The following is a 40,554-nucleotide window of genomic DNA, read 5'->3' on the forward strand; positions in this document are numbered from 1 at the left end:
TTAAGTGATGTTATACTCCTGCCGAATAATTTATCGACTTTATTAAGAGTAAAATTAATGGCAGATTTATCGAAGTACAGAAACATTGGTATTTTCGCGCACGTTGATGCGGGTAAAACCACGACTACTGAGCGTATCCTAAAGCTTACTGGTCAAATCCATAAAACAGGTGAGGTTCATGATGGTGAATCTACTACTGACTTCATGGAACAAGAAGCTGAGCGCGGTATTACTATCCAGTCTGCGGCTGTAAGCTGTTTCTGGAAAGATCACCGTTTTAACGTTATCGATACTCCTGGACACGTTGACTTCACAGTTGAAGTATACCGTTCACTTAAAGTATTAGATGGCGGTGTTGGTGTATTCTGTGGTTCTGGTGGTGTTGAACCACAATCAGAAACTAACTGGCGCTATGCTAACGAATCAGAAGTTGCACGTATTATCTTTGTAAATAAATTAGACCGTATGGGTGCTGATTTTTATCGTGTAACTGAGCAAGTACGTAAAGTACTTGGCGCAACTCCACTAATCATGACTTTACCAATCGGTATCGAAGATGAGTTTGTTGGTGTTGTAGATGTTTTAACTAAAAAAGCGTACGTATGGGATGACACTGGTCTTCCAGAAAACTACGAAATCACTGACGTTCCTGCAGACATGGTAGAAAAAACTGATGAATACCATGAAATGCTTATCGAAACTGCTGTAGAGCAAGACGATGACCTTATGGAAGCGTACATGGAAGGTGAAGTACCTTCTATCGAAGATATCAAGCGTTGTATCCGTAAAGGTACTCGTGACCTTGCTTTCTTCCCTACGTTCTGTGGTTCTGCTTTCAAAAACAAAGGCATGCAACTAATCCTTGATGCTGTTGTTGACTACTTACCTGCTCCAACAGAAGTTGATCCTCAACCTCTTATGGATGAAGAAGGTAACGAAAATGGCGAATTCGCAATCGTATCTGCTGACGAACCTTTCAAGGCGCTAGCATTTAAGATAATGGATGACCGTTTTGGTGCATTAACTTTCGTACGTATCTACTCAGGTAAGCTTAATAAGGGTGACACTATCCTTAATGCGTTTACTGGTAAAACTGAGCGTGTTGGCCGTATGGTTGAGATGCAAGCAGATGACCGTAACGAATTAACTAGCGCACAAGCTGGTGACATCATTGCTATCGTAGGCATGAAAAATGTGCAAACTGGTCACACTCTATGTGATCCTAAGCACCCAGTAACACTTGAGCCAATGGTATTCCCAACTCCAGTAATCTCGATTGCTGTACAGCCTAAAGATAAAGGCGGTAATGAGAAAATGGGTGTTGCTATCGGTAAAATGGTTGCAGAAGATCCATCTTTCCAAGTTGAGACTGATGAAGATTCAGGCGAAACTATCCTTAAAGGTATGGGTGAGCTTCACTTAGATATCAAAGTTGATATCCTTAAGCGTACTTACGGTGTAGACCTTATCGTTGGTCAACCACAGGTTGCTTACCGTGAAACTATCACTCGTGAAATCGAAGATAGCTACACGCATAAGAAACAATCTGGTGGTTCTGGTCAGTTCGGTAAAATCGACTACCGCATCAAGCCAGGCGAAGTTGCTTCAGGCTTCACGTTTAAATCATCAGTTGTTGGTGGTAACGTACCTAAAGAATTCTGGCCTGCAGTTGAGAAAGGCTTTAAGTCAATGATGGGCGAAGGTGTTCTAGCTGGCTTCCCAGTATTAGACGTTGAAGTTGAACTTTTTGACGGTGGTTTCCATGCCGTGGATTCATCAGCAATCGCGTTCGAAATCGCTGCTAAAGGTGCTTTCCGCCAATCGATCCCTAAAGCGGGCGCACAACTTCTTGAGCCAATCATGAAAGTTGACGTGTTCACTCCAGAAGATCACGTTGGTGATGTAATCGGTGACCTTAACCGTCGTCGTGGTATGCTAAGCGACCAAGAAGCTGGTTTAACTGGCGTTCGCATTAAAGCTGACGTTCCGTTATCAGAAATGTTCGGTTACATTGGTTCACTACGTACAATGACATCTGGTCGTGGTCAGTTCTCTATGGAGTTCTCACACTACGCACCATGTCCACAAAACGTAGCTGACACAGTAATCGCTGCAGAAAAAGAGAAAAAAGCTGCTAAGTAATTAGCTCTTTAACTCTTTAAAAAACCCGCACATGTTGCGGGTTTTTTATTACCTATAATTTGGTTTTATTTTTTATAGTTTTTTATAACTGCTTTTTATTATTAATTAGTCCTATATTTTTAATTAATAAAAAGGTACTAGAGAAATTTATTTATATTGTTACAAAGCAGGGATTTGTTATACACGTCTATGCACAGAGCGTTATATCAATAGTGAGTAAATCACTTTTGTATCATTTAGCTCGTTTTTTCTTTTCACTATTTTTAAGTAGAACTGGAGAATGGTAAGGTTTTTCATTTTTATAACTGGCAACTTGATGATGAAATGTAATCAGCTACTTCTAAAATGTACTGTAATAAGTTAGCTAAAAAAGTAGAAAATATTAGCGGCAAATGCAGCGCATGATTTTTTAATTTAGATAGAAAAAAGGAGCAATTAATTGCTCCTTTTTTGTTTTTATTTTATAACGCGCTAATTAAACTTTTTTATAGCCTTAGCTTTTAGCGCTTTCATCTTTAGCCTGCGTGGCTTTTTAAAAGATTGTATAGGCATTGATACCATATGCTCTTGTGGCAGTGCCGGAATTGTTTGTGGGTAAGTTCCTTCCTCTGGCACGGAAATCTCTTTTAGATGTACTTTAAGCGCCTCTAGAGTTGAGTCGTTATCAACTTCACTAGGGCAAATAAATATACCTAACTTTCTTAGTTGTACGCCGAGTTTGATACTACTGGTATAACGGATAATTGGAGCACCTAATACTAAGCCTAATAATATAGGTGATAGCCACCAAAAGAATACAGGTGTGAAGTAGTAGGCTGTGCTACCCCATGCTATAGCCACAATAGTAGAGAATAACGTATAACCAAACGCTTCTTTCCACGGAACCATACGACCTTCGCGCGGTTGTGCATCCCACTTCACTTTTTTACCTAAAAATACGCAAAGCACAAAGTAAGCATGAAATACCATCATTAATGGCGCAACAATAATAGCAAATACGGTTTCAATGATTGAACCTAGTATGAGCTTAATTGAACCACCAAAGCGTTTGTTTCTATGTATTAGGGTGACTATTACGCCCATTAATTTAGGCATTAATAAAATAACAATAGTTAAATACAAGAGTGAATCAATAAGATCGGTTTTAGCTATTTGCCATGTAGGAAATAATTGATAAACACGGTTAAAGTACACATCACTATTTAATGCGCGCGTTACTGCATCAATAGTACTTAGCGCTAGCATTGAGAGCCAAATTAGTGATGAAATATAGGCTGTTGCACCTAATAGAAAGTGCAGCTTACTCATTAATTTTAATTTAGATGACGATAGTAAACCTAAGTGCTGAATATTACCCTGTACCCAGCGTCTATCGCGTACAGCATAATCTAGGATATTACTTGGTACTTCTTCGTAGCTGCCTTCAATATCTGATAGTAATAGTACATCCCAACCTGCACTATGAAGTAGTGATGCTTCTACAAAATCATGACTTAAAATCTCACCGCCAAAAGGTGCGTTACCTTTAAGTGTTGGCAAGCCACAGCACGTTATAAATGCTTTAACTCTAATGATTGCATTATGACCCCAGTAGTTGGCTTTATCTGTTTGCCAAAATGCTGAGCCAGTAGCGAGCATTGGGCTATATAGCACTGATGCAAACTGTAAAAAACGACCAAAAAAGGTATCTTGACGAACAGGTATAGGAATCGTTTGGATCAGGCCTGCTTGTGGGTTGTTTAGCATGCTTGTAGTAAGTTCTAACATACATTTACCGGTCATGACGCTATCTGCATCAAGCACAATCATATGGTCGTAATTACTTCCCCAGCGCTCACAAAAGTCGGTTAGGTTACCTACTTTGCGGTGTTTGTTATCTTCGCGACGACGATAAAAAACATGCTTTGCTGTATCCCCTAAACGTTCGCACAATGCATGCCATGCACTTAGCTCGTTTTTAACTATTTGAGGGTCTTGTGTATCGCTTAATAAATAAAAATCAAAATTATCAAGCTGACCAGTTTCTTTTAACGATTGTAGACTTACCTCAAAGCCCGCGATAACACGGTGGGTATCTTCGTTATAAATAGGCATTACAACGGCGGTTTTCTGAGCGTTAATTGCCTCGTTATTGAACTCAATTGGTTTAATACGTTTTAACGTAAGCGGGTCAATTCGAAACAACTGTAGTACAAAGCCGATTGTGCCACTACAAAAGGCCGTTACAATCCAAGCAAATGTGATTGAGAATAATACTAAAAGGGCATACTCAAGTAGTGTCATACCGTTTGAGCTTAAAATCTCAAACATAATCGATATGCCGTAGCCAGATGTGCCAAGTGCCGCAATGGCAAATAGCCATACTCTTAGTGTTTTGAATGGCATTGGAGTGCCCCTACCTTTATTACTTGATGTCATTTGGGTACCAAACATAGCTCCATACCTCGCTAATTTCTTTGTCACGTAGTTTTAACGATAAACGCATATCAACGGGTTGATCGTCCTGTGGTGCAATTTTAAAGGCTACACGCCATCCACGTGAATCCGGAAGTTTTTGTACATTCACGTCGGTTACTTCGCCTGTTGTAAGTTGAATGTCGGCATCTAGTTTTAACTGTTTAGACAGTTGATTTATTTCTGATCCAGTAAAATCAACAGTAAATTGGCGGTGGCTTTTTGGTGGTGGGTTGTCCTCACCAGGTAAAGCGGCGCTACCAATTCTTGTACGTAGTACACGTGCTTTCTCGTGCTGAGTTAAAACTGAATTAAAGGTCGTCATTTTGTAGCTTAATTTCAATGAATCTCCGGCCTTCATTGGTTTTTCTGGTACCCAGTAACTTACGATATTGTCGTTAGTTTCTGTATCAGTCGGTATTTCTACAAGCTCTACACGACCATTTCCCCACTCACCTTGTGGTTCAATCCATAGGCTAGGGCGGTCGTGGTAATGTGCTTCTGTGTCTAGATAGTTATTAAAGTCCCGGTCTCGTTGAGCTAACCCAAAACCTTTCGGGTTATTGTACGAAAATGAAGTAACGCTGAGTTGTGATGGGTTGTTAAGAGGACGCCATACCCACTTGTCATCAGCAGATTGAGTTAATAGGCCATCCGAGTCATGAACTTCAGGGCGATAGTCATCAAAAAATTTGGTGCTGTTTTCGCCGTGATAAAACATACTCGTTAATGGTGCTACACCTAGTTTTTTAATATCTTTACGCGCAAAAATCTGCATATCAACATCAACTAGCATATTAGTTGTAGGGTCGACGCTAAATTTGTACGCACCAGAAATAGATGGACTATCCAATAATGCAAAAATGGTGATTTGTGTTTGCTCTGGCTTTGGTTTAACTAACCAAAACTCTTTGAACATTGGAAATTCTTCACCCGAATTCTCAGCAGTATCAATGGCAAGGCCTCTTGCTGATAAGCCATAAACTTGTTGAGGGCCAACGACTCTAAAATACGATGCTCCCTGAAATACCATTACTTCGTCTTTATACTCGTTAGTATTTAATGGGTAATGCACACGAAATCCAGCATGGCCTAGTTGAGTGCCTGCAACACTTTTAGCTATTTCTTCTTGTAGTGGTGCAGCAGTACCATCGTATTGGTAAAAGTCGGTGCTGAAAGGTAAGCGGCTACGTTTAGAGTCGCTATCAACAGTATTTATTGTTACGGGTGTTTTATATAAAAAACCAGGGTGGAATAATTGCAGCTCGTACAGGCCTTCATCTTTCCACACCGCTTTGTCTTTTTTAAATCGAATTGAACGGTAGTCTTGATAATCAATATTATTTAGCGCTTCAAGCTCGATGTTTTTAGGTGCAACATATTCTTCGCTTGCTAACTTTTTAGCGCGAGCGCTAATTACATCAAATAAGCTACTTTGTGGAATTGCTACATCAACAGTTGCAGCAATCGCTTGGTTGCTATTGCCCCAAGTCGAAAAAATAATAAGTAGACCCAGTAGTGGTGCTGACTTTTTTTGCCATTTAGGCAAGTTGTGGGTTAGTTGTTTCATTCTCATTCCTTTATAAAAACACGACTTATTTTTACGTTTAGGGTAAATATTGATTTGTTTTGTAAGTATCTTCTAATTTACTTAAAGCAAAATGTGAACCTTTATAAAAGTTCATATTTTTCAATAGGAAAACCAATATACGTAACTCACTGAGGTTTTTGTTGTGTAAAATTCACTCAATCTTATGTAGTTGTTACTGATTAATTACTAGAAGACTCACTAATCGTATGAACATATTACGGGGAGTTTAATGAAGCTTGTCTGAATTACATTTGTATAAAATAAAAAAAGCCGCAAAAGCGGCTTTTTATATGTTTAGATTTTACTTAATTATTTCTTTTTAAATCGACGCACTATTGATAGTGGTGCTAAAAGAAGTGATAACCATAGTAATGAACCTGCATCATTATCATCATCTGAGCGTAAGTTATTTACCTTAACGGCTACTTTTTCAATGTTTGATAAGTTACCAGCACTATCTTGAGCTTGTACTGTTAAAGTAATACGATTTTCGAATTCGTAATCAATCTCTCCAGCAACAATTAACTGCCCCTCATTGTTAATAGAAACGCTGTCATTATCAGATGTAATAAATTTAACAACTGGTGATTCATCGGCATTTGGATCACTAAAATCGAGCGTGCCGATAATTGTACCAATTGGGCTGTTTTCATCGATTGCAAAAACTTGATCAGCTGCAATTACAGGTGTCTGCTCTTCAGGCGTTAAAGTAATTTCAGATTTAATATCAATGATCACAGGGTCATGGTCTGATGCACGGTATGCACTTTCAGAGTACAAGCTAGATTGTTGACCTTCGCTTTTAAACTCTACATTGTAATCAAGTGAAATAGGTTCATCTGCGTTGATATGCCAATCTGTTGCAGCGACAACTTTGCTAAGTAATGATTGTGTAACTACTGCATGGTCTAAACTTCCTGCACGACCAGAAAAGCTATAAGAATAACCAAGTGTATCACCATCAATTTCAGCAACTACATTTTTGTAGCCTTTATCAGCAAATGCACGTATTGGATCTTCCATTGCGTAAGCATTCATATCGCCGACTAAAATAGTATCTTCGTCATCAACACCGGTTGGTTTGCTATCAAGCCAATCTGCGAATGCATTAGCACCTTGCGTGCGTATTTCATTCCAACAGCCTTGGCCATCACCTAAATCTGCATTATTTCCAGAAGCACTACCACAACTTTTAGATTTAAGATGTGACACAGCAACAGTAAATACTTCATCAGTTTCTATTGATTTAAAGCTTTGTGCAATTGGAGCACGGTTACTAAAATCAAATGGAGCCTCAGTTGTAATGGCAGCAGTGCCTACTTCTTCTACTTTGTTAGCACGATAGATAAGTGCGGTAGTAATTGCATCGGTACCAATTTGATCTACGTTAAAATCAACAAATGCATAGTTGTTAGCACTATCTGCATCATTTAATGCATCTACTAAGCTAGCAATTGCACTAAATTCGCCAAAGCCATCATTCTCAATTTCCATTAAACCAACAACATCGGCTTCAATAGCGCTAATGGCACTTACAATTTTAGCTTCTTGACGAATAAATTCAGCTTCAGTATCTGCACCTCGAGATGTAGGGAACCCTCCGCCTTGGCCATCACCATTGAAGTAATTAAGTACGTTAAAGCTAGCTACACGTAAATCTGCTTCAGCATTAAGTTCAGGCGCATCTTCACGTGCATTTGTTGCAATAAACGAAGGCGCTAAAGTTGGGTGAATTCGGTAAAGACCGAAGCTATAAGCAAGTGCTCCTGTAACAGTATTAACAGTATCGCCAGTTCGTAATGTATTTTCTGCCGATAAGCCTGGAGTTGGATAAGCTGTTGGGTCTAAGTTTTGTACTGTAGAGCCATCATCTATTAAAATCTTTTTAAGTAGATTTTCAGTTTCAACTGCATTAGCAGCATCGCCAGGTAACGCAACCTGGGTACCTTGGTACAAGCGCTCTGTTGCTAATTCAACTTCACCATATCGACCAAGACCAAAGTTATTAGTCACTACTAATGGTTGCTCTAATGTGACTAACATACCTTCAAAAGCTTCTAAATCAGTTGTATTAGCCAAAGGTAAAGTGATTTTTGTAGCTGCTGCAGCTAAACCAGTGCCACACACCGCAACTTGGCTAACACTGCCAATTTGTGTTGCATCAAAATATTCTTCAACAGTACCTTGTACACGTACATGGTCGCCTACATTCACGTCAGTATCTGCAAAATATACAAATACACCTTCAGAGGTAAGTGGGTCTGCATCTATATCAGCAGCCAGTGAGTTAACAAAAAAGCCTTTTAATTGTTCATCACCTTGAAAATCGGCGCTTACAACACCTTCAAGTTCTACTAATGTACCTACAAGTGGGCTAGCAGAGCCGTCACCTTGAATAGCATTTATTAGTGTTTTTTCTGCACCACAAACTAGTGGTTCAAGTGGTTCTGGTTCAGGGTCTGGCACAGGAGCGGTACCGCCGTTTCCTGTGTGTGAACCTAATCCATCAAAGGTGTCAATATCAAACTGTTCCCACTCTTCGCTAGGATCAAAAATGGCTGTCGAGTCAGTTCGGCCTGTGGTAATGCTATCTTTTCTTCGCAGCGTTTTGTTAACCGTAGTTACACCCCCTTCAGACCACTCTGAACCCGGATCAAAACCAACTTGACCAAAACTATCAACAATTACACCGTCTTTAGTTAAAACAAGGGCATCATCACCGTTATAGTAGGTTACTGTGCTGGTTTCATCTGCAATATCAAGTATTGCAGCTGCTGCACTGGGGTTTGAAATAATGTAGGTGGTATTGGCGGCCAATGTTCCGGTTAAATCAATCGAGTTGCCAATCGAGCTGCTACCATTTGAATAGAGTCCTAAAGTATAACCTTCAAGAGAAAGCTCCGTATCAGCATTATTATAAAGCTCGATTGCTTTATTATTACTGCTTCCCTCTATATATTCTGAAATGATTAGATCAGCGGATGCTGGTGCACTGAGACTGGCTATAACAAGTGCGAGTGGTGTTATTTTTGTTTTAAACATTTTTTTATTATTCCCGTGTATTAATCCCAAAATGGGACACCAGTTTAGAGAATAAATATGACAAAAATAATACAAAAATGTAAACGAATGTAAATAAAAGGCGGTTTAACCGCCTTTTAATAAAAAATTACTTTTTAGCTAGATATTTTGCGGCTTGCTTAGCAAAGTAGGTTAATATTCCATCGGCGCCTGCACGCTTAAATGCAAGTAAAGATTCCATTATTGTAGCCTCTTCACTTAACCAACCGTTATCAATTGCTGCTTTGTGCATTGCATACTCGCCACTTACCTGATATGCGAAAGTAGGTACACCAAATTCGTCTTTAACACGCCGTACAATATCTAAATAAGGCATACCGGGCTTTACCATAACCATATCAGCGCCTTCTTGTAAGTCTAATGCGACTTCACGTATTGCTTCATCAGAGTTTGCTGGATCCATTTGGTAAGTTTTTTTATCAGCACCTTTTAAGTTACCAGCAGAGCCTACAGCATCTCTAAATGGGCCATAGTAGCTAGATGCGTATTTAGCTGAGTAGGCCATAATTCGAGTATGAATAAACCCATCAGCTTCAAGTGCTTCGCGAATAGCGCCAATACGACCATCCATCATATCAGAAGGGGCAACAACATCAGCACCAGCTTCTGCATGGGAAAGTGCTTGTTTAACTAAAATTTCAGTAGTGACATCATTAATAACATAACCTGAATCATCAATAATACCATCTTGGCCATGCGTAGTGAAAGGGTCAAGTGCTACATCAGTAATCACACCCAACTCAGGAAAAGCTTCTTTTAAAGCTCTTACGGTACGTTGCGCTAAGCCATCATCGTTATATGCTTCTTCGGCAAATAATGATTTTTTATCCGCAGGCGTTACCGGAAAAATAGCAACGGCAGGTACGCCAAGCTCAACGAGTTCTTTTGCTTCAACAAGCAGTAAATCAATTGATAGGCGCTCAATACCAGGCATTGATTCAATTACCTCGCGGCGATTTTTACCATCAAGTACAAATACAGGGTAAATTAAATCATTTACGCTAAGCTGGTTTTCAGCCATTAAGCGGCGAGAAAAGTCGCTGCGGCGCATTCTGCGCATGCGAGTATATGGGAAAAGGTCTAATCCTGATTGGGCCATATTAATATGCTCCTACTGTGGTAATGGAAAAGTGATTACTTGATTACGGCCATGCTGCTTTGCGTAATAAAGTGCTTTGTCGGCGCACTCAGTAAAAATTTGAGGGTTGCTAACATCATCAGCAATACTGGTGTATACACCAGCGCTAATAGTAAATTGAATATCATTATTGGCAACCGTTACTGTACTTACTGAGATATCAGCTCGTATTTTTTCAGCTATGTCTTGTGCGCCTTCACTAGGGGTATTAGGTAATAGCACAACAAATTCTTCACCGCCATAACGGGCAACTTCATCGAGTGGTCGTTTTAAATGGTCTTTTATAAGGTCAGACACTGCTTTAATAACTTGATCGCCAATGATATGGCCGTACGTGTCGTTGATATTTTTAAATCGATCTATATCAAGCATAACAATGCTAAGCGGCGTTTGTTCTCGACGAGAGCGACGAAGCTCCATTACCAGTTTTTTATCAAAAAAGCGTCTGTTTTTTATTCCAGTCAATGCGTCTTCAGTATTTAGTAACTCAAGTGAGCGGTTTTTTTCTTCAAGCTCTCTAAGCGTCACTTGTAATTCAAAGGTGCGCTCGTCCACCTGAGATTCAAGTTCTTGGCGAGTTTTTTCTTGTAATTTTAAGCGCTCTTTAAGTAGTGTATCTTGTGCTGTGTTTTCAGCAATCAAGGTCTGTTGGGCAATCACTTCTTCATCGCGTTGTAAAATAAATAACTTCATTACGCTGTAGCATAAGCAAAAAGTGCAACCAAAAAAGCATGCAAATACAAATGCGAGCGTACTTCTGTCAAAGGCGTATAGGCCCATTACTGCAACAGTAAAATAAAGCATTACCACCAAGAAAAAAACCAATACAAGTAATAGTGCTTTGTTTGGTTTAGAAGGCGTTAAACGCACGCACATAAACGTAGTTACAATATAAAAGCCTAAAACGATTGGAGTAGTGATTAAACAAAATAATGTAACTATGTTGTTTGGAAGTAGCCAAATAAATAATAACGAAATGGCTAAAGCGTTAACTACAACTTTTTGAATAGCTAGCAGAAGTGAGGGTCTTGGATGGCAAACTTGCTTTTGCAAAGGCAAAAACATTAAAGTGATAAGCGTAAGTAATATAGGGATCATAACTTGCTGTAATGCAGGCAAATTAGGATGAACGTACCTTAAGCCAAAACCACAAAGGTAGGCTAATACACTACCTAATGTGAGAGATATAACCCCAGCATAAATAAAATAACCTTTACGTGAAAAACCATATAAAACTATGCAACTCACACCCAAAGAAAATATAAAACCAATCAATAAGCCATAGAGTAAATTGAGTTTTCCTTTGTGTGCCAAATAAGCTTCTGGTTGCCACAATGTTAAAGGGACTCGCAAGCCTGAGCTATTCGCCACTTTCATTATAATAAGCGTTTCGCTATTTGCAGGGCTGAGCAGTTTAACTAATAAAGATTCACTTTTAATTGTGCGCTTATATAAGGGGTAGGCATCACCAATTTGAGTATAAGAAAGTAATTGCGAGTTATGTAATTGATATACTTGAACGTCGTTTAGCAAAGGGTTATTTAGTGACAATATTTGCTCAGTATTATAACTAAGTGTGTTTTTTATCTTAAATTTTATCCATACAGGGCGCCGCTCTAGTCCTAAATTAAGGGGTTTTCCTGTGTTTTTTTGCCACTGTATATGGCTGCTTTGTTGTGCACTTAATAGCGACGTTGGTTCAAAAGAGTAATACAGGTTATTAATGTTTTGAGAGTTAAAATCGTGTTTTATTATTACTGGGTTTGCGAAAGAGCAAAAAGTGCAAAGGAATACTAATAGGCTTAAAAGTGCCTTTGCATAGGCCATTAACGATCTTCTAAACCAAAAACACGGTGAAAGTTTTCTGTAGTTTTACGGGCCACAACTTCTTCATCTATTTGATAAAGTTGTGCAATCGTTTGACAGATATAAGGAAGCAGGGCAGGTTCATTTTTACGTGATTTAGGTTTTGGTTTAACTGTTCGTGGAATTAAAAATGGTGCATCAGTTTCTATTAATAATCGATCTAGAGGAATGCTAGGCACTAGCTGTTGTAAATCTTTTCCACGCCTTTCATCACATACCCAACCCGTTATACCAATATATAGACCTAAATCTAAATATTGCTTTAGAGCTGCTGAGTTACCCGTAAAGCAGTGGAGTACACCGCGAATATTAAACTCTTTTAATATACTTAACATGTCGTCACTTGCATCACGTTCATGTAAGTAAACAGGTAAATCTAATTTTTCAGCAAGTGCTAATTGGCGCCTAAAAATACTACGCTGTACATCGCGAGGCGAAAAGTCGCGGTTATAATCAAGGCCGCACTCACCAATAGCGATAACATGCTTACTATTTGCAAGTACAGTTAGTTGTGCTTCTAGTTCATTAGTGGCTGATTTTGCATCATGTGGGTGGATACCCGCCGTAGAATATTGAAGATGCTTTGTTGCAAGTTCAAGTGATTGCTGACTGCTTGCAATATCACAACCAATAATAAGCATATTTGTAACACCCGCTTCATTGGCACGGGTAATTACATCGTGATGCTGCTCATCAAATTGATGATTAGTTAAGTTAACTCCAGCATCAATTAACGTATATGACATTATTTAGTACGTTTAACGCGAATAGAGCGGTTTTCACCGTCAATTTTAAGTAAAAATGAGTTAAAAACACCACGGCTAATTACAATCGTATCGTTCTTTTTCAAGCGCATGCTGTCAGAGCCAATTTGACGCCATTGTTGACCGTTATCTAGCGAAATAATTAACTCGCCGTAAGCAGCTTCTTCAACTGAAGCAACCATCGCTTTAATTTCAGCGTCTTTTTCTGTCTGTGATTTTTTGTACTCTAACCCAAATTCATCAGCTGTTGTTTTTACTTCTGTTGGTGTTGTGGCTACTGCCTGAGGCACATTATTAGCTGTTGGTGGTGTGAGCGTTTTTGTTACAGATGGCTTAACCAGTGACTTACCCGCGATGGTATTATCGTAACAAAGTAAGCGGTTAAAATCGTTTTCGATAAAGCTACATGCTTGTAACGCTTGAGTATTAAACTCTGTTTGCGCAGCAAAAGTCGGTGCGCTTAATAAAACCAATAGTGAGAGTAGTTGTTTTTTCATTTTATTCCTCAGATTCTTTTTGTGGTTTAGCGGTATAAAACTTTGCTAAAATTAGACCTAGTTCAAACAGAAGAAGCATCGGAAATGCTAGCAATGTTTGTGATAATACATCAGGCGGTGTTAAAAACATCGCGACTACAAAAACACCCACGACGATATAAGGGCGCTTTTCTTTTAAGCTTTTTGTTGTTGTTGCGCCACTCCAGCATAGCAACATAATAGCCACTGGAATTTCGAAAGCGACGCCAAATGCAAAAAACAACTTTAATACAAATCCTAGATAACTACTTATGTCAGGTGCAAGGGTCATCATTTCGGGACCGGTACTTGTAAAAAATCCTAAAATAATTGGCAGGACTACAAAGTAACAAAAGGCTATACCGCCATAAAATAATATTATACTTGAGGCGAGAATAGGCATGAGCATTTTCTTTTCGTGCTGATATAAACCCGGCGCTATAAACCCCCAAACTTGATGCAATATCCATGGAATCGACGCAAATAAAGCGACAAATAAAGTAAGTTTGAAAGGTGCAAAAAAGGGAGCTGTTACATCGGTTGCAATCATGGTTGCCGTACTTGGCAAATGCGAGACTAACGGCTGTGCAACAAAAGCATAAATATCATTTGCAAAATATACTATGGCAATAAAAATAACAAAAATGCTTAGTAGCGCTTTTATTAGCCGATCACGCAACTCAATTAAATGAGCTACAAACCCTGATTTTACTTCCTCAGCCATTATTTTTTATACCATGTAGTAAGTTGACCACAAAGTGAGAAATAAATTTCACTTTTTCTCATCAAGTTGTTGGTTATTTGATGTATCAGATTGTTGTTTCTTGTAGCTGTGAGTAACTGATTCAGCCGCTTTTTGTAGCTCTGTTAGTGAGCTTTGTAACTCAGGGCTTAAATCTTTTAATTCTTGCTGTTCTGCTTTTTTAAGGTTTTCGTGCAGCTCATGGATTCGAAGTTCTTCACTTACTTCGGCTTTTACTGAGTTGGCAAGTGATTTAGCGGTTTTAACCCATTTACTCACTGTTCTAATCGCAACAGGTAAACGCTCAGGGCCGAGCACCACTAAACCAACAATAAAAATAACAACAAGTTCCCACATGCCCATACTAATTAAACCTTATTGTTATCTTTGTTTTTTTCAGTATCGGTTGAGTTGTCAGCAGTGTTTTTTTCTGATTGTTGAATTTGCTCGGATTTCTCTTTCTCGCTCATTTGATCATCCGACATTGCTTTTTTGAAGCCCTTTACAGCGCCCCCAATATCGCCACCCATCCCGCGTAGTTTTTTTGTGCCAAAAAGTAAAACTATGATCGCTAAAACAATTAATAATTGCCAAATACTAATACCACCAAAACCCATGGTTTTCTCCAATATATAAAACGGTTAAATGTTTATTTTAAATACTAATTATACGCTCACTAGCGCAAATAGCACCCAGTTTATGCGCTGCGCCATGCCGCTATAAAGCTAATAGCCGATAAGCTTATTGCAAGACTTGCAGCTATTAAATCGTGCTGTAAATAACAAAGTGTTGCCATAATCATTGTAGCACTACCAAATAAACTCAATATTAAAGGTTTATGAGATACCTTTTGTTCTTGAGGTTGAATGTGTGGTGCACGCTTTAAATTTTGATAAATTAGATCCGGTAACTCAGGCATTTTTTCAGCCCAAAATGGCAAGTTAGCATACATTTGCTTCAGTACTGATAGCGGTCCAACTTGTTGCTTTACCCAGTCTTCTAAAAAGGGCTTAGCTGTTTTCCATAAGTCGAGTTGTGGGTAAAGCTGACGTCCCAATCCTTCAACGTATAATAAAGTTTTTTGTAGTAGTACTAATTGCGGCTGTACCTGCATGTTAAAACGACGTGCAGTATTAAATAGATTTACGAGTACGTGCCCAAATGAAATTTCGGCCAAAGGTTTATTAAATATAGGCTCGCAAACTGTGCGAATCGCAAATTCAAATTCTTCAATGCTAGTATCTGGTGGTACCCAACCAGAATCAACGTGTAGCTGTGCAACTTGGCGATAATCACGATTAAAAAAGGCGATAAAGTTTTCAGCTAAATAGCGTTTATCTTCTTTGCTTAACGTACCAACAATACCGCAATCAATACCGATATACATTGGGTTTTCAGGGTGCTCTCGAGAGACGAAAATATTACCCGGATGCATGTCGGCATGAAAAAAACTGTCTCTAAACACCTGCGTAAAAAACACTTCTACGCCACGCTCAGCAAGTAATTTCATATTAGTGTTTTGCGCCATAAGTGCATCGGTATCAGAGACGGGTATGCCGTAAATACGCTCCATCACCAGCACATTGCTACGGCTGTAATCACTGTAAACTGCAGGGATGTATAATGAATCAGAGCCTTCAAAATTGCGTTTTAGTTGAATGCCGTTGGCACCTTCTCGCATTAAGTCGAGCTCGTCTAGGAGTGTTTTTTTATATTCTTTAACTACTTCAACCGGGCGCAGGCGTTTTGATTCGTTATGTACTTTTGCAAGTACCTTTGCGAGCTTTTCCATTAGCGCTAAATCGGCATTAATTTGCTCATAAATATTGGGTCTAATAACCTTAATTACGACATCTTGCTCAATACTCTGCTCATCAATAAGTTTTGCTGTATGTACTTGCGCTATAGATGCAGAGGCCAGTGGAGTTTGTGAAAACTCACTAAATAATTCACTTATATCGTTAATTTCGAGCGCTTTTTCTATTATTTTTTGTGCGAGCTCGCCTTCAAATGGTTGAACTTGATCTTGTAAAAACGCAAGCTCTAAAGCGATATCATGAGGGAGTAAATCACGACGAGTAGAGAGCATTTGACCAAATTTGATCCAAACAGGACCCAGCTCTTGCAATGCTAAACGTAAACGTAGCCCCGCAGGTTTTTCTTTGTGCTGATTACGCAGCCAAAATAAACTGCCACGGGCTATTTTACCAAACCAAGGCACTTTATGCTTTGGAATTAGCTCGTCTAGTCCATAGCTAAGTAACGTTTTGGTGATGTTATACAAACGTGCAGTCGACACAAAAAATCCTTAGCGGGTGTTTGAAGGTAAAAAAGAATTTAAGAGGGCGTTAATGCGTTGCTCAACGGCAGCGACTTGTCCTTTGAGTTCTCTATTTTTTTGTTTAAATTGCTCAAGTTCTAATGGATGAATAGTAATTGCGAGCTCATCTTGGCATAAACTTGTAAGCATGGTACTTATTTTAGTATTGGTTTTGCTGCTCTTTTGTTTTAGCTCTTTTAAGTGCAGGTATAACTGCTGAGCGGGGGCATCGCCAATGTATTTAGAAAGTTGTTCAGGCCAATCAATATCAATACCTGAAAATGCATTGCTATAAGTTTGCGCAATATTTAAATCGCCTTGTAAGTCGAGCTTATCTTGGCGAATTAATTGGGTAAGCATTGCAGGGTTTTTGAGCGCTAAAAGTGTCTCTATATCTGCGCTGATCATACAATCTGCATTTTCATTGCTTTGAGCGCTGTATAAGTGTAATTGATCAGCACTATAAACGAGTTGGATGCTTTGTTGCCAATCTCTTATTTCAACCACTAAGCGCTTATGTTTAACGGCGTTTAGCTTTTGAGATAATTTTGGGTCAAGGCTAAGCGCTTGATTTAGTACACGCTCAATTAGCGAAAGTACAAAATTAGGTAACATAAAAAACTCAGATGACATTGCACCATTATTGCTTTTTGTTATTTTTTCAAGCGCCATAACTGCTAGCCTTAATATTTAAAACCACGATGCAGTGCAACAATTCCGCCTGTGAGGTTTTGGTATGTTGTTTGTTCAAAGCCCGCATCTTCCATCATCGCTTTTAATGTGTCTTGATCTGGATGCATACGAATAGACTCAGCTAAATACTTGTACGATTCACTGTCGTTAGCAACTAGCTTACCCATTGTTGGCAATAAATTAAATGAGTAAAAATCGTAAGCTTTACTAAGTACGTCATGCTCTGGTTTTGAAAACTCTAAAACAAGTAATCTGCCACCTGGCTTTAAAATACGGTACATAGAGCGTAATGCTTTGTCTTTATCGGTAACGTTACGTAAGCCAAAGGCAATAGTGATCACATCAAAGCTATTATCTGGAAATGGCAGCATTTCTGCATTCATTTGTACGTAGTCAATATTGCCTACTAAGCCAAGATTGTGTAGTTTTTCACGACCAACCTTAAGCATAGATGAATTTATATCGCCCAAAACAACTTGACCGGTCTCGCCAACTAATTGGCTAAATTTTGCCGTTAAGTCGCCAGTGCCGCCGGCTAAATCGAGTACATGATGGCCTTTACGAACACCTGAGCTTGCAATAGTTTGACGTTTCCATAAACGATGCACACCAAAAGACATTAAATCATTCATTACATCGTATTTTGCAGCTACTGAGTGAAATACATCAGCAACCATAGAAGCTTTGTCGCCCTCGGCTACTGTTTTATAACCAAAATGCGTGGTCTTTTGTTCGGTTTCGTTCATGACTAATCTCTATCGTGACAATAGAGGTTAGTGTACTTTATTGTACGCAGTAGGCGCAATTTGAATATGATTTATCAGGTAATTTATTGCCCTGCAGTGTAGCTACTTTGTCCTAATGACCGCGCTTTAAAAGCCGCATGAGACGCTTTTTTAGCTAACTGGTTAAAATCATCTTCTTGTAGATGTTGAGCAATTCCTAGAGATAAGCCAATACTAGGTAACTTAATCCCTGTTTTTGAACTAACAAAGCGAAGCTTTTCGACTCCATTTCGGACTTTTTCAGCAATAACATTGGCTGTTTCTGGGTCTATATCGGCGAGTAAAACAGTAAATTGATCTTTAGCTGTGCGGCCAGGTAAGCCACTTTGAAAAACATATTTTTGCACTTGTTTAGCTACTTTATTCAAAATAACTTCACCAATTATATCACCGTAATTTTCAGTAAAGTGATCAAGGTTATCTATTTGAATCGCAATGGCGCAAATAGACTTTTTTTGATTAGTCCATACTTGAGTTTGTTGCGTTAAATAATGGCGTTTATAAAGCCCTGTTTGGCTATCAATAATATGTTGTTTACGAAGTTGATTTAGCTGCTTTTTTGTTTTTTCGTGTAGTTGTTTGGCTTTAATTAGTTCTTGCTTAAATTGCTTGTGTTGATTTAGTAATTCGGCGGTTTGATTATGAAGTACTTCAAGCGCTTGACGGCTTTGTTCTATGTTGTTCTCATCTAGTGAATGTACGCATTCGCTCACCTGACCCGCAAAGCGAATTATCTGTTTTTCAGTAGCTTGAGAGTTTTGAGAAAGTGAACTTATAACACCATCAACATTTTGAATCATGTTGACTTGATCTGTGTGACCGGTATTTAAAAATTCAGCATGGAGCTGTTCAATTAAAACGCTGTCTATATTGTCTTCAACCGCTATAGCGCGGTCTAAGGCTTTGTTCAGCTCAAGGTTAGTTTGGCTAGTATAGGTATAAACAACTTGATAATTGAGCGGCGTAGGAGAAAGTGCATAGCGCTCTAAAAACACACACACTTTAGTCATCTTCTCTTGTGCAATAGCCATGGAATCATGGAACATCATTTTAAATACCAACTAAGTACGCATAAGTGCAAATTTTAAAATATCTCATTCCATGAGGCGGTTATGCGTCCGAGCTTTTTATTATTTTTTTATACAGTAATCATTATCCGCGCTATTTAAAAGCAAAAACGATAGTTAGGGAACTTAAATTTTACTTTAGCAGCCCAATCGCTGTTTTTCTCATCAATTCGGCTGGTTTTTACTTCTGTTAACGTATGTAGCATTATTTCAATATGCTAGTTTGTCTCATTTACTTGCTATTTCTTTAGCCTACGATAGTTTTATGCAATCTATTGCATCATCAAGTTAAATAATAATGAATCTTTTTTTACCAAAAACGCTTCGCCAAACGCTTCTTGGCATAACTGCTTTATGTTCGTTAAGTGCATGTCAAATAACCACACCCAATGCGGATGAGCAGTTTACTCAAGTAGCACAATCTATTGTTCAATATAGAGAAAGTATAAATCCTTATAGCAGTTCAAAAGGGGTTGATGGCTATTTACTTGCCAATTTATCGCCAGAATTTTTAGCAAAGCAGTACAAAAGTAATACTCAATTATTAGCAGACTTAGATGCCGTAGATGCAACTAAGCTTAGTGACGAAAATCAAATTAACTTAAGTATTATTCGTGCTCAGGTGCAAAATAGCGTTGACGAATATGTGTTTAATGCGCATTACATGCCGCTTACATCTGAGTATGGTTTTCACTCCGGTCTGTCGTACATCGTTAACAGTTCTCAATATAAAAAAGAGCAAGATTTAGAGACATACCTTGCACGTTTAGCACAAATCCCCCGCTTTTTTGAGCAAAATATATATTGGATGAAAAAAGGGCTCGAAACAGGTCTCACCCAACCAAAAGCAGTGTTAGAAGGATACGAAGACTCCATAAGTACTTATATTGTTGATGATGTAACTCAATCAGAATTTTATAAACCGTTTTTAGCTAACACTGCCAGTTTAAGTGAGAGTGACTTTTATGCACTTCAACAGCGAGCTAAAGTTGTTTTAAAAAATAAAGTAATACCAGCATATAAAGGCTACTTAACGTTTTTTACTGAGCAATACCAACCGGGCGCCCGCACAAGTATTGGTATTTCAGAAACCCCTAATGGCAAAGCTTTTTATAAAAACCGTGCTAAGCATTACACCACTACCGACATGACACCAAAAGAGATCCACGAGCTAGGCTTAAAAGAAGTTGCTCGCATTCGAGGTGAAATGGAAGCTGTAATAAAAGAAGTTGGTTTTAAAGGCTCATTTGCTGAGTTTATTCACTTTTTACGTACCGACCCACAGTTTTACGCAACAACACCAGAGCAACTTTTGAAAGAAGCATCTTACATTGCTAAAAAAATGGATGCACAGCTGCCTAAGTTATTTCATACCTTGCCGCGCAAACCTTATGGCGTGGCACCGGTACCCGCAAGTATTGCCCCTAAATACACAACAGGTCGGTATTCTGGCTCTAATCGAAATGATGAAGCTGGATACTACTGGGTAAATACTTACGCTTTAGATAAGCGCCCTCTGTATGTTTTAGAAGCATTAACGTTGCACGAAGCAGTGCCAGGTCATCATTTACAAATATCACTTAATGCAGAGCTTGAAAATTTGCCGAGCTATCGTCGTGATGCTTACCTTTCGGCATTTGGCGAAGGTTGGGGGCTTTACTCTGAATATTTAGGTTTAGAGGCAGGCTTTTATCAAGACCCATATAGCCGTTTTGGTCGCTTAACTTATGAAATGTGGCGAGCAGCACGTTTGGTTGTTGATACAGGGATGCACATGTATGGCTGGAGCCGCGAGCGAGCTATGAACTTTATGAGCGAGAACACCGCGCTTTCGCTGCATAATGTTAAAACAGAAACTGATCGTTATATATCTTGGCCAGCTCAGGCACTGTCATACAAAATTGGTGAGTTAACTATTAAACGTTTACGTGTTGAAGCAGAGCAAGCGCTTGGACCAAATTTTGATATTCGCGAATTTCATCATCAGGTTCTTCGCCATGGTTCAGTGCCCTTGTCAGTATTAGAAACACAGGTACGTTTATATATAAAAAATGAGTTAACTAAGCTGCAAAATTAGCTTTGTAGGGCTTATAAACCTTGAACAAACAAAGGTGTTGTGTCATTTTGACCGCAACACCTTTTTTATACCACAGACCTAGTAATGTAGTTTATTTTAGCGACTCCAATCGTCAAAATATTCACATACTACGCAATAGGTATTATCTAAAAATATAGCCATCAAGGGGCCTTAGATGAGCAATTTCATTATGTTTAGTATTGACGTATTTGCGAGTATTTTTATTATCGCACTTGGGTTAATTGTGCTTACTGTTATTATTTTTTACTTTCGCGATATAACACAAACAAAACATGCTATTAGGCGTAACTACCCAGTAATTGGCCGCTTTCGATATTTTTTTGAACGCCAAGGTGAATTTTTCAGACAATACTTTTTTGCTCTCGATCGAGAAGAAATGCCATTTAACCGCGCTGAGCGCAGTTGGGTTTACCGCGCAGCAAAAGATGTCGATCGCACCGCTGCATTTGGTTCAACACAAAGCTTAGAAGTGACGGGTACGGTTATGTTTATGAACTGTGCTTTTCCTACTTTAGATGAAGAAGCACTCGACCCGAGTAATGTTACTTTAGGTCCGTATTGTAAAACACCTTACACCACTAATTCGTTATTTAATGTGTCGGGCATGAGCTTTGGTGCGCTTTCAAAGCCTGCTGTGCGCGCTTTATCAAAAGGTGCTAAATTAGCGGGTTGCTGGATGAACACAGGTGAAGGGGGCTTAAGCCCTTACCACCTTGAAGGTGGCGCCGATCTGGTATTTCAAATTGGTACAGCTAAATATGGTGCCCGAGACGAGCATGGAAACTTAAGCACCGAAAAACTTAAAGAAATAGCAGCTCACGAACAAGTCAAAATGTTCGAGCTAAAAATGAGCCAAGGTGCAAAACCAGGTAAAGGCGGTATGTTACCAGGGCGCAAAGTTAACGCCGAAATAGCTAAAATTAGGGGTATTCCAGAAGGGCAAGATTCGATTAGCCCAAATGGACACCCTGAAATTAAAAATCCAGCCGATATTCTCGATATGATAGCCACTGTACGTAATGCCACAGGAAAACCAACAGGCTTTAAAGCCGTTATTGGTGATTACACCTGGTTAGAAACGTTATTTGCAGAAATTAATCATCGTGGCATTGAGTCGGCACCCGATTTTATAACAATTGATAGTGCTGATGGTGGTACGGGGGCTGCACCGCAGCCGCTTATGGATTCGGTGGGTTTACCTCTTCGCGAAAGCTTGCCGCTTGTTGTTAATATGCTTGAAAAGCACGGGCTTCGAGAACGCGTGAAAATTATTGCATCGGGTAAATTAATCGTTCCTTCAAAGGTTGCATGGGCATTAGCGCTCGGTGCTGATTTTGTTGTATCGGCTCGTGGTCATATGTTTGCACTGGGCTGTATTCAGGCAATGCAATGTAATAAAGATACCTGTCCAACCGGGATCACTACGCATAACGAGCGTTTGCAACGCGGCTTAAATGTAGCTGATAAAGCGCAACGAGTAGCTAACTATAATAAATACATTCATTACGGAGCCGGTTTAATTGCTCACTCATGTGGTGTAACAAGTGCACGTGAATTAGGCCGTAAACATGTTCGGATAGTGCAAGAAAGTGGGCTTTCAGAGCCGCTTGATAAAATTTATGAAAACTACAAATAAGTTTTAACAACTAGAAGGCGCTTATAGCGCCTTTTTTAATGCTTGTTAGTTTAATTGGCTTATTAATAAACTAAAGAATGCTTCTTTGTTGTTGCATGTTTGTGCATTTAAAATAAGTTGCTCGCCTAGTGCTAATGTTTGTTTTTGCACTGTAAGGCGCGCATTGTCATCACTAATACTATCTATATCGCTTACGTGCGCAAGCCCTATAGTACGCCTAATTAGCTCAGCACCACAGTAACCAACAGCATCTTGCAATACGTTTTTCATAAAGTATTGCGCATAGCCTACTGGCGCTAATGATTCATCCAATGTTTTAGTGCGTATTAATTCAAGCCATTGCTGCTCAAATAAACTATAGGTGTCTACGATACAGCTAAGTAAATGTGTTTGGTAATTGCGACGTGCTACAAAGTCATCAATATGACCTGCTTGCGCGCAGTAATTCAATAGTAAATTACCAATAAAAGAGCCAATATCGAACCCAATAGGCCCAAAAAAGCCAAACTCCGGGTCAATCATCTTTGTGTTATTACAATCAACAAAAATGCTACCGCTGTGCATATCACCATGAAGTAATGTTTGCGGGTTAGATAAAAAATTAGCTTTTAGTTTTGCTATTTCTAACTTCAATGCGTTGTTTTTTTGTATTGCGTCAACTTCGTTTTGTAGTTGCTTTGGGTAGTTATTGCGTTCGTGCTCAATGTACGGATCGCTAAAAAATAAGTCTTCAGTGATTTGGCAAAGCTCAGGATTAGTAAATTGGCTAACGAGTGCTTTTTTAGTTTGCGCGGTTAAGTAAAAATCTGAATTATAAAAGCCGGTGTGGCTTAAGTAGGTCGCTACGTGCTGCGCTAATTTAGGGAATTGCTCTGCATTATTTTGTGCAGTACGCAATATTTGTAAATTACCTAAATCTTCTAAAATAGTCAGCGCTTGCATTTCACTATAATGTAAAACATTAGCAGTATAAGTAGGGCAAATAGCACCATGGTTAAGTAAAACTTGTGCTTCTATACGGGCTCTATCAAGCGTTAATGGCCACGACTCACCCACGCAACGCGCGTAAGGCAGAGCTTGCTTTAAAATAACACTATTGTTTTGCTCATCAGTAATTCTAAATACTAAATTAAGATTGCCATCACCAAACTCATATGCCGTTAAGGTTTGTCCGGAATCAAAAAAATTACATTGTTTAGATTCAATTAATGTCGATACGTAATCGATAGCGCGCTGTGCATTAAAAGCAACATAGTTAGTCATGGTTTAAATCTCAAAAATCAGCTTTTAAGCATTCTATACTTTTAAATGTTTAGATGTCTACAAGTCTAACTTGAGAGTTATTCAAAGTGGTGTAAAATAACGTTACGCATTTTTAATACCTTAAGCATTATGCAAAACTTAATCGCAAGCAGTTTAAAATATGAAAACGGGTCGCTTAGTGTGCTCGACCAATATTTACTACCTCACCAGCAGGTATGGCATCAGTGCCATGATGTAGAAACCATGAAAGAGCTGATCATTAACTTAAAAGTGCGTGGAGCCCCACTTATTGGTTTAGGCGCGAGCTTGTTAGTGGCGTATTTAGCTGAGCAAGGGGTAGTGAAAAGTGAGCTTGAAAAAGCAATCAATGAACTAGAAGCCACTCGTCCAACGGCGGTTAATTTAATGCATTGTATGGCGGCATTGCGAAAAGCTTTAACGCAAAGCGATTATGTTGCCGGTATTGTTAGTGCTGCTGAGCGGTTGTTTATTGAAGATATTGAGCTGTGTGAACGAATGGCAAATCGTGGTGCCGAGCTTATAAATAGTGGCGACAACATATTAACTCATTGTAATACAGGGGCGCTTGCAACCGCTGGTATTGGTACTGCACTGGGTGTTATTTACAAAGCTCAGCAAAAATATGGCAACGTACATGTGTGGGTTGATGAAACACGACCATTATTACAAGGCGGCCGCTTAACGGCCTTTGAGCTTGAGCGCTGGGAAATACCGTACACATTAATTTGTGATAATATGGCGGCAAGTTTAATGGCTGCAGGTAAGGTGGATAAAATAGTAGTAGGGGCTGATCGTATTGCTGCCAATGGTGATTTTGCTAATAAAGTGGGCACCTATAATTTAGCCGTACTTGCGTATTTTCATAACATTCCATTTTATGTCGTTGCGCCTATTACCACGCTTGATACCAACACCGCGTGTGGTGATGATATAGAAATAGAGCAGCGTAATCCTCAAGAAGTGCGCGGAGTTAGCGGTAGCTTTGGTGAGGCTTTATGGGCACCCACCAATGCTAATGTATATAACCCTGCATTTGATATAACGCCGGCAAAACTGGTCACAGGGTGGGTGTTAGATACAGGTGTGTATAACCAAAGTCAGGTAGAAAATGGCGATCTCATAAAGCTTAAGTAACTTCGCAATATTTTTGGTCCACGTTATGTTTATTAGTGTGGACCAAGGTTTTGAATGAATAACTTACGATAATAGCGGAAATTGCTCTGCAATAGACGAGGCAGTGCTTTTTGCCACCCAGCCTTCTGTATTGTTAAATAAGCGAATGGCAGTAAACTCAGGATCGCTTCCCATATCAAACCAATGCGGGGTAAGTTCAGGCACTGAAATTAAATCGCCTTGTTGGCAAAGTACCTGGTAAACCTTATTGCCTAAATGCAGGCAAAATAGCCCTTGGCCTTTTACAAAAAAACGCACTTCGTCTTCACTATGAGTATGTTCAGATAAAAACTTTTTGCGCAGCTCTGATGCGCCAAGATTACCTTTAGCTAGAGATATAACGTCTACTGTTTGATAGCCACTTTCGGTTTTTAACCGATCTATATCGTTTTTGTACGCACTAATAATTTGCTCGTGGGTGGTGTGCTCATTAATATTTGCATTTGCTTGCCATTGTTCAAAACGTACGTTTACTTTAGCTAGTTGCTTTGTAATATCATCAGCATTTGATGTGCTTACAAGTGCTTTGCTTGCATCGTTGTCAGCATATATTGTTAATTGACTCATACTAATTGCTCCAATTTAAATTGGCTAAAGTCATTAATATAAGGGTGTGCTTTAGTGCTTGCTTGCCCATCACGAATTAAATGTAGTGTTTTTAAGCCCGCAGCTTGCGCGGCATCAAGCTCACCGGCTACATCACTTAAAAAGAGTATTTCTGCTGCTTTAAACGGTAACAGCTCAACAATGGTGTTATAGGCTATTTGCTCTTGTTTTGCGCCAACTTTGGTGTCAAAAAAGTCAGTAAACAAGCTGCGAATGTCACCATAATCACTGTATTTAAAAAGTAGCTGCTGCGCTTTTACTGACCCTGACGAGTACACATATAAAGCTATATCGTTGTTGTACTGAGCTTGTAAAAAATCAAATGCATCTGGGTATAAATGACCCTTAAAATCACCGTGTTCATACCCTGTTTGCCAAATTAAGCCTTGTAACTGTTTAAGTGGAGTGATTTTTTTATCTCCATCAATCCAGGTAAGTAAAGTGCTAATGACCTCTTCAATATCGGCGTTTGGCTTTTCGATAAGGGCTTTTACGGCACTAATTTGCTCAGCTACATCTGGCTTATTAGCATTGGCACGTACAAAGGTAGGTAACTGTTTTGCTGCGTAAGGAAACAACACCTCTTTAACAAACGAGATACGGGTTATTGTGCCTTCGATGTCGGTTAAAATGGCTTTAATCATTTAGTTACTCCCGCTTGAATACCTATTATTTTTAGGCGCTCTAGTTCGCAGCTAAATAAAAACTCTAAGGCTTCTAGGTGGCGACGAACTTCATCAATATTACGTCCTACTGCATATAAACCATGACCACGTATCAGTACGCCATGCTCTATAGGCGTGTGTAAATGATGGTCACTGACCAGTAGGCTTAATCGGTCAATATCTTGATCGTTATCGAAAATAGGAATGCTCAGCGTTTCTAAATGCGAAGTAAAGCCGCTCAGTGCTTTTTGCATTTCATAGCCTGTTAAATCAAGCTGATGCCCTTGGGTAATTTGCGACAGTACGGTAGCGGCTACAGAGTGAGTATGCAAAACACACTGCGCATCAGGTATAAGCTGATACAAACTTAGATGTAATTGTGTTTCTGCCGATGGTTTTACAGCTCCTGCTAGGCGCTCGCCTTGGTGATCTAATTGCAAAAAATGCTCTTGCGTCAGTGAGCCTTTATCGTGCCCACTTGCTGTAACAACAAAGCCAGTGCTAGTACGAGCTGAAAAGTTTCCGCCTGTTGCGGGTACCCAGCCTTTTTGGCTAACCCATTTCCCGGCTTCAATAAGTTGTGAAATAGCGGTATTGTTTTGCATACATTCCTCACTAATGAGCGTAAAGTTAATTGTTTTTAGACGGCTATACTTCTGTTTTAAGCAATGATAGCATCGCTTTAAGCGCAAAACCATCATTAAGGGCATCACGTGTTTGAAAGTAAATTACCAAATTTAGGCGTTAGTATATTTAGCCAAATGAGCGGGTTGGCTAATGAGTTTTCGGCAATTAATCTCTCTCAAGGCTTTCCTGAGTTTGATGCTCCTGATCTTTTAAAAACGCAGTTAAATTATTATGTGCAGCAGGGCGTTAATCAATATTCACCTTCAAGTGGTGTACCACGATTACAGCAACAAATTGCTGATTTAGCAAAGCGCAAATATGCAGCTGATATAAACGCAGCTGATCAAGTGACTGTTACCTCGGGTGCAACAGAGGCATTGTTTGTGGCTATTCAAACAATTGTGCGCCCCAGTGATGAAGTGATTGTATTTGACCCTGCATATGACTCTTACCAACCGGCAATTGATCTCGCTGGTGGAAAGTCGGTACACATTGCTTTAAGTGCGCCAAATTACACTATTGATTGGCAAGTAGTAAGCCAAGCTATTACTAAAAATACCCGTGCAATTATTATTAATACGCCTCATAACCCAAGCGGTAAAATATTACAGCCACAAGATATAAAAGCGCTTAAAGAGTTAGTTGGTACTCACAATTTGTATGTAATAAGCGATGAGGTATATGAGCACATTACGTTTGATGAACAACCGCATTTAAGCGTATTACGCGATGATGAATTATTTGCCAAAAGCTTTGTTGTATCGAGTTTTGGTAAAACGTTTCACAGCACTGGCTGGAAAATGGGTTACTGTATTGCACCTGCCGATTTAGCTGTCGAATTTAGAAAAATTCATCAGTACGTTACGTTTTCAAGTTTTACCCCCGCACAGCATGCGCTTGCCGATATGCTCGAGCAGCAAGGTGAGCATATAGATGAGCTAAGCGGGTTTTATCAGCAAAAACGCGACTTATTAGCGCGTCATTTAAGTAACAGCCGTTTTAAAATTTTACCTAGCCAAGGCACTTACTTTCTATTGTTAGATTACAGCGATGTATCGGATTTAAACGATGTTGAATTTTGCCATTGGTTAGTTGAGCAAGCCGGTGTTGCGGCTATTCCGTTAAGTGTTTTTTATCAAAATCCACCAACCGACAAAGTAATTCGTTTATGCTTTGCTAAAAACGACAACACTCTCATAGAGGCTGCGCAAATATTATGTCAACTTTAACCATTACAGCATTGCAAAGCTCGCTTTATTGGCTTGATAAAGATGCTAATTTAGCCATGTTTAATAAGCAGCTTGAAGCAATTACGCATCAGCCCGATCTTATTTTACTGCCCGAAACATTCTCGACTGGCTTTGCCATTAATTTAGATTGTGCAGAGCCTGAAAACGGTAAAGTACTGACGTGGTTAAAGGCGCAGGCTCATAAACATGATGCGGTTATTGCGGGTTCGGTACTTGTTGCACAAGGCGATAAAAAAGCGAATCGATTTTATTGGGTAAAACCCGATGGTGAGGTGAGTTATTACGATAAGCGCCATTTATTTCGCTTAGGCCGCGAGGGCGATTATGTTGTAGCAGGGCAAGCGCGCAAAGTTTTTGAAATCAATGGTTTTAAACTATTACCGCAAGTATGCTATGACCTGCGCTTTCCGGTATTTCAACGTAATAATAACGACTACGATGTAATGATAAACGTAGCAAATTGGCCTGCTGTACGCCGCCATATTTGGGATACGTTACTTATGGCGCGTGCAATGGAAAACCTGTGTTACGTAGTAGGTGTTAATCGTGTGGGTGACGACGGTAATGGTGTGGCGCACAATGGCGGTACGGCAGTATTCGACTTCAAAGGCGATGCGTTAACTAAAGCGCAAGATGACGCAGAGCAACTAGTTACTATCACGCTTGAAAAAGCGCCACTGGATGAGTTTAAAGCAGCGTTTCCTGCCTATTTAGATGCAGACTCTTTTACATTAATATAAACACGTTAATTTAGCGCAGAGCCAATAAAGTGTTAAAATAGTCGCTGATATTTTTGTTGGCGGCTAATGTACATTATGAACACTTTAATCACTCCTGTAATTTTAGCAGGTGGCATAGGCTCTCGCTTGTGGCCGCTTTCTCGCCAAGCAATGCCTAAACAATTTTTACCACTACTAAATGAAAACATGTCATTGCTACAAAGTACGTTGGCGCGTGTTTCTAATGAGTTGTTTGATAATGCTATTTTAGTGTGTAACGAGCAGCACCGATTTATTGCCGCCGAGCAGGCTGAAAGCTCAATTCCTACTGCATTATTACTCGAACCTAAAGGTAAAAATACCGCGCCTGCCATCGCATTAGCCGCCCACTATGCGCTGCAAAATGGGATTACCGGCCCGCTATTAGTGATGCCTGCCGATCATCATATTAAAAACTTTGATGTATTAACGGCTAAGCTCCCTGAAGCTGTAAAACTTGCTGAGCAAGGAAAGCTAGTGACATTTTCTATTACTCCTACAGAGCCTCATAACGGTTATGGCTATATAAAACAAGGCGCGCCTATTGTTGGAACGGGTTGTTACGATGTTGCACAATTTAAAGAAAAGCCTGACTTAGATACAGCGAACCGTTATTTAGCTCAAGGTGGTTATAGCTGGAATAGCGGGATGTTTTTATTTACCCCTGCAGCCTATCTAAAAGAGCTCGAACGGTTTGCGCCAAAAATAGCAACGAGTGTCGCTGCAGCGGCGCAATTTACTAAAGATTTAGGGTTTACCCGCCCAAGCAACAGTGCGCTTGAACACTGCCCAAGCGATTCAATTGATTACGCCATTTTAGAGCGCAGTAATAACGCAGTTGTTATGCCTGTTGATTTAAAATGGAGTGATGTAGGTAGTTTTTCATCCCTTGATGCGCTTACAAAAAAAGACAAAAACGGTAATAGTTTAAACGCTAATTATATTGCTCAAAAAAGTATTAATAACTTAGTTATTAACGAGGCTGAACACACTATTGCCACGCTTGGAGTAAGCAATTTAGCAATTATTCATACTCATGATGCCACGTTAATTGCAAACCAAAATGAGCTAGATTCTTTGCCTTTGTTGCTTAAGCAAATTGCTACAACACAGGCCGATAAACTTAATCATCATCAAGTGGTTTTTCGCCCATGGGGGAATTACCGTACTTTGGTTGAAGGCACAGGCTTTAAAGTTAAAAAAATTACTGTTAATAGCGGTGCTAAGCTTTCGACGCAGCGCCATCAGCATCGCGCTGAACATTGGGTGGTGGTTTCGGGTATTGCAAATGTATGTATTGATGAGCAAGCGTATACGCTAACGCATGACCAATCGTGTTATATCGCCGCTAAGCAAATTCATAGCTTGGCTAATAATCAAAAAGAGCCGTTAATTGTTATTGAAGTGCAAACCGGTGCTGTACTTGATGAAAGCGATATAGAGCGATTTGATGATAAATATGGAAGGGGTTAATCATTAGCTTTTTTAAAGCTAATTCACTATTACTCTAACTGCCCACGCACAAACTTTAAATATTGCTCTAAGCTGCGTTGCCACAGATCTAACGCTTCATCAAGCATGTCGTTATGTGGCTTTTTATCGAGTAAACGGCGCTCTATTTTTTTAAGCTCAATACCATAGCGATTAAAACCAAGTTGCAGAGCGGTACTTGCTTGGCGATGTAAAAGCTTAATGCATTGCTCTGGATGTTGATCAATAAGCTTTTGACAGCGAATTAGCTTGTTGCGGGCTGAAAGCACAAATTCATTATAAATTGAAGACACTTCATCTTCACTAAATGAGCTGGTGAGTGTTTCGGCCGCTGTTTTGTCATACAAGGTATCAATAAGCTCTACTGCAATGCTCGCAGTTTGATTAGATTGAGAGTCGCTAAGTGCTTGACGAAGCTTTTCGTGCTTAATAGGCTTGCCTACAATGTCTTTTATTCCTAATTCTAAATACTCTTTTACCTCGTCAGGACTAAGGCTTGCAGTAAACGCGAGTACTGGCGTTCGTTGATTTTTATGATCAATGCGTTTTAGTCGTTTAAGTACTTCTTGGCCTGTTAAATCAGGTAGGTTCATATCAAGCAAAACAACATCGAAGTGGTGAGCTTGCATGAGCTCTATGGCACTTTTCCCATCTTTTGCGAGCTTAATTTTGTGTTCATCGTCGGCCATAAATTCTATAGCAATTTTTTGATTTAAATCTAAATCTTCAACCAGTAATACATCAAGACCTGTTAAGTAATCTTTAGTTTGATGGCGCTGCTCTACAAGGCTTAATTCACCTAAAGTAAAAGTAACGGTAAAGCTAAATACACTACCAGTACCAAGCTGGCTGGCTATTTCGAGTCGGCTACTGAGCTTTTCAAGCAGGCGGCTAGTAATAGCTAAACCAAGGCCGGTTCCGCCTTTTTCTTTTCCTGCACTACTTTGTACATAAGGTTCTGTTAAGTAGGCTATCTCATCATTTTCTATACCTGGTCCTGAATCTTTGACACTAATTTTTATCGTGTGCTCAAGTTGTTTTTCTAATACTAAATCAACCTGAATTTTAACGGTTCCGTGATCTGTAAATTTAATAGCGTTACCGACTAAATTAATAATTATTTGTCTAAGTTTTTGTTGGTCGCAGTAATAACAGGCTTGCTCAGGAATATTATAGATAAGCTCAAATTTTAGCTGCTTTTGCTCGGCCATTGGGCTTAGTAATAAACATAAATTATTAAGCCATGTTTTAAATTCTACATCTTCTTCGTAAAGCGCTTCGTCACTTTGATCTAGGCTCGCGTAATCAAGGACCTTATCTACCAATAAATTAAGTGATTCGGCAGAATTTATAATTGCCTCGCAATAGGCTTTATTGCGGGTATCACTTGTTTGGTTCATAACAAGTTGGGCGCTGCCTAAAATACCGTTTAGTGGGGTGCGAATTTCGTGGCTTATTGTTGATAAAAAGAGCCCGCGTATTTCTAAATCTTTTTGTGCTTTATCGGCGAGTTTATTGAGGTGCTGTTCTCTGCGCTCATTACATAATAACGCCATACCTGAAGCATAAAACATGGGCGCAATTACCCCATTTAAAAATAATAAAGAGCTAAACCAGCCGTTTACTAAAAGATTTTTTTGTTCAATGTTATCCATAAATAACGAGCGGCCAATAAAGCTCAAAGCAACAAGCGTTAAAATGGTTATGTATACAATGCTGCCATTAGGGTAGGGTTTGCGCGCGTACTTAATAAATATAAAGAGTAAAAAGCCGGCTTCTGCTATGTGCTGTATATCGGATGCAATCACTCTTTCGTGTAAAGATGGGTCAAAAAAGGTGTAATAGCCAAGCATTACAGTGCAAAAAGCAGTTACTGAGCAAAGTAATTTAAAACCAATACCGTGATAATTTAAAAACTGACTGAGCGATAAACAATGCACTATTGATGCGGCAAACATCATGCTACTAGCAGCGCTAATAATCACTAAATTATGTGTATCACCAACAAGCGTAAAACCAATAACAGAGCCTAATAGCAATATGGGATAGAAAATGCATAGCAGCGTGCCCGATATTTGTTTGTTTGTTCGCCATGTTAAAAAGTTAAGTAAGGTCATTACAACCATGATGGCGATGCTGGCAAAATAAAGAGTGAAAGAGTCGAGCATTAATATTCCAGCAAAGTAGTTTTAAACTAAGATTATCAAAAGTATACACTTATACCAATTATCAAAACAGATTACTTAGGCAATCAAATTGGTATTAAATAAGTGTGTAACACATACAAAAACAGACACCTAAGTGTCTGTTTTTAATTTTAAACTAAATATATGATTAACGAATTTCATCAGGGATATTTTGTTGTGCCCAAGATAGGAGCTCAATACGGTTACGACATTTAGTTTTTCTAAATGCGCTATATAAATGTGTTTTAACTGTGTGTGGACTGATACTTAAATCTTCAGCGATTTCTTTATTCTTCGAACCTTTACTCATTAGTGAGATTATTGCTTTTTCTCGCTTAGTAAGTTTAACAGGCTCAATATCCCCTTCGGTTAGTTTATGCAGCGCATCTTTATTAAATTGCAGCATACGATTTAATGCATTACACATAATATCGCGACGGTACCAAAGCTGATCTTCAAGTAGTAAACGAATACCTTTCATTAATACATCGGCGTTATCTGTTGTGTAAAATACGCCACGAATACCGCTCAACAATGCACGATTAGCAAGCTCAGGGTTCTCGTCTAGATTAAATAATATGATATCGCATTTAATACGTAGGTTTACTAGTTGTTCTTTTAGTTTTCCCCATGCATCCTTGCTAGATGTTTCGATAAACAAAAGTCGAGTCCCTTCAGGTATATCTAAAATATTAGTACCCGTGGTTACGTCAAGGCCTTGCGTTTTTAACAAAGGTTCTAAAACGTTAATACCAATAGTGTTAATTGGCTCTTGATCTAATAACAAAAAGGCTGAACTGCTCATGTTTTTATACTCTTTTATAAAGCTGACTGTTTAAGTTTATCACGACTTCCGCACCTTTTGTATTAGAAAGTCGCTGAAGCACTCAATAACAAATACGATTTTACGATTATTTAAACATAAAATGTTGCAAATAAGTAACTTTTTATTCTTTATAACCATGAAAAATCATAACATTTGTAACTAATTGGTTGAGCAGAATAGTTAGATAAAAATTTTTAATTAATTTACTTTTTTTACATTTTGGTAAGGTGGCCATCCCATTTCTTTACCGCCAAGCATATGTAAATGTATGTGATAAACGGTTTGTCCACCATGTTCGTTACAGTTCATGACCACGCGGTATCCGTCCTCAGCAAAATTGTGCTGCTTAGCTAATTTTGCCGCAACAACGTATAAATTGCCTACTAAATGTGAGTTTTCAGGATTTATATCATTTATAGTAGCAATTGCTTTTTTGGGGATAATTAACACATGAAATGGCGCTTGTGGATTTATATCTTTAAATGCGAGGGTGTCTTCATCTTCGTAGACAATGTCGGCCGGAATTTCACGATTAATTATTTTGGTAAAAATAGTCTCTTGGCTCATAGTGTGTTCCTAATTAAGTGTTATGAATTTTAAGCTCACTAATGACAAACTTTCAAAGCAGTGTCAAACTGAAATCAAATAAAGGAGTTAATATGCTTAAACCAATTTTAATAAGTAGTGCAGTTGCATTACTACTTAGTTTTTCGGCTAATGCTGAAAACATTCACTTTCCAGAAGAAATTGTACCACTACAAGTGGGCGATAAAATGCTAGAAAGCTCTTTGTTTAGCCGTATTGATGATGTAGAGCTTGCGCCAGGAACTTACCAGCTTAGGCTAAAATATACCGATTTATATGAAGATGATTATGACACGCATGAAGTTGTGGAGTCGGAACCATTTTGGGTAAGTGTAACTGTTGAAGCAGGTAAAGATTATACCTTAGTGTTTAATCGTGCTGAAAATGCAGTATCTGCAAAAGTATTTGCAGAAGCACCACAAGTTAGTTTAAAAGCAAAAAGTAGCGCTGTTGCTAAGCCTTTAAGTGTTATTTCTAACACGCAGCTAGCAAGCAATAAACCGGTAATGCAAAATACAATGCCTGCAGGACCTTCTCGTCCTAGTCAGCCAATAAAGCCGATAGCACCCATTACAGATAAAGGCATGCCAAGTGCGCCGCAAATGCTTGATTTTTGGTGGCAACAAGCCACAACTGCAGAGCGTAAAGCTTTTTTAGAAAAAGTGATAAAGTAGAAAAATAGCAAAACAAAAGGGCCAAATTTGGCCCTTTTTAGTTTCTAGTTAACGCTATTTATTCAAATAATGCGTCAATAGTACCTTGTGCAAGAGGGTGATACCCAGGGCGTGCTTTTAAGTACACGCTTTGTGCCCACTCTTTTTTACCGTTAGTGATAAGGGATTTATATAATGGGACAATTAATTTACGACGGCCAATACCTGATAAGTGCTTATAAAGTGCAGGGTAAATTGGTTGATAACCATTTCCTACTGCTAGCATAAACCAAGCAAATGCACGTTCAGCATTAGTTGACTGTGTTAGGTTAAATTCTGAGTCAAGCTCTACCATGTGCTCTTGGCTTAAATCACGTGGTAAGTTATTTAAAAAGTGTAGCCACTCATGCACAGACCAATCAGCTGTTGGCAGTTGAGCTGCAGTTGTGTCGCCTTTTAGCCATGCTGCTGTTGCAGTATCTACTTTATCAAATGCATCAGAAGTAGGGTTTGGCGCATCATTTGGTAATCCAGGTTCAAAAATCCATTCGTTTACTTTATCCATGCTTACAACACCAGGATACTTTTCAATTAAGTTAGCTTTTAAGTAAGTAACAAATTGCGCGGTAGTAAGTGATTTAAACGAAAACTCTTTAAAGTACGCTTTTACAAACGGGTCAAACTTATCGCGACCATATTTGTTTTCTAGGTAAATTAAAAATAATTGACCTTTAGTGTAAGGCACTGAACTGAATGCATCGTCTGGGTCGCGGCCGTTAAGTTTTAAATTAAGGCGTGTATCTGGTGCATCAATTGTTTTAAGTTGTGCGCGTAAAGACGCTGAATCAAGTGCTTGTTCCATAACCGCACGGTCACGGCCAAATACTTCTTCCATAATGCGGTTTTCAACGTACGAGGTAAAACCTTCGTTTAACCATAAATCTTCCCACGTTGCGTTAGTTACTAAGTTACCTGACCAAGAATGAGCAAGCTCATGAGCAATAAGGTTAACTAAGCTTTTATCACCGGCAACAACCGTTGGAGTAATAAATGATAAGCGTGGGTTTTCCATGCCACCAAACGGAAAACTTGGTGGTAGCATTAATAAGTCGTAGCGACCCCATGCATATTCGCCGTACATCGCGTTTGTTTTATCGATCATGGCTTGGGTGTCGTCAAATTCAGCAACAGAGGCATCTAAAATTGTCGGTTCAGCAAATATGCCTGTTTGATGCGACATTGCTTTAAATTCTAAGTTACCTGCGCCAATAGCAATTAGGTAAGGTGAAATTGCTTGTGGCATATCAAAAATGTAGTCGCCATCTTTATAAAGCGCATCTTTGTTATCGGCACTCATTACAGCACGTATATCTTTTGGTGTATGAATTCGTGCAGAGTAAGTTACACGCATTGCGGGTGTATCTTGCACTGGGATCCAACTACGTGCATGAATTGCTTGCGACTGGCTGTACATAAATGGATGCGTTTTACTTGCCGTTTGCTCTGGTGTTAACCATTGCAGGCCTGAAGCTTCTGGACGACTGTTGTAATAAATACGAACTACTTCAGCTTGGTTTTTAAACACAATAGTAAGCTTTGAACCTTTAACGTCATCTCGCTTAGCTAAATCAAAAGTCGCTTTTTTCCAGTTACCGCTTTGATCTTTGTACATTACTTTATCAATGTCTAAGTCGCGGGTATCAAGTACGAGAGTTCTACTTTTGCTGTTGTTCCACTGAAGAGTATGCTCTACAAAACCTTCTAACTGCTTGTCGGCAAAATCGACATCTAAATCAAGGTTTAAGTGAGTAGTAACAACATCATCAAGGTTAGCATACGAGTTTTGGTCAATCGCATTAGCCATTGCTTGCGAACACATACCCGCCATAGCGAGGCTTAAAAAAAGAGGTTTAATTTTCATCATTACTCTGAACACAAATAAAAAAGTGCTGGTTTTATATCACGATTGACACGGCGGGTTGAGTGATTTTTACAATCTAGTGCCACATTTGCGACGATGAGGTAAACTATTGCGATTAGTTACCGGTATTTTTAGAGAGCTTTGTGGCGCATTCATTACACTCCTTACATACATTCGCATTAAACAGCCAATGCCAAAATTTTGTTGAAATTACTCAGCTTGAGCAACTTAAAACGCAAAATTTTAGTGCACCGTTTTGTTTGCTGGGCGAGGGCAGTAATACCGTATTTTTAAATGACTACATGGGTACGGTTATAAAAATAGCTTTAAAAGGTATTAAAATTACCGAGCGCGAGAGCGAGACACTAATAAGTATTGCCGCAGGCGAAAACTGGCATCAACTAGTTAGCTATTTATTAGAGAAAAATATACCAGGGCTTGAAAATCTAGCACTTATACCGGGCACTGTTGGCGCATCGCCGGTACAAAATATTGGTGCTTATGGCGTTGAGATAGCTAAATTTGTTGAGTTGGTAGAGTACTTTGATATAACCACTAACACTATGCATTCATTAAATAACGAGCAATGTGAATTTGCTTACAGAGACTCAATATTTAAACATGCCCTTAAAAATAAAGCGGTGATCACGCAAGTACACTTAGCGCTCCCAAAAAAATGGCAACCAGCATTAAGTTATGGCCCTTTGCAGCAGCTCTCAAGCATCACCCCGCAAGCAGTATTCGATCAGGTTATAAAAACGCGTAATAGCAAATTACCTAACCCATATACACTTGCCAATGCGGGCAGCTTTTTTAAAAACCCAATAATAACCAACCAGCAGTTAGCTGGGCTATTAAAGCAATTTGCCGATTTACCTCATTACGAATATGGACAAAGCCATCACAAGGTCGCAGCAGGTTGGCTAATCGATCAAAGTGGTTTAAAAGGGCACCGCGAGGCTGGTATAGAAGTGCATCAACAACAAGCTCTAGTACTTGTTAATCACGGAAACAGTGAAGGCAGCGACCTAATAAAAATGATTAAACACATTCAGCAAGTTGTTTATACGCGTTACAACATTATGTTAGAGCACGAAGTACGTTTAATGGATGCACGCAGCGAATGCCATATTAACGCGGAGCCTAAGTAATGAAAGCACCTGATGGAAACAAACTCGCTATTTTAAATGCACTCAACCAAGGAGGGTTTGTATCTGGTCAAGCCTTGGGTGAAAAGCTAGGTATTAGCCGAGCTGCGGTAAGTAAACATATTAAAACGTTACAAGAAATGGGCTTGGATATTTTTAAAGTGACTGGCAAAGGCTATTGTTTGAATAGTCAGGTGGGCCTTTTAAATAAAACGCAAATTGATCAGCACTACAAAGCGCTAGGTGCAAATACTGCCGATGTAGAAGTACACCCTATTATTGATTCGACTAACAGCGAGCTTATGCGCCGTATACAGGCCAAAACAGCGCTTGAGTCTGGCACTGTTATTGTTGCTGAAATGCAGCAAGCAGGACGTGGTAGACGCGGCCGTGTTTGGCAATCCCCATTTGGCGCTAATCTGTATTACAGTTACTTTTGGCGTTTAGATGACGGCTTACAAGCTGCAATGGGCGTATCAATTGCGGTAGGCCTAGCTGTTTATGATGCTATTAAAGCGTTATACCAAGTTGAGGTAGAACTTAAGTGGCCTAACGATATTTATATAAATAAGCAAAAACTTGCAGGTGTATTGGTTGAATTAGATGGACAACCGCAAGGACCTTGTCAGTTAGTGATTGGTATCGGTATTAATTTACAAATGCCTGAGAGCTTTAGTCAGCATATAGACCAAGCGTGGACCGACTTAAATCAACATACTCAAAAGCTTGATAAAAACCAACTTGTGGCTTCTCTTACTCATCATTTGGAGCAGCGTTTAGCGCAGTATCGTCAAACGGGTTTGCAAGCTATGTATGAGCAATGGAATTCGCTCAATGCGTTTGCTGGTGAATATGTTGAACTAAACACAGGGCACCGAAGTTGGCGTGGAATATGTGAAGGTATTGACGCACAAGGTGGAATACGAATTCGCCAAGACGGGGAAGTAAAAAGTTATTACGGTGGGGAAGTCTCCCTTAGAAAGGCGCAATTATGAGATTATTGATCGACGTAGGAAATACATCATTAAAAGCTGTGTTGTGGCATAACGAGCAAACACAACCGGCAGATATAAATAACCTGCCTTGGTTACAAATAACCGAAGTGATTTATGCATGTGTAGGGCGCAGTGATTTACTAAACGATATTCTCGCACAAGCGGCTAGCAATAATATTATTTGTTTTGAAGCCAAGGTAACCAAAACGCTTGGAGATCTTGTATGCGCTTACGAGCATGTAGCTAACTTAGGCATAGACAGGTGGCTTGCGCTTATTGCTGGATTTACGTTATATCCAAACACAGCATGCATTGTTGTTGATTCGGGTACTGCGACAACAATTGATGTGCTTAGTAGTGAAGGGTTGCATTTAGGTGGCTGGATTTTACCTGGGCTTGATTTAATGACCTCATCACTTACACAAAATACTCAACGTGTTTTTGATGATGGTAAAACTCCATTTACCAATGAACTGGGTAAAAATACGCCTAATGGTTTAAAAAATGGTGCTTTAGTGGCAACCATTGGAGCAATTGAGCAAGCTAAGTTGCACTTAATGGATAAAAAAACAGAGCAAAAAGTACAAATAATTTTTGCTGGTGGCTATGGCTTGCTTTTACAACAGCAATTTGAGGGAAGTATGTTTGATTCATTACTCGTAATGAAGGGGTTAAATTACTGGCACCAGCTAAGCAAAACAACATAAAAAAGTGCAAAAAACGTGTTTTCGCGTGAATATTGAGCATTTAAACTAAAAATTTACACTTTTTTTAATTTTATAGTTGCATCCCAATAAACCTTACTCTAATATCTCGCCCCGTACTAAAGCAGTGCCGACTTAGCTCAGCTGGTAGAGCAACTGACTTGTAATCAGTAGGTCAACCGTTCGACTCGGTTAGTCGGCACCACTTTCCTTTTACCGGAAGTGAATTAGTAGAGAATTATCGTGGAGGGGTTCCCGAGCGGCCAAAGGGATCAGACTGTAAATCTGACGGCTCAGCCTTCGCTGGTTCGAATCCAGCTCCCTCCACCACTTTATTCTTGACGGTTAGAGGTAGTTTAAGAACAGATTTTTATGCGGGCATCGTATAATGGCTATTACCTCAGCCTTCCAAGCTGATGATGCGGGTTCGATTCCCGCTGCCCGCTCCAGTTCTTGTGTTGCTGATATAGCTCAGTTGGTAGAGCGCACCCTTGGTAAGGGTGAGGTCGGCAGTTCGACTCTGCCTATCAGCACCAGTCCTAAGAATCTCCTTGATTACTTCCTTTATCTGTCAGAAAATACTATTTGAAAAAGATTAACTTAATCTACCTTTGGTGGATTATTTTCATATGTAATTTAGATACACAAAACTGATAGGTTCCGTCATGGCAAAAGAAAAGTTTGAACGCGTAAAACCGCACGTAAACGTTGGTACAATCGGCCACGTTGACCACGGTAAAACTACACTAACTGCAGCAATCACTAACGTACTTGCAAAAGTATACGGCGG

General features: G+C 39.3%; 34 protein-coding genes and 4 tRNA genes. 16 read left to right on the forward strand and 22 right to left on the reverse strand.

What is annotated here, in order from left to right:
* Positions 1 to 57: 57 nt before the first annotated feature.
* Positions 58 to 2,142, forward strand: a complete 2,085-nt coding sequence (gene fusA, locus H5089_RS16885; protein WP_004334977.1) for an elongation factor G — start codon at positions 58 to 60, stop codon at positions 2,140 to 2,142.
* Positions 2,143 to 2,613: 471 nt separating this feature from the next.
* On the opposite strand, the gene mdoH is transcribed toward fusA, so the two are convergent.
* From mdoH to H5089_RS16955, 14 genes are all read right to left on the reverse strand, one after another.
* The gene (gene mdoH / locus H5089_RS16890) at positions 2,614 to 4,575 is read right to left on the reverse strand and encodes a glucans biosynthesis glucosyltransferase MdoH (protein ID WP_182712696.1); all 1,962 of its coding nucleotides are present in this window, start codon (positions 4,573 to 4,575) and stop codon (positions 2,614 to 2,616) included.
* Positions 4,547 to 6,166 (reverse strand): glucan biosynthesis protein, encoded by a 1,620-nt coding sequence (locus H5089_RS16895; protein ID WP_182712697.1) that lies wholly within the window; start codon positions 6,164 to 6,166, stop codon positions 4,547 to 4,549. The genes mdoH and H5089_RS16895 overlap by 29 nt, the downstream gene beginning before the upstream one ends.
* 330 nt (positions 6,167 to 6,496) lie before the next feature.
* Positions 6,497 to 9,229 (reverse strand): ExeM/NucH family extracellular endonuclease, encoded by a 2,733-nt coding sequence (locus H5089_RS16900; RefSeq protein ID WP_182712698.1) that lies wholly within the window; start codon positions 9,227 to 9,229, stop codon positions 6,497 to 6,499.
* A 127-nt stretch (positions 9,230 to 9,356) separates the two neighbouring features.
* A complete protein-coding gene (hemB, locus tag H5089_RS16905) occupies positions 9,357 to 10,367 on the reverse strand; it encodes a porphobilinogen synthase (protein WP_024597079.1) in 1,011 nt (336 codons plus the stop codon).
* A 12-nt stretch (positions 10,368 to 10,379) separates the two neighbouring features.
* Entirely contained in the window at positions 10,380 to 12,233 is a 1,854-nt protein-coding gene (locus tag H5089_RS16910) for a diguanylate cyclase (protein WP_182712699.1), read from the reverse strand.
* Positions 12,233 to 13,018 carry a TatD family hydrolase gene (locus H5089_RS16915; protein WP_182712700.1) on the reverse strand — a complete coding sequence of 262 codons (786 nt, stop codon included), beginning with the start codon at positions 13,016 to 13,018 and terminating at the stop codon, positions 12,233 to 12,235. Before H5089_RS16915 ends, H5089_RS16910 begins: the two co-directional genes overlap by 1 nt.
* Positions 13,018 to 13,533 carry a hypothetical protein gene (locus H5089_RS16920; RefSeq protein WP_004334960.1) on the reverse strand — a complete coding sequence of 172 codons (516 nt, stop codon included), beginning with the start codon at positions 13,531 to 13,533 and terminating at the stop codon, positions 13,018 to 13,020. The genes H5089_RS16915 and H5089_RS16920 overlap by 1 nt, the downstream gene beginning before the upstream one ends.
* 1 nt (position 13,534) lies before the next feature.
* Entirely contained in the window at positions 13,535 to 14,275 is a 741-nt protein-coding gene (gene tatC, locus H5089_RS16925) for a twin-arginine translocase subunit TatC (RefSeq protein WP_004334958.1), read from the reverse strand.
* Positions 14,276 to 14,323: 48 nt separating this feature from the next.
* Positions 14,324 to 14,656: a Sec-independent protein translocase protein TatB gene (tatB, locus tag H5089_RS16930; protein WP_024597077.1), complete on the reverse strand. Its 333-nt coding sequence runs from the start codon at positions 14,654 to 14,656 to the stop codon at positions 14,324 to 14,326.
* A gap of 5 nt (positions 14,657 to 14,661) precedes the next feature.
* A complete protein-coding gene (gene tatA / locus H5089_RS16935; RefSeq protein WP_004334954.1) occupies positions 14,662 to 14,910 on the reverse strand; it encodes a Sec-independent protein translocase subunit TatA in 249 nt (82 codons plus the stop codon).
* An 80-nt stretch (positions 14,911 to 14,990) separates the two neighbouring features.
* Complete coding sequence (gene ubiB / locus H5089_RS16940; RefSeq protein WP_024597076.1) at positions 14,991 to 16,592, reverse strand: ubiquinone biosynthesis regulatory protein kinase UbiB; 1,602 nt, start codon at positions 16,590 to 16,592, stop codon at positions 14,991 to 14,993.
* 9 nt (positions 16,593 to 16,601) lie between these two features.
* The gene (locus tag H5089_RS16945; RefSeq protein WP_182712701.1) at positions 16,602 to 17,285 is read right to left on the reverse strand and encodes an SCP2 domain-containing protein; all 684 of its coding nucleotides are present in this window, start codon (positions 17,283 to 17,285) and stop codon (positions 16,602 to 16,604) included.
* Between the two features lie 11 nt (positions 17,286 to 17,296).
* Positions 17,297 to 18,052 (reverse strand): bifunctional demethylmenaquinone methyltransferase/2-methoxy-6-polyprenyl-1,4-benzoquinol methylase UbiE, encoded by a 756-nt coding sequence (gene ubiE / locus H5089_RS16950; RefSeq protein WP_024597074.1) that lies wholly within the window; start codon positions 18,050 to 18,052, stop codon positions 17,297 to 17,299.
* Between the two features lie 83 nt (positions 18,053 to 18,135).
* Positions 18,136 to 19,122: a GGDEF domain-containing protein gene (locus H5089_RS16955; protein WP_182712717.1), complete on the reverse strand. Its 987-nt coding sequence runs from the start codon at positions 19,120 to 19,122 to the stop codon at positions 18,136 to 18,138.
* A 334-nt stretch (positions 19,123 to 19,456) separates the two neighbouring features.
* On the opposite strand from H5089_RS16955, the gene H5089_RS16960 reads away from it, so the two are divergent.
* Together H5089_RS16960 and H5089_RS16965 are read left to right on the forward strand one after the other, a co-directional pair.
* Positions 19,457 to 21,235 carry a DUF885 family protein gene (locus tag H5089_RS16960; protein ID WP_182712702.1) on the forward strand — a complete coding sequence of 593 codons (1,779 nt, stop codon included), beginning with the start codon at positions 19,457 to 19,459 and terminating at the stop codon, positions 21,233 to 21,235.
* Between the two features lie 175 nt (positions 21,236 to 21,410).
* Positions 21,411 to 22,892, forward strand: coding sequence for an FMN-binding glutamate synthase family protein (locus tag H5089_RS16965; protein WP_182712703.1), 1,482 nt, complete (start codon positions 21,411 to 21,413; stop codon positions 22,890 to 22,892).
* Positions 22,893 to 22,937: 45 nt separating this feature from the next.
* Here the strand turns inward: H5089_RS16965 and mtnK are convergent, their stop codons facing one another.
* Complete coding sequence (gene mtnK / locus H5089_RS16970) at positions 22,938 to 24,155, reverse strand: S-methyl-5-thioribose kinase (protein WP_182712704.1); 1,218 nt, start codon at positions 24,153 to 24,155, stop codon at positions 22,938 to 22,940.
* A 129-nt stretch (positions 24,156 to 24,284) separates the two neighbouring features.
* Between mtnK and mtnA the strand changes: the two genes are divergently transcribed.
* Positions 24,285 to 25,310 carry an S-methyl-5-thioribose-1-phosphate isomerase gene (gene mtnA, locus H5089_RS16975; RefSeq protein ID WP_182712705.1) on the forward strand — a complete coding sequence of 342 codons (1,026 nt, stop codon included), beginning with the start codon at positions 24,285 to 24,287 and terminating at the stop codon, positions 25,308 to 25,310.
* A gap of 63 nt (positions 25,311 to 25,373) precedes the next feature.
* On the opposite strand, the gene H5089_RS16980 is transcribed toward mtnA, so the two are convergent.
* Genes H5089_RS16980 through H5089_RS16990 form a run of 3 tightly spaced genes read right to left on the reverse strand, consistent with a single transcriptional unit; the run spans position 25,374 to position 27,225 of the window.
* Positions 25,374 to 25,916 carry an acireductone dioxygenase gene (locus H5089_RS16980; protein ID WP_182712706.1) on the reverse strand — a complete coding sequence of 181 codons (543 nt, stop codon included), beginning with the start codon at positions 25,914 to 25,916 and terminating at the stop codon, positions 25,374 to 25,376.
* Positions 25,913 to 26,599 carry an acireductone synthase gene (mtnC, locus tag H5089_RS16985; protein WP_182712707.1) on the reverse strand — a complete coding sequence of 229 codons (687 nt, stop codon included), beginning with the start codon at positions 26,597 to 26,599 and terminating at the stop codon, positions 25,913 to 25,915. Before mtnC ends, H5089_RS16980 begins: the two co-directional genes overlap by 4 nt.
* A complete protein-coding gene (locus H5089_RS16990; protein WP_004334937.1) occupies positions 26,596 to 27,225 on the reverse strand; it encodes a methylthioribulose 1-phosphate dehydratase in 630 nt (209 codons plus the stop codon). The genes mtnC and H5089_RS16990 overlap by 4 nt, the downstream gene beginning before the upstream one ends.
* A 108-nt stretch (positions 27,226 to 27,333) precedes the next feature.
* Between H5089_RS16990 and H5089_RS16995 the strand changes: the two genes are divergently transcribed.
* From H5089_RS16995 to H5089_RS17005, 3 genes are all read left to right on the forward strand, one after another.
* Entirely contained in the window at positions 27,334 to 28,476 is a 1,143-nt protein-coding gene (locus H5089_RS16995; protein WP_182712708.1) for a methionine aminotransferase, read from the forward strand.
* The gene (locus H5089_RS17000; protein ID WP_182712709.1) at positions 28,464 to 29,237 is read left to right on the forward strand and encodes an amidohydrolase; all 774 of its coding nucleotides are present in this window, start codon (positions 28,464 to 28,466) and stop codon (positions 29,235 to 29,237) included. Before H5089_RS16995 ends, H5089_RS17000 begins: the two co-directional genes overlap by 13 nt.
* 75 nt (positions 29,238 to 29,312) lie before the next feature.
* On the forward strand, positions 29,313 to 30,728 hold the full coding sequence (locus tag H5089_RS17005) for a mannose-1-phosphate guanylyltransferase/mannose-6-phosphate isomerase (protein WP_182712710.1): 1,416 nt from the start codon (positions 29,313 to 29,315) through the stop codon (positions 30,726 to 30,728).
* Positions 30,729 to 30,757: 29 nt separating this feature from the next.
* On the opposite strand, the gene H5089_RS17010 is transcribed toward H5089_RS17005, so the two are convergent.
* From H5089_RS17010 to H5089_RS17020, 3 genes are all read right to left on the reverse strand, one after another.
* Positions 30,758 to 32,914 (reverse strand): response regulator, encoded by a 2,157-nt coding sequence (locus H5089_RS17010; RefSeq protein ID WP_182712711.1) that lies wholly within the window; start codon positions 32,912 to 32,914, stop codon positions 30,758 to 30,760.
* A gap of 166 nt (positions 32,915 to 33,080) precedes the next feature.
* Positions 33,081 to 33,737, reverse strand: a complete 657-nt coding sequence (locus H5089_RS17015; RefSeq protein WP_004334929.1) for a response regulator transcription factor — start codon at positions 33,735 to 33,737, stop codon at positions 33,081 to 33,083.
* A gap of 219 nt (positions 33,738 to 33,956) precedes the next feature.
* Entirely contained in the window at positions 33,957 to 34,325 is a 369-nt protein-coding gene (locus H5089_RS17020; protein WP_004334923.1) for a histidine triad nucleotide-binding protein, read from the reverse strand.
* Between the two features lie 92 nt (positions 34,326 to 34,417).
* Between H5089_RS17020 and H5089_RS17025 the strand changes: the two genes are divergently transcribed.
* Positions 34,418 to 35,017, forward strand: coding sequence for a DUF2057 domain-containing protein (locus H5089_RS17025; protein WP_182712712.1), 600 nt, complete (start codon positions 34,418 to 34,420; stop codon positions 35,015 to 35,017).
* A gap of 58 nt (positions 35,018 to 35,075) precedes the next feature.
* Here the strand turns inward: H5089_RS17025 and H5089_RS17030 are convergent, their stop codons facing one another.
* The gene (locus H5089_RS17030) at positions 35,076 to 36,917 is read right to left on the reverse strand and encodes a M1 family metallopeptidase (protein WP_182712718.1); all 1,842 of its coding nucleotides are present in this window, start codon (positions 36,915 to 36,917) and stop codon (positions 35,076 to 35,078) included.
* Between the two features lie 143 nt (positions 36,918 to 37,060).
* On the opposite strand from H5089_RS17030, the gene murB reads away from it, so the two are divergent.
* From murB to H5089_RS17070, 8 genes are all read left to right on the forward strand, one after another.
* Positions 37,061 to 38,068, forward strand: a complete 1,008-nt coding sequence (gene murB / locus H5089_RS17035) for a UDP-N-acetylmuramate dehydrogenase (RefSeq protein WP_182712713.1) — start codon at positions 37,061 to 37,063, stop codon at positions 38,066 to 38,068.
* The gene (gene birA / locus H5089_RS17040) at positions 38,068 to 39,060 is read left to right on the forward strand and encodes a bifunctional biotin--[acetyl-CoA-carboxylase] ligase/biotin operon repressor BirA (RefSeq protein WP_182712714.1); all 993 of its coding nucleotides are present in this window, start codon (positions 38,068 to 38,070) and stop codon (positions 39,058 to 39,060) included. The genes murB and birA overlap by 1 nt, the downstream gene beginning before the upstream one ends.
* Positions 39,057 to 39,767 (forward strand): type III pantothenate kinase, encoded by a 711-nt coding sequence (locus H5089_RS17045; RefSeq protein ID WP_182712715.1) that lies wholly within the window; start codon positions 39,057 to 39,059, stop codon positions 39,765 to 39,767. Before birA ends, H5089_RS17045 begins: the two co-directional genes overlap by 4 nt.
* A 126-nt stretch (positions 39,768 to 39,893) precedes the next feature.
* Positions 39,894 to 39,969, forward strand: a tRNA-Thr gene (locus H5089_RS17050).
* A 40-nt stretch (positions 39,970 to 40,009) separates the two neighbouring features.
* Positions 40,010 to 40,094, forward strand: a tRNA-Tyr gene (locus tag H5089_RS17055).
* Positions 40,095 to 40,138: 44 nt separating this feature from the next.
* Positions 40,139 to 40,213, forward strand: a tRNA-Gly gene (locus tag H5089_RS17060).
* Positions 40,214 to 40,224: 11 nt separating this feature from the next.
* Positions 40,225 to 40,300 (forward strand) — tRNA-Thr (locus H5089_RS17065).
* 129 nt (positions 40,301 to 40,429) lie between these two features.
* The coding region (locus H5089_RS17070; RefSeq protein ID WP_033023824.1) for a GTP-binding protein at positions 40,430 to 40,554 on the forward strand (125 nt) is incomplete at its 3' end.

The sequence above is a fragment of the Pseudoalteromonas sp. SR45-1 genome (assembly GCF_014163655.1).
Taxonomy (GTDB): Bacteria; Pseudomonadota; Gammaproteobacteria; order Enterobacterales; family Alteromonadaceae; genus Pseudoalteromonas; species Pseudoalteromonas distincta.

Coding starts and splice junctions, on each gene's coding strand:
- fusA (WP_004334977.1), top strand. CDS start 58: ATGGCAGATTTATCGAAGTACAGAAACATTGGTATTTTCGCGCACGTT.
- mdoH (WP_182712696.1), bottom strand. CDS start 4,575: ATGTTTGGTACCCAAATGACATCAAGTAATAAAGGTAGGGGCACTCCA.
- H5089_RS16895 (WP_182712697.1), bottom strand. CDS start 6,166: ATGAAACAACTAACCCACAACTTGCCTAAATGGCAAAAAAAGTCAGCA.
- H5089_RS16900 (WP_182712698.1), bottom strand. CDS start 9,229: ATGTTTAAAACAAAAATAACACCACTCGCACTTGTTATAGCCAGTCTC.
- hemB (WP_024597079.1), bottom strand. CDS start 10,367: ATGGCCCAATCAGGATTAGACCTTTTCCCATATACTCGCATGCGCAGA.
- H5089_RS16910 (WP_182712699.1), bottom strand. CDS start 12,233: ATGGCCTATGCAAAGGCACTTTTAAGCCTATTAGTATTCCTTTGCACT.
- H5089_RS16915 (WP_182712700.1), bottom strand. CDS start 13,018: ATGTCATATACGTTAATTGATGCTGGAGTTAACTTAACTAATCATCAA.
- H5089_RS16920 (WP_004334960.1), bottom strand. CDS start 13,533: ATGAAAAAACAACTACTCTCACTATTGGTTTTATTAAGCGCACCGACT.
- tatC (WP_004334958.1), bottom strand. CDS start 14,275: ATGGCTGAGGAAGTAAAATCAGGGTTTGTAGCTCATTTAATTGAGTTG.
- tatB (WP_024597077.1), bottom strand. CDS start 14,656: ATGGGCATGTGGGAACTTGTTGTTATTTTTATTGTTGGTTTAGTGGTG.
- tatA (WP_004334954.1), bottom strand. CDS start 14,910: ATGGGTTTTGGTGGTATTAGTATTTGGCAATTATTAATTGTTTTAGCG.
- H5089_RS16945 (WP_182712701.1), bottom strand. CDS start 17,285: ATGGCGCTTGAAAAAATAACAAAAAGCAATAATGGTGCAATGTCATCT.
- ubiE (WP_024597074.1), bottom strand. CDS start 18,052: ATGAACGAAACCGAACAAAAGACCACGCATTTTGGTTATAAAACAGTA.
- H5089_RS16955 (WP_182712717.1), bottom strand. CDS start 19,122: ATGGCTATTGCACAAGAGAAGATGACTAAAGTGTGTGTGTTTTTAGAG.
- H5089_RS16960 (WP_182712702.1), top strand. CDS start 19,457: ATGAATCTTTTTTTACCAAAAACGCTTCGCCAAACGCTTCTTGGCATA.
- H5089_RS16965 (WP_182712703.1), top strand. CDS start 21,411: ATGAGCAATTTCATTATGTTTAGTATTGACGTATTTGCGAGTATTTTT.
- mtnK (WP_182712704.1), bottom strand. CDS start 24,155: ATGACTAACTATGTTGCTTTTAATGCACAGCGCGCTATCGATTACGTA.
- mtnA (WP_182712705.1), top strand. CDS start 24,285: ATGCAAAACTTAATCGCAAGCAGTTTAAAATATGAAAACGGGTCGCTT.
- H5089_RS16980 (WP_182712706.1), bottom strand. CDS start 25,916: ATGAGTCAATTAACAATATATGCTGACAACGATGCAAGCAAAGCACTT.
- mtnC (WP_182712707.1), bottom strand. CDS start 26,599: ATGATTAAAGCCATTTTAACCGACATCGAAGGCACAATAACCCGTATC.
- H5089_RS16990 (WP_004334937.1), bottom strand. CDS start 27,225: ATGCAAAACAATACCGCTATTTCACAACTTATTGAAGCCGGGAAATGG.
- H5089_RS17000 (WP_182712709.1), top strand. CDS start 28,464: ATGTCAACTTTAACCATTACAGCATTGCAAAGCTCGCTTTATTGGCTT.
- H5089_RS17005 (WP_182712710.1), top strand. CDS start 29,313: ATGAACACTTTAATCACTCCTGTAATTTTAGCAGGTGGCATAGGCTCT.
- H5089_RS17010 (WP_182712711.1), bottom strand. CDS start 32,914: ATGCTCGACTCTTTCACTCTTTATTTTGCCAGCATCGCCATCATGGTT.
- H5089_RS17015 (WP_004334929.1), bottom strand. CDS start 33,737: ATGAGCAGTTCAGCCTTTTTGTTATTAGATCAAGAGCCAATTAACACT.
- H5089_RS17020 (WP_004334923.1), bottom strand. CDS start 34,325: ATGAGCCAAGAGACTATTTTTACCAAAATAATTAATCGTGAAATTCCG.
- H5089_RS17025 (WP_182712712.1), top strand. CDS start 34,418: ATGCTTAAACCAATTTTAATAAGTAGTGCAGTTGCATTACTACTTAGT.
- H5089_RS17030 (WP_182712718.1), bottom strand. CDS start 36,917: ATGAAAATTAAACCTCTTTTTTTAAGCCTCGCTATGGCGGGTATGTGT.
- birA (WP_182712714.1), top strand. CDS start 38,068: ATGAAAGCACCTGATGGAAACAAACTCGCTATTTTAAATGCACTCAAC.
- H5089_RS17045 (WP_182712715.1), top strand. CDS start 39,057: ATGAGATTATTGATCGACGTAGGAAATACATCATTAAAAGCTGTGTTG.